The sequence below is a fragment of the Rhizobium grahamii CCGE 502 genome, assembly GCF_000298315.2.
Taxonomy (GTDB): domain Bacteria; phylum Pseudomonadota; class Alphaproteobacteria; order Rhizobiales; family Rhizobiaceae; genus Rhizobium; species Rhizobium grahamii.
In genome coordinates, this window is record NZ_AEYE02000038.1 from 230,687 (window position 1) to 287,822 (window position 57,136).

Consider the following 57,136-nt stretch of genomic DNA (forward strand, 5'->3'; position numbering starts at 1 on the left):
TCGAATGGCGATGGAAGGCATCCGATCCGGACGGCCCGCCGCTTGTGCGCCAGACCACGCCCGGCAGATTGCCGCCCTTCATTGAATCGCTGTTGCCGGAAGGCTGGTTGAACCGGGTGCTGAACAGCCCGGACGAGCGGGCGGAACTGCGCACCGGTAAGCGCTATATGTCGAACATCACGATTGTAGAGCGAGCGAGCGAGCTGACGACGCTTCCAGCCGACATTCTACTGACGCGGCTGAACGGCTTCACGACAAATCACCTGTTTACAGGGACCTATGCCGGTCCCGGCCGGGGTGATATTCATGATACGTTCGAACAGAACCTGGCAAAAATCTTCGCGACGGGCGCAACGCCGCGCCTGTCAGGCGTTCAAATCAAGGCGCCGATGTTTCTCGACGCCGACGGTACGCTTATGCCCAGTTCGAACAAGCCGTTCACGCATATTCTCAAGCCCGCCGGAACGTCGGGATTTGAGGCGCTGCCCGCAATAGAGTGGCAGTCCATGGAACTTGGCCGGGCGGCCGGGTTCATCGTGCCCGCCATTGCGCTTGTCGCTATGCCGGACGGCATGCCGCATGCGCTTGCAGTTGAGCGGTTTGATATCCGCACAAGTCTTGACGACATGCGCCGTCTGGCGCTCGAAGACATGGCATCCGTTCTCGGCGTGCGGGCGGAAGACAAATACACAGGCACCATGGAGCGGATTGCGGCAGCCCTGCGTCCTCTCTCCACCGACGCCGATACCGATTTGCTGCTGGTCTTGCGTCGGGCCCTGTTCGCGTGGCTGATCGCGGACGGCGACATGCACCTGAAGAACATGGCCGTCCTGAAAATCGCGGAACCAGGCAGAGGAGATTTTAGCTCGGTCCGTATGGCGCCGCTCTACGACGCTGTAACAACGCGGGTGTTTCCGAACCTGCAGAATGACCATATGGCGCTGAAAATCAGCGGCAAGGACGAACGGCTGAAAAGAGCGGATTTCCGGCGGTTTGCAGCGACGGCGGGTATTCCGGCGGCGGCGGCGGACACGGCCATGGATGAACTGGCGGCGGCCCTTGCGCGCGGCGTGGATGAGCTTGCTCTGCCGGACCCGCTGACAGACGGTTCAGTCGGCGCTGAACGGGCGGCGCAGATGCGGGAAATTGTCCGCGAGCGTTTGGCCACTTTTGATTAGCATCGAGCTAAATTCGACCTTGAGCAATGGGTCGCCCGGCTCATTCCGCAGCAGTACAAGCGTATACCCAATAATGTTTACCAGAGGGTTCGTGCATTGCTTATTTGCGAAATTCTGTGAAGATTGCATTCCGCTAATATAAGACAGCCACTACGTGCAGAAATAAAAAGGACAGTAAATGCAGTATTGAAATGGAGGGGGAACAGATGTGGAAACGACTAGCAGTCACTCAATGCACCGCGGTGCTTCTTCTCCACGTGATGCCGGCCTCCGCCGGCCTCTTCGACGGCAAGGGAGTCGATATTGGACCCATTCACATCGATCCCACCAACCCAGTCGCTCCAGTTTCTCCTAAGAGCGCGCCGGCGCCTAACCCAGCCGCTCCGCTTGCTCCGGCTAAGGTGACGGATACCGTCCAAAAGGCGCTTCAGGACACTGCAAAGACCGCACAGGATGCAGCCAAGCAGGCTTCCGACCTTGCGCAACGCGCGGCCGGAGAGGCTGGGAAAGGAGCAATGGCTCCTCTTGTTGCTTCCACCAAGGCTGCCAACGACGCAGCCGACGTCGCAGCAAAAGCTGCGCATGATGCCGAGGAAACAGCCAAAAAAGCCGGAAAAGACATCAACGATACTGCGGTAAAGGCGGCGCGGGACGCCGCTGCGACGGCAGACAAAGCAGCAAAGGATGCGAACGCCACTCTCGCTAAAGCGATCGACGATTCCGGACGCGCAATAGACAAAGGCGCGAAGGATGTGATCGATGCAGGAGTGGTGGTCGGAAAGTTTCTTGAAAACCAAGCGAAAGGACACGTGAAAGCACTGTCCGATGCGGAGCGGCGCTTACGCGAGGGAAAAGTCGTTGATGCCGTCTGGCACAGCGCAATGGACCCGCTGAAAGATACCGACAAGAACGCCGCCCAAGCCGCGCAGGAGAGTGTAATCCTGCGCACGGTTGCCCAGGTCGCTGCCACCGCTTACGGAGGGCCTGCTGGCGCGGCGGCATTTGCGGCCTGGTATACCTTCCATCAAACAGGGGATGCGGGGCTTGCATTGAAAATGGGGCTTATCGCGGGTGCTACCGCATACGGTTTTGATGCGGCCGGCACTCTTCCCACCGATACCGCGGCGCAGGTTGCTCAGAAGGCTATAGTTACGGGAGCCATTGGTGGTGCCGCCGTTGCGGCTGCCGGTGGTGGCCAGGAAGCCGTTCGGGACGGCTTCCTGCTTTCCGGAGGGATGGTTCTGGTTCAATACGGATATCAGGAAACCACCGATCATCCACTCGATAGCGAGGCCCTGAAATCTTCGAAGGGCGATGCATACTGCATGGCGACCCTCGATGCGCCGTGCTCGCCTCCAGATGTTGCCGTCGAGCACGGCCCCGATGGGCAACCGGTTTATGAAACAGAGGACGGAATAAAGGTCCCTAAAGTTGACGTTACCAAAACCGATCCGGCCCGGCCGCACGTTGGCAAGTGGTCGACGGCGGACGGCGACCCGCCGTTCGTAGGAGAGCGGAGCGCAGGTATGACCGCTGTTTCACGAGTCCCCGGTATGAACGCCATGTCCGTCTTCCATGATCAGTGGGCCGTTTCTTGGCACTTCGATCAGCTGCCAGCGGGTAGCGCCGTCACTGTGGCGACAATACCGCCTGCTGTTGTGCTGACGTATGTCGGAGCTGGATCGCCATACTACGAAAAGCTGCAGGAAGCCGGGACCGAGAAGGCACAGAAGCAGAACTGACATGGCCTGATCCGGAGCCGACGGCGGTGCCGGTTCCGTTTTGCCGTATTGAACTAATGCTTCTATGCGAAATTCCGGCGCCGTCCATCCGCTCCGAATTTACGCTCGGCCGTTTATTCCTTCCTGCCGCCACCGCAGCTGTCAGTTGAGGGAATTGTTTCCTCTCCCCTTCGCCAAAGCCCCGACAAATGCTAGGTTTCGCGGACTCCGGAGGGCTTTGATGAAGATTGTAAGGTTGGACATAACCGGGTTTCGCGGGATCGAAAACGGCACGATTTTCTTTGATGATTTCACCGTCCTGATCGGCGCAAATAATTGCGGAAAAACGACAATTATCGAAGCTCTCGCCCTTCTGCTCGGACGCGACCGGCTGGTGCGGAACCTGACGGAGCATGACTTTTTCGGCTCGGATCCTCAAGCGGCCGACCGAATCAGCATCATTGCAACGGTAGCGGGCTTTTCACCCAACGACCCGGAGCACCATCACGACTGGTTCCGCGCGGGCCGCGGCACCGAGAAGTGGTTCGATCCCGCGTCCGGCGAGCTTTCCCCCGCTCAGACCGCCCAGGCCAGTCAACTGGCCTGCCAGATCGCTTTTTCCGCGCGGTTTGACCGGCTGACGCTCGATGCCGAGGCGGTGCGGTATTTCTACGATGACGCCGACGCCGGGGATCCTTTCGCCGAAGACACGACCATCGTTCCCGTGCCGACGAACCTGATTAAAGAGATCGGCCTGTTTCTGGTCCCCGCTAGCCGGACATGGGACAAGATGATGTCCTTCGGCTCCGAGCTGTTCCGGCGAACGGTCGCCTATGTGGGCGGCAATCCGTCCGAAGCGGTCCTTGCCGAGCGCGACAGGCTGCGGCAGCCCGCGCAGCCTCTGGAGCAGGACGGCCAGCTCTCCGAGCTGGTCGGCAATATCAATGACGACCTCCGAAAGCTGTTCGGCCGCGATATCGCGCTGACGCTCCGGCTGACCACGACCGACAGCGAAGGCGTGCTCGACGCCGTCATGCCGCATTTCAACGAGCAGGATAAACCGGCGCTTCCGGGGAGGCGTCACGGCAACGGGCTGATCTCCCTGCAGACGCTCATTCTGTTGATGCGCTTCGGCAACCTGCGCAAGGCGCGCGGGGACAATTTCATCATGCTCATCGAGGAGCCGGAGCTTCATGTGCCCCCGCCGCAACAGCGCAAGCTTCTCCATTATCTCAAAAAGATGGCAACCCAGACCATGGTCACGAGCCACTCTCCGACTGTGGCCGCCGTCGCCGATCCCCATCAACTCGTCCTCGTCACCAACCAGACCGGGCAAATCTCCGCAAAGCCGCTTCTGGCGTCGCCGATCGACGCCACCGCAAACGCGGTGCGCCGCGCCCTTTTCCTTTCGGACCGCAACGCGACCGTTTCGGCGGTCATGCACCCCGCCGTCCTGATACCGGAAGGAAAGACGGATGCGGGCTGGCTGCGCTTGTTCTGCCGCGTCGCAGACCTGACGGAGCCCGCAGACGCGCCGGACGGAGCCACGTTCACGCACGAAGTCGGCGTCATTCCAACCAAGGACGCCCGCATCCTCGATACCTATCTGGATCTCGTGGGCGTGCACCCATCCCTAACATGCTTGGTGGACGGAGATCAGGCGGGATCGGATTACAGCGCGGCGCTTAGCGCGGCGAATCCGCGATGCCGGCGGATCGTGCGGTGGCCGGATGGCTGGACCATCGAGGATGTCGTGGCCTGGGTCTGCAGCGCCGATGCAAGCGTTCTCGCGCTGCCGGACGTGGCCGGGCTGGGTCTGCCCGCGAACATCGCCGATCTCGCAGATCACCTCAAAGTCCAGGCACGCAAGAGCGACGAAATCCTGCACGCGGCACTGGCGGATGCGATTACCGCGAAACCGCTCTGCAGCCGCCGCGTCCGTCATGCGCTGTCCACGCTTGCGGCCATTGCCACCGGCCGCCCGCCGCTGGCAAATTACGCGACGGACCAGCCTCATCAGAACGGCGTCACTCATATCTGGACTTTCAACAATGCCTTTCCGGGGATTTGAAGGACCGGCAGGATCTGGGAAAACCTTCCGCCTGATGCAGGCGGTGGCGCAGCGTCTTCAGGATCAGCCGATTCTCCCTCACCAGAAGATCCTCTCGCTCACCTTCATGCACGGGTCACGCCGCCGCCTGGATGCAGAGTTTCGCGGCAATCCGGCCCTAAGCGGAAAAGCCGTCGCCATGACGATCGACAGTTTCGCGCAAAACGTCTGGCACAGGTGGCGCACGCTCGCAGGATCCCTGAACGCCGAAGTCGGCGACTTCAACCAGACCTGCGATGCGTGCGGCCAGCTCCTCGAAAAGGAGGCCGTGGCGCGTTGGGTTGCACGGTCTTATCCGGTCATCGTCGTTGACGAAGCCCAGGAGCTGGCAGCGCCGCGGTTGAGAATGATAAGCGCCCTCGCCGGTCACAGTGCGGTCTTCGTCGCCGCCGACGAATTCCAGTGCCTAGACGACAACGTGGACACCGCTCCGTTCATGACCTGGTTCGCCACCGGCGACATTACGCCGCTCGATCAAATTCACCGGACCAACCAGGCGGGCCTGCTCGCCGCGAGCGCGAATTTGCGCCAGCTTATCGCACCCGCTCCGGGGCAGGGCCTGCAGATCCACTACGAATACCCGAACATGGCTCCCTTCAGGATCGGTTCGGCCATCGCGGCGGCCCACGGCACCGTCGCCGTTCTTTACCCGCCCGGAGGTGGATCCTGGGCGCAATCGCTGGCGCAGCGTCTTTCCCAGGGCCTTTACTCCGCGAAGTTCAATATTCCTCCCATCATCCTGGCGCACGAAGCCCGTGCGGCAGACAAGGTGAATGCGATGATGGCCGCGATCGGCGATATCGACGACATGGGGTATAAGGATCTCATGCGCCGGATCGCCCCGCTCGAAGACCAGCCTTTGTGGATGCCGAGGGTCCAGGCGTCGCTTCGCGCCAGCGCCCATCGCCTTGGCAAGACAAACTGGACTTCCGGGGAGGTCAGGACGCTGATGGAGCGCACGGCGGCCAACCATCGAGCTTATTCGGGCGACCGGCCAAGGGGCGTTCCCCTCCTATCGATCCATCAGGCCAAAAACCGGCAGTTCGATCACGTCATCATCCTCTGGCCACCCGGTGTTCCGGGGGATGATGAGCTGAAAGCGCGGCTGCTGTACAACGGGATCACTCGCGCGCGCCGCAGTTGCAAGGTTTTTGTCCGAACCCAGGCGCTGCTGAACGAAGCGCCCTTTGTGTTCGCGCAGCCCGCTTTCGCCGCGACTGCCTGAGCGATTGGGGAGTGCTCGATATCGCCGCCCTGCGCCTTCATCAAGCCGCAGCACGTCCTTGTCGATCCCCAGCGACCCCCCGCACGTGACCGGCACCGGCGCCTCACTTGGCTGCCGTCTGTTTCTATCGTTGGTGAGCTAATCTTGCTACAAGGATTGTATGAATCTGACCTTTGGCTATGATTGTATTACGGTGGAAATTATTACCACCATCGATCAACGTGGTTTTGAGGTCGCACTGTGGAACCTCACACTAGAAGGCCAGACTATACATGGGTCTCATCTTTAGTTGAGGCACTCAGCAGCCTGTTGAAGATTGTCATTATTTCGATAGTGATGATTTTTCTGCTCCTGCACTGGCAATATTTTTCTCGGTGGCTTGAGGGCGTGACCCATGGCGAGTTCCTGGGCCTTAAGTTCGATCGCGCTGCTGCTGAACAGAAGATAGACCAGTTGGTGATCGAAAAAGCCCAAAGCGGCGCAACCCGTCCGTTTGCCATTGGGGCTCTCGCGCGGGCAGAAAGAGTATTGCCCGCCATTAGCGGTGCCAGGGTGCTTTGGGTCGATCAGGATCCTGGAAACAACGTCATCGAGCGAGGCGTACTCGAGAATATGGGCATCACAGTACAACTTGCCTTGTCCACAAGCGAAGCACAAACATTTCTACGCGCCGATAACTACGACTTGGTCATTAGCAACGGCTACCGCGATGAAAAACCGACGCTTCTGAAGCAATGCCCCGCATACTACGTAGATTTTCCATCTAAAGCTCTTCGTGACCAGTTCGGCGATGATCTCCAAAAATTCAACATACATCAACAGAGCGACCCTATTGGTGGGTTCGCGATGGCTGAGGTGCTCGTGGCGGAATATACCACGGTTTTCGGGGACCGGCAGGTTCCCCGCATCATCTACTATACAGCTTCCAATGGTGGCCTGGTGGCAGATGCCTGCTCGCGCATTGTTACGAACCGTCCTGATGTCCTGCTTCAGTCCGTAGTGAGCGCACTAGGGTCCGGACCCAATAACTGGCTTCCCAAATCGGTCTAATGGTGATTCAGTGTCTCTGTTTTGGAGGCAACGATATGACTGATTTCTTTTGGTTTTCGGATGCGCAATGGGATCGGATAGCGCCGCTTCTGCCCACGGACGTGCGGGGAATGAAGCGCGTTGATGACCGTCGCGTGCTGAGCGGGATCGTTCATGCCCTGCGATCCGGTGGCCGTTGGGCCGACTGCGCCGATGTCTACGGACCGAAGAAGACGCTCTACAACCGGTTCGTCCGCTGGTCAGAGCGCGGCATATGGGAAGGCATTTTCAGCGCACTTGCCGGGTCCGAAGACGCACCCGATCAACTGTTTATCGACAGTTCCTGCATCAAGGTGCATCGTTGTGCGGGCGGTGGAAAAGGGGGGCCTTGGCCCGTGGTATCGGCCGCACGAAAGGTGGACGCAACACCAAGCTCCATGCTGTCTGCGACGAGAAAGGCCGCCCGTGCGTCCTGCTCCTGACGCCCGGAAACGTCAACGATTGCAAGGTCGCCGAGCTGTGTATCGCGGCCATGCCGCCCTCTGCCGAACTCGTCGCCGACAAGGGGTACGACAGTCAGGCTCTGCGTGAATGGCTGGAAGCGCGTGGCACCCAACCCGTGATCCCGCCACGCAAGAACCGCAAAATCCAGTATGAATACGACAAGACCGTCTACAAAAAGCGTAACGTCATCGAACGCATGTTCTGCAGCCTCAAGGATTGGCGGCGCATTGCAACGCGCTTCGACCGAAACATCCAAAACTTCATGAGCGCCATCGCACTCGCAGCTGCCGTCATCTGGTGGCTGTAACGAGTCCGGACCCTAGAGGAACTCAGGTGGCACCATCTCGAAAAGAACCCCAGCGAAGATGCGTCGAAATAAGTTCGCCTTTCCCTTCAGGGTTTTCCATCACGCGGTCGCGGAAGTCCGACGTCACCTCTCGGGTGCGGATATGAAACAGCAAATCTCGACGCCGCACTAGAACGGGAGTTCCGGCTCCGGCGGGGCCACGCCGCGCCGCTCCCAGCTTTCCCGGAATTCTTCTTCCCGGCTGATACTGGGAAATGACCCGCAAATATCAGCGCCGGCGCGACCGTTTCCGCGTCAATCTCACCAAGGCGTCTGGTCTTTGAAAGGCCCCTCCCCTCCTCGGCGTGAAATCGTTAAGTCAAAAATCGGTGCTTGATTTTCAGCTTAGCGCTTCAATTGAAATCGGTAAGTAAAAGCCACATCAGGCTTGATACTCACGCCTGATCGTCGCGGTCCTGGTTCAAAGCCTCCAGCTGAGCAGTCCGGCCTCCGCGCCGCTCTTGCGTCTTGGGCCTAAATCGAAGAACGTTATGTCCAGAAGCGGTGAGGCACGCCTCACCGTCGATGAGGCGCAAATATCAGCGACGGCGCGATCGTTTACGCACCAGTATGACAAGGGCATCAGGGCTTTAGCCATATTGCTCCTTTGTCAAATTTGAAATCATTAGCGACAAACCGTGTACCGGATTTCTCGCTCAGCGCTTCAATTGAAATTCTTAACGAGAAACCACAAAATCTGCCCCACGTACCCCCATTTTTGTTAGCGGGGCAAAATCGGTGGCAGAATTTTAGTGGCCGCTTATAAAAAGTGTGCATAAGCCGGCGCGTTGAATCCGGCTGGTCGGCGCAGGGATTCCTAAGACGGGGCAAATCATGATTCGCTCCGGGCATGGCAAAGAAGCGGCTCCCCTCCCCCGAGCATGCCGACACGCTTTCACTGAATGCGTTGCGCAGTCTGGTGACGGGTTTGCTGGAACGGTCGCAGCAGGCGGAAGCGCGACTCGAGAAGCGCGAGGTCCACAACATCCAGCTGCGGGAGGAAAACGCCGCCCTTCGGCTGGACAACACCCGCCTGAAACTCGAGAACCAGCGTTTGCGCGACGAGATCGCCCGACTGAAGAACCTGCCACCGCGACCGCCGTTTCGGGCCTCCGGCATGGACAAGGCAACCGACAGCAAGCCCGGCGACCAGCAGCCATCGAAGAAAAAGCCACGCGGCCCGAAGCTGGACGTAAAGCGGGTGAGCCGCCAGGAGATCCTGCGCATCAATGCCCCGGCCGGCTCACGCTTCAAGGGGTACAAAAGCGTCTATGTTCGCGACCTGGTGCTCAAGGCGGAGCTCGTGCATTACCGTCGCGAATGCTGGGTGACGCCGGATGGCAAGACGGTACTGGCAGCCTTGCCGGCCGGGATCATCGGTGGCTATGGCGCCAATCTCAGGCGGCTGTGCCTGATGTTGCATGCACAAGGACAGGTAACGACCGCGCGTCTGACGACATTGCTCAATGACATTGGTCTCGACATCTCAAAACGCCAGATCGTACGGCTTTTGACCCGACAGCTGGATGGCTTTGTTGCCGAGGACGCGGCGGTGCTGCATGCCGGTCTGGTGTCGTCGTCTTATGTCACCGTCGACGACACCGGCGCCCGACATTCCCATAATCCATGTTACGCCACACACATCGGCGGCCCTAATTTTACTGTCTTTCGCACCACAAAATCGAAGTCCCGCCTGAATTTCCTGTCGCTACTGCGCGGCGGTTACCAAGATTATGTGCTGAACGATGCCGCGTTCGAATACCTGAAAGAACGCCGTGCAGATGCGGCCGTTACTGCCGGACTTCGCGCTCTTGAACCGCAGCGCTTCTGCAATCAGGTGCCATTCCTGGCGCATCTGGCCGACAAGGGTATCAACATCTTTGACCGGCAGGAGATTGGCACGCTCGCCGAGGCCGGCCTCTGGGGCGCCATCCGCCATCATGGCCTGGTGGGCAACATGGTGATCGTGTCCGACGACGCCGGCCAGTTCCGAGTGGGCAATCACGCCCTGTGCTGGGTGCATGGCGAGCGCCTTCTGCAGAAGCTGATGCCGGCGACCGCGAAGGAAGAGCGGATGCTTACGATGGTTCGCGATCTCGTGTGGCGCTTCTACAAGGCGTTGAAAGCCTACAAGCAGAATCCTTACCCTCAGTCCGCTCCCGCGTTCCGACGACGTTTCGACAGGATCTTTACCCTGCGCACCGGGTATGAGGCTCTCGACAAGTTGCTCGAACGGCTGCATCGACGAAAGAATGAGCTGCTGAAGGTCCTCGAACATCCCGATATTCCGTTGCACACCAACGCATCGGAGAATGACCTGCGAACGTTTGTCACGAAGCGGAAGATCTCCGGCGGTACGATGAGCGAGGATGGACGTGTTGCGCGCGATGTCATGCTCGGCTTGATGAAGACGTGCCAGAAGTTGGGGCTTTCCTTCTACCACTTCCTCGGTGACCGGCTCGGCATTGGCAAAGGTCACGCCGTCCCGCCGTTGCCGGCGATCATTCTCGCTCGGGCCTGACCTCCGCAGCCGCTCGGACTGGCCGCACTCAGCGACGTTGCCCAACGAACCGCCAGTGCCACCAAATCTGCTCCACGTACCCCGGAGGCTCCAGCATGAGCCAATTGTCGAGATTATAACCCTCTGGAAACATGGAAACCACGTCATTAACTAGAAGCTAAATCGAGATTCACTTCCGTCATCGCTGCGGATTTTGGACGACGTTTTAACCATCGATAATGATCGCTTATCGATGACGGTTTCATCTCACGTTGCCTGGATAGCCGCCGGTCTTCGCCGGAAACGGCGTGAAGGGGCTAGCAGAGGGCGTTCCTGTTCCCACCCCTCCCCTAGATCCGATCGTTTTCAGGCATTTCAGCCATAGGAGCTCACTGACGCGCGCTACGCCACCCGTCCGACCCGATACTCGTCTGCGGGCCAGAATCGAGTCTGACGAGGCTCCGTTTTGTTCATAAAACACGCTTGCAAAGGGCCACTTTCTCACGCATTCCTTATCTGTACAAACCGTCCTTAAACGAAACTCGAAAAGGCGCCATGGCGAAGCCACAAACCGTCAATTCCCACCTGCGTCCTAAGCGGCTGATCGGCTACGCCCGTGTGTCGACGGACGATCAGGTCCACGACGCCCAGATCGATGAATTGCGGGCCGCCGGCTGCGATCGGATCTATCAGGAGCACGGCTCCGGTACATCGCGTGCCCGACCAGTATTGACCCGGCTGCTCGGTGAGCTCACCACCGGCGACGTTCTGGTCGTCGTCCGGCTTGATCGGCTGGCCAGATCGGTGAGCCATCTCTTATCAGTGATCGAGGACCTCGATGAGCGGGGCGTGCATTTCCGGTCGATACGTGACCCGATCGATACTTCGACGCCACAGGGCATGTTTTCCCTTCAGGTGCTCGGCGCCGTCGCGCAGCTCGAGCGTGCTCTAATCGCCGAACGTACCAAAGCTGGGATCAAGGCCGCGAAGGCGCGCGGCAAACTTCCTGGAAACCCGGGTCTGCGAGAAAGGCGACCGGAGGCAATCAAAGCAGTCTCGCAAGCGCGGGAGAAACGCTATCTCGATGAGCTCATTGTCTCGGCGCAGACATGGCTACCGGTGGTGCGACAACTTCGGCCGCAACATAGCTGGGATAATGTCGTGCGGGTTCTAAATCGCCGCGGTCACGACTGGACCGTCGAACGCCTCCGTCGCGCCGTTCATCGCCTAGTCCGCGAAAAGCTCGCGGAAAACGAACTGTTGGACCGGTCACCTCGCCGCGCCCCGGAGGACCATCTGATGAAGCTAGTAGCAGCGATCGCCATTGCCGATCCTGATCTGTCGCTTCGCCACATTGCTGCTCAGCTGGACCAGATGGGAGAGCGGCCTGCGCGCGGCGGCAAAAAATGGCAGCCCTCCTCTGTCCGGCACCTACTGAACGAAGCCCACCGGTTCGGCCTTATCCGGCGCTGAGGTCATCGTTCATGGGCGACTATTGTGCGATTCTCTTTCCTGCCGAGGAGGGTCGACCGGTTTTTCAGGCTCGGCCTCTTGACGATTTCCAATACCTGCTCTCAGACTGTCGGTGATCATCTCGTACAATCAAACACATTTTTGACCTTGCGGTAGTTGCAGACCCTGTCCACCAAGCCCATCCATGGCGTTGGCGAATTGCAACGCTGCGATCTTGTTCGTCATCGGTCCTAAGCGCAGCATAGGACCGTCTGGCTAGAGCCTTTCAGGGTTATATTGAAGCGTGCTGTTGGCTCAAACGGAGTCGAATGGTCGACTGGCCGGCGCGCGTCGTAGCCAAAGCATACGGCCAAGCCGGCCGGTCGATCAGGCCGCCCGTTTCAGCCAACCCCGGTGGTTTGCTTGCGAGCCAGCTAGGGCCGGGCATCTTTCCGCCAGGATCAGAGGCGATCGGCTCGGCCGTACGCTGGGGTATGCCCTTCGCCAATCGCCTCTGCCCTGTCGAAAACCTGCTCCGGCAGAACGCTTCAATTTAACCCTGAAAGGCTCTATATGCCGGTGAATTTTCCCAGAGGAGCAAGATTTTTATCTGAGAAAGGCGGCGCGATCTAAATCCTTCTGGATAGGTGTGCTTTCCATTGCGCTTGCCGACCGTCGCATAGTTCCCCGGTCGGCCACCTTCTGCAACGGCCCGGTAGCTTAGAAGGCCCTTACATAATCCAAACTTGCTTTGTTTCCTTACGCCGGACGAGAACATGAATATCACCTGCATTCATTGCCCGCGCCAAAAGAGTCATTAGTTGGTCCTGCTGCCCCTCAAAGCCGTTGCGACGTAGGCAGTCGGCCACCGCATGATTTAAAGCGTGCCCGCGTTTCACGATCTCTCCGAAATCCAGCGATCGACATCCCGCTTATCAAACATTTCCGAGCCAACGTGCGTCAACCATACCGGCAGGAATGCGTGAACGAACTCGCCCCCATCCGTTCACAACCACCCTCAAGCAGATCTGTAAGGCCGGCGAGCTCGCTTGAACCCATTGCCATTGCGGCAACCAGATGGGGTTCGGCGATATTGCTGGCATTGACATAGCCCCGAAGAACGGGGTCGGAAGGAGTGAAAGTAACAACAGGTCCTACCAGCCCGACACTCGGCCGCGGTGGCTCTCATCGGCTTTGGGCAGGCTGTCGTCAAGATCGGTAGTGTCCGGAAAGTCCAAGCGAAGGAACCGGCCAAGATCCGCTTCAAGAAGCGACGCGAGCCGCACCAGCCATTGCTGGGCGGCGTCCCAGATCCGCAAAGTCAATTCGAGCCCATCTTTCTCGCGCCTGCTTTACTCCAGCCACAAATGCCGGTGCCACGTTTCCGTGATCGCCATAAACCATCGTTTACGGCTTCCTGCGGCGCGATGAACAGAGGGAGCGTCTCCACCTCCTAGAAGGAGGATGCAGTTGACTGGCGTTCGACTTCGATCAAAGTTCGGCCCATCGGACGAAACGTCAGTTGGTAGTCGATGGCCCTTCGAAGGCGCGCCCTCTCCTGCCCCAGGGATTCCTCCGAGATAACTAGCATGTCCGCGGCGGTCTTCTCCGCCGGCAGAAGATCGAAGCGTTGGCTGCGCCAATATCCATAGAATTTGAAGGAGCCGCCGAAGTTGACGAGCGGGTTCCCCTCAGCGGCAGCCTCGTCCTTACGCGACAAGAGCTTCAAGATGGGGTTCCCGGTGAAGTCGATGCGCGAGCCATTCTGGCCGCGTCGCCAAGCTCCAGCCTGGCGCGATGCAAGCTAACTGGCGCGCTACCAAGGTCGATGTTATCCCGCCCCGCGGACGAATGCCGTCAGTCCGCCGCGACAATTTCGCTCGCTCGGCAACCTGCCGCTTAAGACAAGGAAAGGCCTCGCAGATGCTACGTAACACTGGCTCATGCCAGTGAGGCCCCATACGGTTGACCGCCTTCAGATCGTTGGACAGCTGGACGATTAGCGCGTAGGCGGCTCAACTGGGATTTGACCACATTGATATTCTGGCTGAGCTCGACCGCGTTCGCGGCGTTTGTCATTTCCCAGCCAGTAGGATTGCGTAATAGATCTACAGCAGCTCGACGGCGTTGAGTACCTTTCCAGAACGGGGAGGGCGGAGGCATAGTACGCTCTCTCCAGGACAAACCTACGCGCGGCGACATGGCAGTTGGCAAAGCAACTGCGGATGAGCGGGTAGCTTTCGAGGCTGCTATGGGAACCGTCCTCGGACACAAAAAACGCCATAGTACCGGGCATCAAGGTCAAAGGGTTTGCTGCGGCACAGCGGTGTCATTTTGCGTTGGCGACCCTTTCAGCCATCTGCCGTGCGAGCTGAAGCAACCCTGATCACGTGAGCTCGGTGAGGGGCCAAGAGCGAAGAAGACATGTCGAATGGCTTCATGGCATGACCAATCTATTGGTAGACAATCAAACGCGGCCCCCCGGCATCCCGCTTCGAGTCCTTAGCACTGGGGCAAAACTGGAAGGCGTGCGATTATCCAGAACGGTGCCATATTATGAGTACGCGGCGAGCGCGCGACGTCAGATCACCCCTTGCTTCCCTCTTGCAGTTTGTTGGGAGCTCCCAACAGGATCGCTTCCCATCGCAGTTGCCATGCCGATTTGCCCTGAGCTGACGCGGCGCCTCGCAGAGTGCCATCAACATAGGGCCGAGGCTAAACTCACCTCGTTCCGCGCGAGCGGTGAGATCCCGCAGATTTCCGCCCGCTGAATTTATGTGGCCACCTTGCTTCCGCCTCTTGCAGTTTGTTGGGAGCTCCCAACAGAATCGCTTCCCATCGCGATTGCTATGCGGATTTTCCCTGAGCTGACGCGGCGCCTCGCATGAGTGCCATCAACATAGGGCCGAGGCTAAACTCACCCCGTTCCGCGCGAGCGGTGAGATCCCGCAGATATCCGCCCGCTGAGTTTATGTGGCCTCCCCGCTCCAGAATGCAGGCAATCACCACAGCAGCATTCTCTGGGCCCATGATTTCGCAGGCCTGCTGATAGGCAGAGGGCGAAACGCCCAGCATCGAACGAACCACCACAGCAGCGGCCATCATATCGCGCCATTGGTCAATTCTCCCGCCCGGCGCGTAATCTGATATCTGCGGGCACGCTCGAACGACCATGCCAAGTGGAAATGATTTTATCGGCTCCCCTTGACGCTTCGGCGCCTGGCTCGGCTTTCGCCCCGGCTCTGTTCTAGAGCTAGGTTCAAGTTCATTAAGGGATTCGGTATTTGAATTCTGTATGTGCTGGCGGATTTCGATACCATTGGCGTCGGATTTCGCTGAAAGAACCTGTGCTTCCAATATGTTGACCACGCCTTCCCGCAGCAACGACAATTCCTCCAGGAGAGCTGTCAAGTCCCCAACCGCTCTGGCGTTTCGAAGCCGTGATACAACGGCAATAAACTGCTCCTCAACCCTTTGCCAATCGCCGGAAGCGCCTTCCTCTATTGCAGCGGAAATGAGCTTCCGAATATCCCGGCGCTCGATCGTGATTTTTTCCTTTACCACCTTCAGCCGCTGGTTTTCATCAGCCACCCGCTGGGCCATGATCGCGAGCTCTTCCGATCGCGCAAGCAGTGGAGCCAAATTGAAGCCGAAAGCGGTTTCGATGGCACCGTCCCGCCCCTTTCGTGCGTAGCGCTTGCCGTTCGGGCTATCGTTTCGGTGGATCAGACCGGCCTCGACGAGAAGTGCTAGGTTCTCCCGAAGGGTCGTGCCAGCGATTCCGTTGGCGCGAGCGGATAACTGCGCGTTTGACGGAAACACGATGAGATTGGCCCCTTCAGTCAGATCAGTCTCGGGATAAAATGACAGCAGCGCGTTGAGTACAGCCAGCGCCCGGTCGCGCAGTCCAAGTAGGGTCCGCGCATCACAGGCGTCTCGGTAGATCTTCCACTTGTCGGCTGACTTGTGCTTTCTTATACTGGCGGACTCGAATTGAGCTTTCACCAAGGCAAGAGTCATTGGCCGCCGCCCGAAGGGCGTCGCTATGCGATCAGTCTGCATTTTCCTTTACCTTTCGAAAGGCAACAGAAAACGATCACCAAAACGATGCCAAAGACTCTTGACGTGGATTCCGGGAAATGCGATTCTCTAGGTGCGAACTAATTGAGAAGGGCTTCCGGGATCTGTTTCGGGGGCCTTTTTCTTTGCCGTGTGAGATTGGCCTGTTCACCCAACACACGCTTAGCTCATCGCTCTTCTCCATTACCGTTGAGTTCTTGGAATTCCCTGTACAATTGATCCAGCTTCGTCGAGACGAACTGCCCAAAAGCGGGAACGACCTTTTCCTCGAAGATGATAGTCGTCTTGCGTTCACGCGCCTCGACGCGTGCCGCGCGCTTTCCATGGGGCGTCTTCCAGAGGTCCGAGCTCTTAGCACGCTCTTTCCTGCGGGGCTCGCTAAGTGCGCGTAACAACCCGTCAAAACGCGCGTCGCTTTCCAGCCTCTCCTCTGCGAAGACCGCGAGCAACTCGTGTGCGGTGTCAAGCTTGGCGGGGGAGGCGAGATGCTCGACGAGGGTCATCCAGCGCGCGCGGCCGGCTTTCGGTGCGGGACCGATCAATCTGACTAGGTCTTGCGGGATCTGGCGGGCGATGGCTACGTAGCGGCTGACGTCCGCTTTGTCCGAGACGAGCGCCGCAATGATCGTCGGCCGGTCGCATCCGTCATCCTCAAGGTTTTTTGCAAAGAAAGCCTTCTCGATGAAGGACAGATCTTTCCGGTCGAGGTTCTCTCGGCCCTGGGCGACATATAGCTGACTGTCCGACAAGTTGCGAACGATCGCACGCACGGGACGGCGCAGCTTTTCTGCCGCTTTCAGGCGGCGCCGGCCGTAAGCGATTTGGAATCGTCCTGGCGCCTGAGGGTTTGGCCGCACAAGGATCGGAACCTGCTGGCCATGTTCTGCGATGCTTTCGACAAGAGCGTCGAACGCAGGATCGACTTCGATAGGGATTCGATCAACGATCTTGGACGTATCGATTGACGCCGGTTCGATCGAGATGACCGCTTCACCTTCGGCAAGCTGCTGCTGGAGTTTGGAGGCCTGTTTGGCGTTTTCCGCCATCTCATGGAGCGACGAACCCATAGCCGAGATTGCGCCGGTGCGCACGCGGTCGCCTGATTTGGAGGCTGATGAAGCGGTAGCAACCGGCTTCTTCAGGAAGAGAGAGTCGATCGAATCCTTCCTGCTCACATTTCCTCTCCTATTCTATTCCGACTGCGAGTTTTGCTCGTTGTTGGGAGCTCCCAATAACCCGGCCGGCAGGAAAACATGGCGGTGAGAATGTCCATCACGCGCGGCTCCAGGCCTGTTTGATAAGGGTCTCGATCTCGACATTGACGGCGTCCAGGGCTTCCATCGCCCTGTCATAGGTGGATCTGGTGAGATTTTCGCGCCCAATCTCGTAAAGCGTTTGCTTCGTAAGACCGGCATCCGACACGGCCGCGGACTTAACCATCGGGTTCGTGAGGACGTGGTCGTCGAACAGATTGCGGAGGAGGGCGGCGACCTTGGTTTGTGGTGCATCTTGTGGCTCGAACCGCGTCAGCAAATAGCGGACGAAATCATACTTGAGGTCACCACCTGCCTCCCGAACGACACCGAGGAGGTCTCGGGTCATCATCAGAAACTGGCTCATCGACGAGACGTCGAGCATTTGTGGGTGTACGGTCACGATCATCGCAGTGGCCGCGCACAGCCCACTCAGGGTAAGGAAGCCGAGCTGCGGCGGACAATCGATCACGATCACATCGTAGTTGTCGGCAACACCGTCGAGCGCTTCTGCCACACGCGCGAAAAAAAGCGTTTCACCGCTACCACCAGCGCTCAGAGCCTTTGGAGTTGTGTGCTCGAACTCCATGAGCTCAAGATTACCGGGCACCAGATCGAGCCCGTCGAAGTAGGTAGGGCGAATAACCTCAGACAAATCGCGGCGCTCCTGGTCATATCGGATGGCAGCATAAAGGGTCTGATTGGAAGCAACATCCAGTTCCGGAAGAACGCCGAGCAGGGCCGATAGGCTCGCCTGTGGATCTAGATCCACAGCGAGAACGCGATAGCCCTGTAACGCGAGATATTGCGCAAGGTGAGCCGACGTCGTCGTCTTGCCTGATCCCCCCTTGAAGTTCGTTACCGCAAGAACCTGAAGATGCTCGCCGGGACGGCGATGGGGGATAAAGTCAACGCTGCCGCGGCCGCGCGTTGAGTGGGCCAGCAGGTGTCGTATTTGGTTTATCTCGGACAAGGTGTAGAGCCGCCGACCGTTGCTGGTCGTTTCCGGCTGCGGACCTTCGCCAGCCAGGGTCATCTTTCTCAACGTGGAATCGGATACACCCATCAGCCGGGCGGCTTCGCCGGACGTGAATTTTCGCAGGATCTTGTGAGAAGTAGGTGGAAACAGTGCTTCGCTCATCGACTGAAGGTGTGAACTCAGCAGATCGGCCTGCGCGCCGATCGTCTCGTCGACGCTGGGCAAGGCCTCGCGGTTATTATTCGTCGCCACGCTCACGTTGAAATCTCTCATCACGGTTTTATCGCCAGAACAGAATATTTACCGTGACGATACCCGAAACGCTTTTGCTGGCAAGGTCTTAATGGTTAACGGCTGTTTAACGCAGACGAGGCGACGAGATAGTCACGCCCGGACTTCTGACGTGTTTTCAAGCGTTTAGCCAAGCCATGCCCTTATTACGTTCCCGATCTGTTTATCTGTGAATCCTACAAACCCTGCAATGGGCGTTTTGCTTCAAAGTGCCGAACCGAAACCGACTCAGAGATCAACGGATCGCGACTCACTCGCCAAACTTTGTAGGATTCGACAACTGACGCCCGATTCCGATTCGTGCTGAGTTTCTGTCGTTCAACAACGACGGAGAGACTTATGCAGATTCTAGCGATCTCGAAACCTACAAATCATTCTGAAACCCAGCTGCTTCAAAACCATCATCAGCTCCGTGCGGCGGTCTTTTCCAACCGGCTGAATTGGGATGTGAAGGTCGTTAACGGCTGCGAGGCAGATGCATTCGACGCTCTGGGCCCGAATTACATTCTGGCCATCTCAACAGGCGGACGACTAGCGGGCGCCGCACGCCTGCTTCCTGCTACCGGCCCGACCATGGTGGCGGATGTGTTTCCCTCCCTGCTTCCTGAAGGTCGGCTGAACGCCCACCCCGGTATGATCGAAAGCTCCCGGTTTTGCGTCGACACCACGCTCGAAGAGGGGAGGGGAGACGGTACCGTACACGAGGCGACAGTCACCATGTTCGCCGGGATCATTGAATGGTGCGTCGCGAACGGCTTCTCCGAGATCGTCACGGTGACCGATCTCAGGTTCGAGCGAATTCTCGCTCGTGTGGAATGGCCGCTGCAGAGATTGGGCCAGCCTCAGAAGGTCGGCGTAACAACCGCCGTCGCAGGTACGTTGCCCGTGAACGCTGGGATCTTCGAGAGGCTACGGCCACCGAACTACCGATCCAACCTCACAACCTTCAGCCAAGCAGCCTAAAGGAGACCGCCTTGAACCAGCTTCGCTCCCATCCCCGGCTCGTGCGCAAACTTCAGGAGGCGCTTGGTGGTCAGCTCTGCGTGGCCCTCGACGATGCGACCGTCGTGGAAATCATGCTCAATCCGGACGGAAAGCTCTTCATCGAACGGCTGGGCCAAGGCGTTACGCCGGCCGGAGAAATGTCCTCCGCGGCCGCAGAAATGGTGATCGGAACCGTCGCCCATGCGCTTCAGTCAGAAGTGGATGACGAACAGCCCATCATATCTGGGGAGTTGCCGATCGGCGGCCACCGGTTCGAAGGGCTGCTGCCCCCTTTGGTGGCTAAACCCGCCTTCACCATTCGGCGCCGAGCGTCGCGGCTCATCCCGCTCAACGACTACATTCGGTCTGGGGTGATGAACGAGCAGCAGGCATCGACGATCCGCAGGGCCATCGCCGCACGGCTTAACATCATCATCTCGGGAGGAACAGGTTCCGGCAAGACGACGCTCGCGAATTCAGTGATCGACGAAATCGTAAATTCCGCGCCGGAAGAGCGGCTGGTCATTCTCGAGGATACCGCCGAGATCCAGTGCGCGGCTGAAAACGCCGTTCTCCTGCACACGAGTGATACCGTCGACATGGGGCGTCTATTAAAGAGTACGATGCGGCTTCGGCCTGACCGCATCGTCGTCGGTGAGGTCCGCGATGGCGCTGCGCTCACATTGCTCAAGGCGTGGAACACCGGCCATCCCGGCGGGGTGGCGACAATCCACTCGAACAGTGCCATGTCGGCGCTTCGACGACTGGAACAATTAACTGCCGAAGCAAGCCAGCAGCCGATGCAAGAGGTGATCGGCGAGGCGGTCGACCTGATCATCTCGATCGAGCGGACGCCGCGCGGACGGCGCGTCCGCGACGTAATTCGGGTCGAACGTTTCGCACGCGGCCAATACGAAACCGAATCCGATCAGCTCACCGAAGAAGAGGAGGCGCGTCATGTCGCGTAAGGTTTCGCTCTTCACCACCGGGCTCCTTCCGGCCCCTATCGTGCTCACCTCATTTGCTCCGGCTCTCGCCAGTTCCTCGGGCGGTGGTCTGCCTTGGGAAGGACCGCTGCAGCAAATTCAGGAGTCGATCACCGGTCCGGTTGCGGGTGCCGTTGCGCTCGCGGCGATGGCGATAGCCGGCGGCATGCTGATCTTCGGCGGCGAGCTCAACGATTTTGCGCGCCGTCTCGTCTACGTCGTGCTCGTGACAGGAATCCTTCTCGGCGCGACGCAGATTGTCGGTCTATTCGGTTCGACCGGTGCGTCGATTGGATTGACGAACGATCAGCTCAATCCGACCCCTATTGGGGAGGCGGCAAATGGCTGAGTCGCTAGCGGGACTGCACCGCAATCTCATTCATCGGGCTCTCTCCCGTCCGAATCTTTTGATGGGAGCAGATCGCGAACTGGTGCTGCTCACCGGACTTGCCGCCGTCATTCTGATTTTCGTCGTCCTGACGATCTATTCTGCGATCTTCGGTGTCGCAGTCTGGATCCTGGTCGTCGGGGTTCTCAGGATGATGGCAAAGTCCGACCCGCTGATGCGCCGGGTCTATATCCGGCACATTTCATACAGGCCCTACTACAAGGCGACGAGTTCGCCTTGGCGCCGGTACTGAGGAGGCGCCCATGGTCGCTCTGAAACGCTTCCGGGCCACAGGCCCATCCTTTGCCGATCTCGTTCCTTACGCCGGTCTCGTCGATAACGGCGTTCTTCTTCTGAAGGACGGCAGTCTCATGGCGGGTTGGTACTTTGCCGGCCCGGACTCCGAAAGCGCGACCGCTCTCGAACGCAACGAGCTGTCGAGGCAAATCAATTCAATCCTCTCTCGGCTCGGAAGCGGCTGGATGATCCAGGTCGAGGCGATCCGCATACCGACCATAGACTACCCGTCCAACGATCGGTGCCATTTCCCCGATCCCGTGACACGCGCGATCGACGCCGAGCGCCGGGCGCATTTTGCGCGCGAACAGGGACATTTCGAGAGTAAGCATGCAATCTTTCTCACCTACCGACCGCTGGAGTCGAAGAAGACGGCGCTGAGCAAATACATCTATTCGGACGCGGGAAGTCGCAAGAGGTCTTATGCAGACACGGTGCTCTTCGTGTTCAAGAACGCCATTCGGGAAATCGAGCAGTATCTAGCGAACAACCTTTCGATCCGTAGGATGGAAACGCGTGAGGTCAGTGAACGAGAGGGGACGCGAAGTGCCAGATACGACGAACTGCTGCAGTTCGTTCGCTTCTGCATCACCGGTGAGAGCCATCCGATCCGGCTTCCCGACGTTCCCATGTACCTCGACTGGATTGCGACAGCTGAGCTCGAGCATGGGCTGACGCCGAAGATCGAGAACCAGTTTCTCGGGGTTGTCGCAATCGACGGATTGCCGGCGGAAAGCTGGCCCGGGATCCTAAACAGTCTTGATTTGATGCCGCTCACCTATCGGTGGTCGTCGCGCTTCCTCTTTCTCGATGCCGACGAGGCGCGACAGAAGCTCGAACGCACCCGCAAGAAATGGCAGCAGAAGGTCCGGCCCTTCTTCGATCAATTGTTCCAGACGCAGAGCCGATCCGTTGACCAGGACGCCATGACCATGGTTGCCGAGACCGCGGACGCAATTGCACAGGCTTCGTCGCAACTGGTCGCCTACGGCTACTACACGCCAGTGATCGTGCTGTTCGATCACGACCGCGAAGCTCTCCAGGAGAAGGCGGAGGCGATCCGACGGCTGATCCAGGCCGAGGGTTTCGGAGCACGGATCGAAACGCTCAACGCCACCGATGCGTATCTTGGCAGCCTGCCGGGCAATTGGTACTGCAATATTCGCGAGCCATTGATCAACACCAACAACCTGGCCGATCTTATCCCGCTCAATGCGGTCTGGGCAGGTAGTCCCGTTGCGCCATGCCCGTTCTACCCGCCGAATTCGCCGCCGCTGATGCAGGTGGCCAGCGGCTCCACACCGTTTCGCCTCAACCTGCATGTCGACGACGTTGGACATACCCTGGTGTTCGGTCCGACGGGCTCCGGCAAGTCGACGCTTCTGGCGCTGATCGTCGCGCAGTTTCGGCGCTACGAGAACGCCCAGGTCTTTGCCTTTGACAAAGGCAACTCACTGCTGCCGTTGACGTTGGCGGGTGGCGGCGACCACTACGAAATTGGCGGAGACACCGAAGGGGAGGGAAGGGCGCTTGCCTTTTGCCCTCTCTCCGAACTCGGAAGTGATGCCGATCGGGCCTGGGCGAGCGAATGGATCGAGATGCTGGTCGCGCTGCAAGGTGTGACCACAACGCCCGATTACCGCAACGCCATCTCCCGACAGGTTGGCCTGATGACAACCGCTCCGGGCCGATCTCTCTCGGACTTCGTGTCTGGCGTTCAAATGCGCGAGATCAAGGACGCGCTCCACCATTACACTGTCGACGGTCCGATGGGCCAGTTGCTCGATGCCGAGCAGGACGGTCTTTCGCTCGGAGCCCTGCAGACCTTCGAGATCGAGCACCTCATGAATATGGGTGAGCGCAATCTGGTGCCGGTGCTCACCTATCTGTTCCGGCGCATCGAAAAGCGCCTCGACGGCTCGCCAAGCCTGATCGTGCTGGACGAAGCCTGGCTGATGCTCGGTCACCCCGTTTTTCGCGCAAAGATCCGCGAGTGGTTGAAAGTGCTGCGCAAGGCGAACTGTGCCGTGGTTCTCGCCACACAATCGATCTCGGACGCGGAGCGCTCCGGGATCATCGACGTCCTGAAGGAATCCTGCCCGACGAAAATCTGCCTTCCGAACGGTGCGGCGCGCGAGCCGGGAACGCGGGAATTCTACGAGCGCATCGGCTTTAACGAGCGCCAGATCGATATCGTCGCTGCCGCGACCCCAAAGCGCGAATATTACGTCGCCACGCCAGATGGCCGGCGCTTGTTCGACATGACGCTCGGCCCTGTCGCGCTGAGCTTTGTCGGGGCCTCAGGCAAGAACGATCTGAAGAGTATCCGGGCGCTGATTGCCGAGTACGGCCGCGACTGGCCAATCCACTGGCTGAACACGAGAGGAGTTCACGATGCCGCATCGCTGCTCAATTTCGAATAGATGGATGACGGGCTTGAGCGCCCTCGCAATCGGATTCGCTAACCTGGCGCCAGCCGAGGCTGGCACCGCCACCGGCGCAGCAACTGAGTGGACGCAGGTGCTCAACAACAGCGAGCTGGTTTCGCTTGTCGGTCAATCCGGGGAGCAGATCCAGAACCAAGTGACGCAGATCAGCCAGCTTGGCCATCAGATCGAAACGCAGCTGAACATCTATCAGAACCTGCTTCAAAACACAGCGACACTGCCATCTCACATGTGGGGACAGGTCGAGAGCGACCTCAACCGGCTTCGCAGCATCGTTGACCAAGGCCAAAGCATTTCGTTCTCGATGGGTAATGCCGATGATGTCTTGCAGCAGCGCTTCCAGAGCTATGCGAATCTCAAGACCAACCTTCCGAATGCCGCCAGCTTCTCGTCCACATACCAAACCTGGTCAGATACCAACCGTGACACGATCGCCAGTACATTGAAGGCGGCAAGTCTCACGGCCGACCAATTCGACAGCGAGGGAGCCACGATGTCTTCGCTGCGCTCGATGTCCGAGACCGCCGACGGGCAAATGAAGGCACTCCAGGTCGGTCACGAAATCGCTTCGCAGCAAGTAGCGCAGATGCAGAAATTGCGAGGGCTCGTCTCACAACAGATGACTATGATGGGCACCTGGCTCCAGACCGAGCAGACTGACAAGGATCTCGCACAGGCTCGCCGGGAAAAGTTCTTTAGCGCAACTGCACCTTCAACGTCCGGCGGCGAAAGGATGAAAGTCGAATGGTGAGCATGCGTGCCACAACAAGCTTTCACGTGCTGCGAGCCGCAGTGTTGATCGCCGCACTTTCGGCGGTGGCAGCCCAGCCTGCATTCGCCCAAGAAGGATCGGTGCTAACATCACTTCAAAACCAGATCTCGACGGCTGCCAAGGGGTGGGAGACCACCGTCATGGATGCTGCGAAATCGTTGTTCCAGATTCTCGCGACGATCGAGATTGGCATTGCAGCCGTCTGGCTGGCCATCCAGGCCGCATCACTTGATAGCTGGTTCGCAGAGCTGGTGCGACGGATCATGTTCGTCGGCTTCTTCGCCTTCGTGCTCGGACAGGGGCCGACCTTCGCCAAGGCTGTGGTCGACAGCCTTTTCCAGATTGGGGCTGGCGGTGGAACTGCTTCACCTGCCGACGTCTTCAACGCTGGCCTCGCCGTCGCAACGAAGATGTCGGAGAAGATCCAGTTCGGCCTCTTCGAGGACAACGCGCTCGCGATCTCGGCAGCATTCGCCATGGTCGTCGTCGTCATCTCATTTTCGCTTGTTGCCGCGATTTTCGTGAGTGTGATGGTGGAGATGTATATCGGTCTGCTCGCCGGCATGATTATGCTCGGGCTTGGCGGATCATCCTACACCAAAGATTTCGCAGTCCGTTATTTGGTTTACGCTTTCTCGGTGGGAATGAAGCTCATGGCGCTTGTCATGATCTCACGTATCGGATCGGAGGTACTGATCGGACTCGCGAACCAACCCGATATCGGAGACCAGTTTCAGACTGCCTTGGCGATAGCCGGTATAGCCGTCGTCATCTTCATCATCGCGAGCTACGTTCCGAACATCATGCAAGGCGTAGTGCAGGGGGCATCGGTTTCGGGAGGGATGGAGGCTATTCGCCACGGCGGCCAAGCCACGTCCTTCGCCGCAGGCGCCGGTTTTCTCGGAGCAGGGGCGGCTGGAGCCGGATTTTCGGCAGGCCAAGCGGCTCGAGCCGCGGGCTCGTCGGTCATCGGAGCTGCCTTCAAGGGCCTCGGCGCTGGCATCGGCTCGGCCAGCAGCGCTGCAGGGTCCGCAGCCAAGGAGAAGGCGATCGGCTCGCCTGGCGCATACGCGGGATCGATCCTAGGGCTCGCCAACGCCAAGCTCGATGAAAGCCGCAGTGGCCACAGCGCCGCCAAGCGACCACCCGAACGCAACGACTAACAACAACAGAAGGGGATGATCGATGGCCGCTAAGAACGCTCCCGAAAACCCGTATCTCGCCGCACGCCAGGAATGGTCGGAGCGATATGGCTCATACGTCAAAGCCGCGGTCGCCTGGCGGGTGGTCGGGATTCTCGGCATGACAATGGCGGTGATCGGTTTCACTTACGCCTTGTATTTAAGCACACAGGTTAAGCTCATGCCCTACATCGTCGAGGTCGACAAACTCGGAACCTCTGTGACCGCCGGTTTTCCAGCACAAATCGAATATGCTGATGTGCGCGTTGTTCGCGCGACCCTTGGCAACTTCGTGAGCAGCTTCCGCTCCATCACGCCCGATGCAGTTGTGCAGAAGCAATATATCGACCGCACGTACGCACTCCTCAGGACTTCAGACCCGTCCACCGAGAAGATCAATGCCTGGTTCCGCGGCAATTCGCCGTTCGAAAAGGCGAAGACCTCGACAGTTGCGATCGAGGTCAACAACATCGTCGCGCTCTCAAACCAGACATATCAGATCGACTGGACGGAATATGAGCGCGACCGCAAAGGCAAGGAGATGGGCACGCGCCGGTTTCGGGGTATCGCGACGGTCACACTGACCGCGCCGCAGGATGAGGCGACAGTCCGGCTCAACCCGATCGGTCTCTACGTCCGCGATTTCGACTGGACTGCACAGCTTTAAGGGCAGGAAAACTCAAATGCACAGAACAGGATTAATAGCGGCCGTCGGCTTGGCAGGGTTCGCGCTAGCGAGTGGCACATTTGCGCAAAGCATGACATCGAACGAGGTAAAGGGCACCAGCATTTCAAGGAAGTGGCGCGGCACGGCAGGTCTCGTCACCACCGGTCCGGATGGTAAGGTCATCTTCCTCTTCGGCGAAACCCAACCCTCGGTCGTCTGCTCGCCGCTGCAGGTCTGCGATATCGAGTTGCAGGGTGGCGAGGTTGTCCGCGACGTCCTTGTCGGAGATACCGTGCGCTGGAAGGTCGAGCCGGCAACCTCGGGGGCGATCGGCGGACAGGCGATCCACTTGATCGTCAAACCGTCCGAAGCCGCCCTCGTGACCTCGATGGTTGTTACGACGTCGCGACGCACATACCATATCCAGCTCAAGTCGCACCCCAGCCAGTACATGGCCCGCATTGGTTTTGAGTACCCGGAGGATGAGTCGACCAAGCTCGCCGACATCAATGCGCAGCTTGAGACCGGCGGCATTCCAGGTACCGCACCTGATAAGCTGAACTTCTCCTATTCGGTAAGCGGCAGCGCCCCTTGGAAACCAAAACGGGTCTATTCCGATGGAGCAAAGACCTACATTCAGTTTTCAAAGTCAATCGCTGGCCAGGACGCTCCAGTCCTCTTCGTTGTCTCCGGCGGCCAGAACCGCATCGTCAATTACCGTATGAAGAACGACATGATGATCGTCGATTACGCGGTGGACAAGGCGATCCTCGTTTCCGGCGTGGGATGGCGGCAACAAAAAATCACGATCAAGCGGGGAGGGCGACCATGGGCAAGCTAATGTTGGCCCTGATCGCGGCCGCCTTTCTTGCCGGTTGCCAAACGGCCGATGACGCACTGAACACCGGCACGACGCAGACGACTGTCACAGGACCGGCCGTAAGCGCCGTTGCAGGCGACATGGCCGGACGGCTGGCCGAGCAAATCGGCTCTGCCGAGACGACAACGATCAAGATGAAGAACGACCAGTCAGAGTTTGTGACCACCCTCGAGGCATCCCTCAAACGCTGGGGATACACTTTCGTGGCTGACAACAAGATCGGCAAGGACATGAAGCCCGTCGAGCTTGCCTATGCGATCGACACCATTGACGGCCAGGTCCTCGCGTGGGTGGCCACTCCTTCCATAGCGATCAGCCGCGCTTATAGGCTGAGGGCGGATGGCGCCACGCCAGAAAGCCCTCTGTCGGTCATGCAGCGCAACTAAGGAGGGGACCATGGTGCAATCGCTCCAACTCGGCGCATCCAGCCAGGCCCACGATCAGAACGCCATGCGTCGCCTCAACCGTCTGCCAATCATCCTCACTATCGTCCTTGTCGTGCTGTTTTGCGGCATCGTCGTGATCGGCCTGTCATGGCGAGGACTTTACTTCAGCCGCGGTAACGACATTGACCGCGCCTCCAACACGCCAGCGACCAATTTCGGCGACCAGCTCAAGCGTGGCGTTACCGACGGCATCATCGCCGAACCGGTTGAGCGCGACACGTTTCAGCCGACACCTATCATCGAGCAGAAAGTCGAGAAGGAAGAGCCTGTTGCCGAGCGGCGGCCGGTCGAGCCGGAGGACCGGCGTTCCCGTATGGAGTCAGACGAGGAATGGAAGGCGCGTCTGAAACGTGAGCAGGACGAACAATATGTTCGCGAAGCGCAGCGCCAACGAATGGCGCGGCTTCAGGCACGCGCGACGGCGCTGGATTCGCCGCTCAAGGTGGACATCTCAGACGCGGATAGAGCGTCGGTAAACAGCAAGGATATCGGTCGCCAGAACCCCGACAGAAGGACCAACAACGCCAGCGATCTTTATGCGACCGCGTTGAAAGCGGGCCTTATGGGGCAGAACGTCGATTCGAACGCCCAGAGCTCGAAGGAGGATTTTTTCAACCAGGACATCCAAGACCTCGGCTATCTGCCGACCCAGGTCGTGCCGCAGATGTCTTCGTATGAGCTCAAGCGCGGCTCGGTGATCCCGGCCACGCTGATCACCGGCCTGAATTCCGACCTGCCGGGACGTATTACCGCGCAGATCAGTCAGAACGTCTATGACAGTGCCACCGGATACCGCCTTCTCGTGCCGCAGGGCACCAAGCTCTTTGGACGCTACGACTCGAAAATCTCGTTCGGTCAGGAGCGGGTTCTCGTCGTCTGGACTGATCTCATTTTCCCGAATGGCTCGACGCTGCAGATCGGCGGCATGGCCGGCACCGATGCCGAGGGCTACGGCGGGTTCGAAGACGAGGTCGATCGCCATCTCTGGAAAACATTCGGTTCAGCCGCCCTGATCGCGTTGATCGGGGCCGGGATCGACATGTCCGTGCCGCAAAGCTCAACGCCTGCAGCGCAGGAAAACGCTTCCGACGCGGCAAGACGGAATTTCGGAGAAAGCTTCGGCCGGACAGCCCAGGAGACGATCTCTAAAAACCTGAACGTCCAACCGACGATCCGCATACGCCCTGGTTACAAATTCAATGTCCTTGTGGGTCAGGATATCATTTTCCCGTCAACCAACAGCGAGCGTTCAAAGCCTCGCAGATGGTTTTAAGATGCGTAGATGATCCGCCAAGCGGTAAAATCTTCCATTCTTTGGTCACAGTTTAGATAGACCAGGCCTTGAATACGCGGAGAACGTAATTAGTCATATTTGTGCGCCACTGAGGCATCGCCAGCAGCCTTCGCGACTCCGAATCCGGTTGCGCATGGACCGGCGCTCAGCCGGCCCTGGTGTAAGTACCAGACACTTGCGCAAGGCAGGAAAAAAGTCAGTGGACGAAGACTTTCGCTCTCTTATCGATATGGCCGAAGCCTCGCACGATGAACGTATGATCAAGAACGCAGTCAAGAGTTTTGCGAAGGCATGCGGATTCGAGCGATTTGCCTATCTGCAAACCGAAGGCACTGAAGTAAAAACGTTCAACTCTTATCCCAGGCCGTGGGAGGGAGTGTACCTTGCCAGTCGCTACGCGCGGATCGACCCCGTCGTGACGGAGGCCAAGCGCCGGATGGATATGTTCGCATGGACGGCCGACGACTGGCCGGATCGCGGCTCCTCCGAACTCCGGCAGTTTCGTGACAAGGCGGTCGAGCACGGTATTTGCAGTGGGGTGACCATTCCCGTTGAAGGAAGTTATGGCTCTACGGTGATGCTGACATTAGCGTCATCGGAACGAAAGTCGGAAGTACCGAGACTGCGCGACGCTCGAAAGGCAACGCAGGCTGTCATGGCGATACACTACTGCCTGAAGATAGTGGGTGCGGCATCGGTCGTGGCGCCGAGACAGGCGCTTTCTCCGCGGGAGGGGAGGTGCCTCATGTGGGCGATGAAGGGGAAGAGCGTACCGGAAATCGCTATGATTACCGGCATCAATGCCAGAACGGTCCAACACTATCTGGACAGTGCGCGTCGGAAGTTCGAGGCCAAGACCATTCCTCAACTCGTCGCCATCGCGAAGGACCGGGGACTATTCTGATCGTCAGTCCTTTTCCCCTGACGGAACAACAGGGACATAGCCAAGGGCATCAAGGATCTCGGAAAGTTCTTCCTGCTGGCCTTGAGCCTGTTTCTGCCTCGCCAGATATTCATCCTGCAGGGTCTGAGCAACATCACTTGAGACTAGTGGATCGCCGCTAGCCCGAAGCCATTCCTCGTAGACAGCTTCGTCGGCGTCGAGCAGGCGCCGATGTTCCAGGATTGCTGAGACTGCCAAGGCCTCCAGCTCGTCCTTCTTGAGCGAACTGTAGCGCGAGCCTGCCTTGTTGCGCGCAGGTTCTCCGGATGCAGTACACTCCGTCATCCGCATGTCCTCAACACATCGTCACCACTCAAAATACCACGCTATAACGTTTGCGCCGCCGCTGCACGGCCTGAATCGTCGACAAGCATTTTCGACGACTCGGAAAGACAACAGGCTAGGACCAATAACACGCACCGCGCGGATTAGGAACTATACTTCCTGGAAGAACAGTTTCAATTCAGGTTCCGCTCACGCCATGGATCTCAACGAGGTCATGGCGACAAACTTGCGTCGAATACGTCATGGCAAAAAGCTGACGCAGGAAGAACTCGCCCACCGCACTGGTCTGAGCATGCGCCATATTGGCTCCATCGAGCGCGGCAAAACGTCGGCCACTCTCACCGTCCTCGGCCAGATCTCAGAGGCTTTGGACGTCGACCCAAGGGAATTCTTGTCAGTAGCCGGTCCCACCTCACAGGTGCGTCGGACCTAGGCGTTGCGGATCCGTTCGGCGATCTTTTGTACTTTCTCAAACGCTGACGCATATTCAGGCTTTTCGCCATACACCATTTCACCGAGCGACCTGGCATAGCCTTCCGCGAACTTCCCGTCGCTGGCCATAACATCATACGCGCGGAGCGTTTCAGCCCTGGGATTGGCCTTTTACACTGCATATTCGCCGCCTCGGCTTTCGGCGTCAGCCTTCATCGTACTCAAGGCGATCGCGGCCGCTTCATCCACATCATAGTGGCCACCCATTCGCGATAAATCGTAGACGTGCCGGACAAGCGTGTGGTCGAGGGGCTCAACCCCAGCGAAAGCTGAGCCGGCCCGACGCCCGAGGGCAACGAACTTGTCTGCTGCGGTTTCCACCAGTCTCATACATGCGACGTCTTCGGCTTCCGCAGTCGCGCCCGTGGCTTCGGCAACAAGGAAGAGACCGAACGGTTTTCGGAGGCGGTGCAAATCGGAAATGCGGCCAACTCGATCTTGATCTCCGGGCGCAAGACGCCCTCTCCTTTTGCGATAGCTTCATAAGGCAGATCGTAGCGGACGTACCGGTCATTTTGCTTGACGACATAATTGCCGTCTGCCACAAAACCCGCCGCTTGAAGCCGGTCGTTCACCTCGCCTCGCAGGCGCTTGAGCGCACTGCGAGAGTTTGCCTTTTCACCTATGATGCGCAGGTTGATGTCCTCCGACATCCGTTCTAGCAGGCGATATGCGCGGCCCAGCGCTGTTCCCCCACCAAATGCCAAAATAAGCCCATCGACCTGCACATCGTGTATGGCAGCCAAGGCCCGAACAACGAACCAGTCCTTTTCGACCAGGGCAGCCGAAGGAAGGCCAAAGTATTCCTGCACTTCAAGAAGAGTTTTCAGGTCCGGCTTATCGTTCAACCCGGAGTGCGGCCATCGGATAGCCGCCGGTTGAAGCGTGCCTTGACCTTGACAGTCGAGTTCGCCAGGACTTGCGTCGACCGCCTTCATTATAGGCTCTTGTGCTGTCGCTTTGCTCCCAGGGTATACCCAGCTTGTCAAGCGCTTGAAGTGCCGCGCTATGAAAGCCGTTGGAGCTGGCAACCATGAGCCGGCCCGATAAGCGCGATCTCGTGGCACGCGCATAGACACCATAACCCAGCCGCAATAGTGCGCCATCGTGAACCAAAGACCTGAGCGCGCGCAGGACCTGGTCCTCACCGCTGAGGTCAGCAAAATCCCGTGGAAGAAAAACATCGGTCTTCTTCGTTCTCGTGACGCGATTCTGGACTTTCTGCTTCAATGTCTTCGGCTGGTACATGATCAACGTCTTCTGCAAACACCCGACACGTAGCAAGGCTAAGTAGGCTACCTGCCCCGCTTGGCGCTTCAAGTAGCCTTTCGATGTTCGAGTTTTGCGCCCATCACTTTCCGCCGATCCTTGACAGGTCAATCCGCATTCCAGCTTTCCCGACTTCTTGCGGCTCCCGCGGCTCCGCATCGGTCTGCGCAGGAGTTTCCTCATCCGCAGGCTCAGCTTCCCCGCCGTCCCTCGGCTCAGCCTGATTTGTGATCGGGCCGCCCGGATCTTCCGCCTGAAACACACCGACGCCTTCGAACTCGCCGGTTTTCCAAGCATAGACCGCGTCCTCGAATATCTGCGGGAAGGCGTCGGCGCTCTTAGGGTTGCCATACCATTTCGCGACGATCCTCATGATCTTGGCGAACATCACCGTTCCCATGCGCAGGTTCTGGCAAGCATCGACCAAATCCGGTTTGAGATCGGCCGGGTCCTTGACGCCCACACCGGCCGGAAACTGCGTGAGACCGACACGAACGACAGCCTTGCCGGCATATTGGCGCACGATGTCCATCGCCTCGTCAGGGGATCTGGCCTTCGGCACGAGGATCAACCGCCCGCCCGAGCGGACGGTTACGGCGAGTGGATCGGCAGACCCCGCCGCCGAGACGAAGGGCTCGACGATTGCGGGTTTGAGCGAAGGGTCGGCGCAGTCTTTGATCAGGGCGGCGTCGAGCATGGGCCCTCCTCGGCATCACGTGTTGAAAGAAAAAACCAGCGGCTTGGAAAACAGCTTTGCCCAGGCGGCGGTGCTGGCGCGCTGAATCGCGACGATAGACGTTCCCTTAGTCCACCAGCCGTTGCCGACCGCAACGATTACATCCGGATCACCGAGCATCGATTGCAAGGCAGGCCAGACGAGCAGTTGCTCGTAGCAGATCAGCACCATCACCCGGCCGGATCCAACCGCCACGACCGGGTTCGCAAAGACGTGCGCTTTCGCGCCGGCTTTACCGCCGAAGAGCGGTTCCCAAGGCTGCCACATCGAGCCGGGAACGGGCATCCGTTCCCGATAGAGGATCCGACCGCCACCCGCAGATATCGCGACAACCACGTTATCGTATCCGGCCGCGCCGACGACTGCCGCACCCGCCAGGACGGTCACGTCATGACCGGATAGCGCGCGTATCCAAAGCCGCTCGACCGTCGGCGTAAAGAAGCCCAAGGCACTCTCGGGAAGGACGACAGTTCGAGAACCGCCCGACGCTCGTTCGGTGACCGTTGCAATCAGATCACGGTGGCGGGCCATGCTGGTGTCCCGCCCGAGCGAGGCACTCAATTCGAGATCGACGCCCCGCCAGGCTTCCGGTAGCTTCGGATCGGTCCAGAATGCGGCGGACCAGAGCCAGAAGCCAGTTAGGCCTATGGCGACAGCTGGCCAGAGGCGGGAAACGAGGCCCGCCAGGCCGGCTGTCGTGACGGCCAGTCCCCACCATCCCCATCCCGGAAACAAGACGCCTGCGGCCGTGAGGGGATGCGCCCAGCCGGTGATGCCGAAAGGGGGAACTGCCATCAGGACGGCCACCAGAACATAGCGGCCCGGACGAGGGCCAGCCTCATTGGTCCACAGGAGCGCATGCACGGCTACAAAGCTTGCGGAGGCAGCCAGCCACAGCAGCAGGCCCGGCCAGATATCTGCGGCATAGAAGGTGGCCGCGCCTTGCGGCAGACCGCGCGACACCGACAGGAAATATGCGGCGGAAACGAGCGTTGCTGCGAACCTAGATGTCGACAGCGCCCAGAGGACGGGAAAGCCGAGCGCCAGCGGCAACAACAGAACTTTGCCGCTCCATGCCACCGTTCCGACGCCGACCGAGGCGATGATAAGCTGCGTTGGCCAAACCCAATCATGGCGCATAGGTTAGCACCTCACGCGCCAGACCGAGAATGCCTGATGCCGGCACAGGCCCGAAGTAGCGGGAGTCGAACGAGCCGGCGAAGGACGAATGCAGGAAGACCTCATCGTGCGGCACCATGCCGTCCGAAAAACGCGTCAGCGGCCGACCTTCCCCGTCCTTTTCGGCGACAGCGGAAGCATGAACCAGGCGCCCATCGACCCTCACCTCGGCAGCGATCTCGACCCGTTGGCCGGCGACCGCGACCACCGACTTGATGAGCGGCGCGAGAAGACCGGGGCAAAGGCCGGAGTGGAGATAACCGCGCGCCCTTGCGTCCTGCACGGCGGCTGTGTCCGGCGGGCAGATGAATACCAGGTCGCCCACAACAGGCGAACGGTCGAGCGGGACAATCTGCCAGAGCCCGAGCGGCTCGCTCGGAGTCAGGTTGATGCGATAGCCGCCGAAAAAGGCGGTCAGCCCTACCACTGAGATGGCGGCAGCAGAAACCGATAGAGTGATGGCAGCTTGTCTTCGCTGCGCGGACATTCGCATGCTTGTTCGAACAGGAAGCGTCATTTGAGCCAGAGCCCCTGGCTTTTCGTTTGCCGCAACGTCTCGGCCTGCTTCAACGCCTCGGTCGTGCGTTCATGCGCGGAAAGTTGCTGAACCGTGCGCATCGTGCTCCAGGCCGATTGCACCTCCGCCTTCTGCCCGGCAGACATGCTTGAGGTCACCGACTGGAAGATCCGACCGGTCGTGTCCTTGGCGGCGAGCGGCAGGAAGGTGCGTTCCCCGAAACGGGCCGATACGGCTCTCGCGAAGCCTTCGAGTTCGGATTTCACCATTTTGTCGGCGAGCGCGTATTCGACGCCTGCGGGAAGGTCGTTTCGATTGATGGCGTCACGGACACGTTCGAGCGTCTGCTTTGCCGTCGGCGACAGCGCCGGAATATCGAGAGAGACCTTCAGGCGGACGGCGCGCTCCTCGGCTTCATATTTGTGTTCCGCCTCCGTGCGCTGACGCAGATAACGTTCCAGGTTTCGCGCAAGCGCCGGCGCATTGGTGACGGCTTTCTTGCGGGCCTGCTTGTCGGCGTGGACGGCTAGGAGCCCGGTCTTGCCCTTCAGCGCACCAAAGGTCTCCGGCTTAGAACCGATCCTTGCAATCGTGACTTTTGCCGCCGCTTCGTTCTTTAGCATCGCATCGACATTAACAGCTTTGAACGCGCCTTCCGGCTGAGCGTAGACAAGATGGAAGCGCGCTGAGACTTCCTCCCATTGCTTCTTCAAGCTGGGGTCGGCGGCAAGCCGGTCTTCGACGGCCTGTTCCAGCGATTTTGGGAACGTGGTGATGCCCGATACCATGGGTTTTGCCTCCTTGATGCTGTGCGATTGAGTGGTGTTGGCCGCGCGAGCGGACGGACCAAGCCTGCCGGCGATCGTCGCCAGACGTGCGCCGAGTTCGCCGAGCTTCGAGTTTTGCCGGACGGTCCATTCAAGCCGGTCGCGAACGACCGTGCGCGCGACGTTAACGAGGTGAAGGCCACGGGCCTCGGCAAAGCGAAGGGCTTGGGCGTAGAAGCGGCCGCTGGCATACTCGAGCGTCGTTTCCTTGGCTTGTCTGCGCGACAGGATAGGAACCAGTCCGCCTGCCTTGGCGAAGGATCGACGGCCGTAATAGAGGGCGAGGTCCTCGCGATGACGGGTCATGGCAACGTAGGCGAGGTGGCGGTCCAGCGATAGCGACGCCAGCACCTTCACACTCTCGACAGTGGCCCCTTGGCTCTTATGGATCGTAGTGGCATAGCCGTGATCGACATTGGCGTAGAAGCGTTGCTCGACCGTGACCGGGCGGCGGTGTTGGCCTTCTCCGACTTCCGCGACGATACGCCCGGGCGCGGCTTCAAGGACCCTGGCTAGCATGCCGTTCTTGACGCCCAGCGAACCCTCGTTCTTCAGGAACACGATCTGGTCGCCGGCTGCGAATTTTCGGTGACCGTCTTCGGTTAGGAAAGCAAAACCGTCGGCGACGAGGCCGCGTTCGACGAGCTTTGCGCGAGCCATGTCGTTGAGCATTCGGACGTCACGGCGCAAGTGCGCAAGAATGAGACTCGACTTTTGCGGATCGTAGTCGCGGTTCCAATCGGCAATCAGCGCCTGCACGACATCGGCCTTGAGATCGGCTCCGCTGACGTAGCCCTGGGCGCGATAGGCTTCGACAGCTCTTCCGATATTGCCGCGGGCCAGATCAAGCGACGCGTCGCGCATCCACTGCTCACGCTGGCGATAGATGGTTTCGAGTTCGACATAGCCGATGCGGTCGGCAATGGCGCGGAAGGCCGCACCCGCTTCGATCGGCTGAAGCTGTTCCGGATCTCCGACAAGGACGAGTTTGGCGCCGGACTTGGTCGCTGCTTCGACGAACAGCGCCATCTGTCGGGACGACACCATGCCCGCTTCGTCGAGGACAAATACGGTCTTGTCGTCCAAACGATTGCGGCCTTGCTTCCAGCGCAGTTCCCATGTCGAAAGCGTACGGGAAACAATACCGGCTTCCTTCTCGAGGCCCTCGGCGGCCTTGCCGGCAAGCGCGCCGCCGACGACGCGATAACCGGCCGCTTCCCAGGCTTCACGCGCCGCCTTCATCATAGTCGTCTTGCCGGCGCCTGCACGTCCGATCACCGCAGCGATGCGCTCGCCGCCGGTAGCATGTGCGATCGCCGTTTTCTGCTCGTCCGAAAGGCGCAGGTGATGGGCGAAGACCGCGTCCCGCACCGCGTCCGCCACGCTGTGAGAGGAGCGTTGATCCAACCAAATCGACCGGCTGGCCATTTGGGCTTCCAGCCGGACGAGGTCGCGCGTCGTGTATTTCGCCGGCACACGTAGGCCGCTTGAAAATTCGATCCGCTCGCGTTCAAGCCGGAGCGTCTCGGGGCTCTGCAGGATCCTTGCCATCAGATTTTGGAAGAGGTCGGCGTCGTCAATGTAGCGGTGGAGGATCTTGGCAACGTCACGTTCGTCGAAGACGCTTTTCTCCCGGGTGATCAGGTCGAGCACCAGTTCGGGACGGCGCTGAATGCGGCGGGCGTTTTCCGCCCGGCGCCCCTCCTGCAGCTCCAGCCGCTCCAGCGAAGGGTCCCGCTCGGCCTCCGCCGACTTCCTTTCGATCGCCTTGGCGCCGACGCCGAGGTGAATGGTCGGGGTGAGTTCGATCCCCTGCTTCTCGAAGGAACGGCCGTCGACCCGGATCTCGAGCCCGGCACGCGCCAGGTGTCGGTTCTGACAGGCAAACCAGCCGTCCCGAAACACGTTGAAATCATCGAGGTTACCGGCCCAGAGCTCGTAGACGATCTTGCCGGCATCGTTGCGCACCGGCCTGCCGTCAGGGCTGGTCACTGCGACCTTCTTGGCGCCGAACCCGTCTTCGGTCAGCGGCCGAAGCGTCGTCATCAGGTGCACATGCGGATTGCCTGGCGCATCGTGATAGACCCAGTCCGCCACCATCCCCTTCGATGTGATGTGCAGCTCGACGAAATCCCTCACGAGTTCGATATTCTGCGCGGTCGAGAGTTCCACCGGCAGCCCAACGGTCACGTCCTTGGCAAGCTGGGCATCGACACGCTTCTCGAAAGTTTCGACGCTATTCCAGAAGGCCTCGCACGCCCCGGAGACGGAGCGATCGGCAATCGTCGCCCGGAGCCATTTCGGTGCATCGGCCGGGATCACGAACTCTTCGTGCAGCAAGCCTTGCTTGCGCGTGTAGTCGATCGTGCGGGCCTCCCGCTCGTACTCCATCTTGGCGCAATGCCGGTAGGCCGCCGACAGCACGGCGCTGCGGCCGGAGCCGCGGGCGACGATGCTGACGGAGAAATGAGGGACGGCCACGGCGGAGTTCTTTCCGATTGCGAGCAAAATCAACATGTTCGGCAGCGAGTTCGGCCCCGCCGGGGCGCTCTCAAAAGAACGTCGCGCCAGCGACGTATAATTGCGCCCTTCGGATGCCGCTCTTGCCGAGCGGCCGGGATCATCCACGAAAGCATCGCCCTTGGCGATTGTAGGATTAACAGTAGTGCGTTCCACACCGACGTCCGGAAGATGGGGTCCGAGAGACAAGTTTTCGCACCCAAGGAGCTATCCGGACATGAAGAAACCATCCTCGAAAATCCGCGACGAAATCGCCAGGCTCCAGGAGCAGTTGAAGCTCGCCGAAACCCGGGAGGCCGAACGCATCGGCCGGATCGCGCTTAAAGCGGGGCTCGGTGAGATCGAGATGGACGAGGGTGAACTGCAGGTAGCATTCGAGGATCTGGTAAAACGCTTTCGCGGGGGCAAGGCCCGTACGACCGGAGGGAAGGGGGCAGGCGGCGCAGGCGAGGGCAGCACGCCCACCGCGCAGAACCCGCCTGGCGCGGCTGAGGGCAGGACTGACGAGGCTTGAGCGGATGCGAAGATCGACGACTTCGGATGTCCGCAAGAAGGACACACGCGAAAAGATCGAACTCGGCGGACTGATCGTTAAGGCGGGGCTGCGCTACGAGAAGCGGGCGCTGCTGCTCGGGCTCCTCATCGATGCAGCCGCGCGGCTGAAGGGAGATGCACAGGAGCGCTCACGGCTTGCCGCACTCGGTGCTGAAGCGTTCGGAGAGAGAGATGACTAGGATCCTGCTGCTCGTTGCACCCTGCGCGTTGATGATGCTGACGGCCATCGGCATGACCGGGATCGAACACTGGCTATCCCACTTCGGCAAGAGCGATGCCGCCCGGCAGATGCTCGGCCGTGCGGGCATCGCTCTGCCCTATGTCGCCGCGTCAATCGTCGGCATCTTCTTTCCGTTTGCGAGCGCCGGCTCGGTGCGGATCAGGACGGCAGGATGGGGCGTTGTCACGGGCGCGACAGCGACGCTCGTCCTCGCGGTCCTGCGCGAGGCATCGAGGCTCTCCGCGTTTCTCGGACAAATCCCAGCCGGCAAATCCATCTTCAACTATCTCGATCCAGCAACGACGATCGGCGCCGCCACGGTGCTGCTGTCGGCGCTGTTGGGCACGCGGGTGGCGATTGCGGGCAACGCCGCGTTCGCCAGGCCCGAGCCCAAGCGCATCGTTGGAAAACGGGCGGTGCATGGCGAGGCCGACTGGATGAAATTATCGCAAGCAGAAAAGCTTTTTGCCGAGAGCGGCGGCATCGTCATCGGCGAGCGCTACCGGGTCGACAGGGATAGCAGCGCGGCACACTCGTTTCGCGCTGACAGCGCCGAGACCTGGGGAGCAGGTGGTAAGTCGCCGCTGCTTTGCTTCGATGGCTCGTTCGGCTCATCACACGGCATCGTGTTCGCCGGATCCGGTGGTTTCAAGACGACATCAGTCACGATCCCTACGGCGCTAAAATGGGGCGGGGCGCTCGTCGTCCTCGACCCCTCGAACGAGGTTGCGCCAATGGTGTCGAAGCACCGTTGCGACGCCAATCGCGACGTCTTCGTGCTCGATCCGAAACAGTCAGAAATCGGCTTCAACGCGCTCGACTGGATCGGCCGGTTCGGGGGAACCAAAGAGGAGGATATCGCCTCCGTCGCATCGTGGATCATGAGCGATAGCGGTGGCGCGCGTGGCGTCCGTGAGGACTTCTTTCGCGCCTCGGCCTTGCAATTGCTCACTGCGCTGATTGCTGACACTTGCCTCTCCGGCCACACGCCGGAAAACGACCAGACACTCCGGCAAGTGCGCAAGAACTTGTCCGAGCCGGAACCTCAGCTGCGCCAGCGGCTGCAGGAAATCTATGACGATTCAAGTTCGGATTTCGTAAAGGAGAATGTCGCGGCCTTCGTCAACATGACGCCGGAAACATTCTCGGGCGTTTATGCCAACGCGGTCAAGGAAACACACTGGCTGTCTTACCCGAACTACGCCGCCCTGGTCTCCGGCAAGGCCTTTACGACGGGTGATCTTGCAGATGGAAAAACGGACGTGTTCATCAACGTAGATCTCAAGGCATTGGAGACGCATGCGGGCTTGGCGCGCGTCATCATTGGTTCGTTTCTGAACGCCATCTACAACCGCAACGGCGAGATGCCGGGCAGGGCGCTCTTCCTTCTCGATGAGGTGGCGCGCCTTGGATACATGCGCATCCTGGAAACCGCGCGTGACGCAGGCCGCAAATATGGAATCACGCTCACCACAATCTACCAGTCGATCGGCCAGATGCGTGAAACCTATGGCGGCCGAGACGCGGCAAGCAAGTGGTTCGAGAGCGCAAGCTGGATTTCATTCGCCGCCATCAACGATTCCGAGACGGCCGACTACATCTCGCGCCGCTGCGGCATGACGACCGTAGAGATCGATCAGGTCAGCCGCAGTGTCCAGTCGCAAAGATCGTCGCGCACGCGATCGAAGCAACTTGCCGCCAGACCTCTGATCCAGCCGCATGAGGTGCTGCGCATGCGTGCCGACGAGCAGATCGTCTTTACAGCCGGAAACGCGCCGCTCCGGTGTGGGCGCGCAATCTGGTTTAGGCGTGAGGACATGAAGGCATGTGTGAAGCCGAACTCGTTCTTCCGCGATACCGCGGACAAGCCGTAAGATCGGTCAAGGCGCATCGGCGGGCGGCTCGTCCAGCAGCCCATCGAAGACTTCAAGCAGCGCGTTGGTAATCGCCTGCCCCAGAGCATTGCCTGCAGTACGGAGATCATCCTCCGTGCCGTCACGCGCGGCCTGGGCAAGCTCGAAGCCCTGCTCGCCGACAATCTGTTTGGCGACTTCGATTGCCCAGAGACCGAAGTCGCCGCGGCTTCCAATTTGAACCGTACCGTCCATGATCAACCTTTTGATAATTTTCCGCGCCCATACACTCGGCCGCACAAATGACAGTACATGAGCCATAGCGCAACGCCGAATACCGCCTTCCGCCGCTCTTCCAGAACCCTCGGACGAGAAAACGGCAAGATGCGTTTCGTTTGCCAGCTTGAAATCTATCCGATCGGCCGGCGCGCAACGCAGCCAGCAAGGCCGATCGAAAACAATGAAGAGTATCGGAGAAATCAGCGTGAGCGTCCGCCAGAGGGCGGGATTTCGGGAATTCTCGTCGTGCAAGTAGCGGGAAAAAGCGCAGCCGCAGGAGCCTCAACATAGTGGCCCGAAGGGGAGGCGGGACCGACTGCGCCCCGCTCCTAAACACCACCTGAGGCCGGCCTGTTCATAAAGACGGACGAAACTCGACGTAGATTGATCCAAACAGCAGAGGACGGGCACGTGGCGAAATCGGATGTGGTGCCGATGAAAGCACGGCGCAAAAACAGCAGCGGGAACGATCGATATCGGCCGCAGCCAAATTCCGAACGGGACAGAACGGCCCGCGCAAGTCGCTGATGTAGGTCATCTCAGCCATCATCATTGGAGCGAGTGGTTGGCTTGCCCTCGGCGGCGCTGGCGATCTCTCCAGCGTGCTGGCTCTTGTCAATACCGACAACGGATACGTCTCAGGCCGTGCTTTCGTTGCGCGGCGAGAGCGTGCGAATGAATTGCGTCGTCGATGGCAACACTTTTTGGTTTGGGGGAGAAAAAATCCGCATTGCGGATATCGACACGCCGGAACTCAGCCCTCCTCGCTGCGAGGCGGAGCGGATCAAGGGCGAGGCGGCGAAGGCACGCCTGCTCACGCTTTTGAACGCGGGGAGGTTCTCGATGTCATCAGGTTTGCGGGACGAGAACAAGTATGGTCGAAAACTCCGGAACGTTACGCGGGAGGGGCGATCTCTCCGCGACCGCCTCATCGATGAGGGTCTTGCCCGGCGCAAGACTTTTATAGTGCGAGTAAGGAGTTGCGAGAGGATCGTCACCCGGATGGGACGGAGACCGTTTTTGGGCACCGTGAGCATCGCGAATAGAACCGTACGCCGCAGGCGTCTCGCCCAAAGACTTTCGGCTTTGCACGTTCGATCGACAGAGGCCCGACGATGGATTGTCACATCAGCGCGTTCGTGACCCGCGATAATAGAAGTGCTCGACCAGCGCAGCACCGGACCGGCAGCAGCGCCAAAACCGCAAGCTAGAATATCCCATCGAGGGCGAAAAGAATAGACACGGCGATCGCAAAGATGGCGCCCAACGATGCGCCGATGACATAGGGAAGATAGCCTTTCATGTGACATCCTCAGCTGTTTTCGAGATCCATAATCTTCTCAGAGATGAAATCCGGGCGAAGAGAGAAACCTGCGCCAGCGCACGCCTGAAACAGGCGAAGCTCCCGGAAATAGGCCACTCTTATTGGATGTTCGAGATTCGGCGGCAGTCGAAGACGCTATTTGTGCCAAGCCCAGTCTTGAAGGGAAACCCCGCGCAATTCCTTTAAGTTCCTTATCGATGGTCGCCCGCCGCACGGACCGGCATCCAGGCAAATTCGCGCAAGCGATGGCATGCCATCAGCGATATGAATCAATCCCTGCCGACCGATTCATAAGTCTCGTTGGACGCGATTCCGCTGATCGGCGATTCTGATCTCATGATCGCGCAACCCTACCATCTCTATATCGAACGCTCTGACTCCGCCAGAAACATGGCGCGCTACTACGCCATGTCGATCGAGCCCAACCTGTTCGGGGATGTCTGCCTGCTCAGGAAGTGGGGCCGCATCGGCACAAAGGGTCAGATGATGGTCCACCATTTCGGGCGGGAAGAGGAAGCCGTTGAACTGTTTCTCGATCTGCTGCGACGGAAACGAAAACGCGGCTATCGTCCGCGCACCTCCGTTCCAACATGAGAATGCCGCGCCGAAGCGGACCATGATGCCTTATCGGCGCCTGTTCCAGTCGGTCTCGAAGGAAACCTTGATCTCGACGAAGAACGGGATCTTGACGGCGAGTTTTCCCTCGCGAAAAAAGTGGCTGATCATCTTGTCGAGGGCACGGAGCCGGCGGCCGGTTGCGGCGAGGAACTGAGCGAGCTGTTGCATGATGGATCTCCTTGTCGATTGCGTCATTGCGGGGATCGACGGCGGACCGGAAAGGAGGGTTGCACCTGGCAAGGCCGAAACGGATGTGGAGGACCTGGCGGCGGCTGCATTTTGATCCGCGAGGAGCCGCGGAATGCGGCGGGGAAAATTCTGGCGGCGCCAGGTTGCGGCCCGACGCACGGGCTGCAATATTCCCGATGAGAGATGACAGCTCGTCGACAAGGAGAGTTGCGATTGGTTGCGCTCGCTGAGATCGATAGCGGACCGTGTCTGGCGTGAGGCGGCGGGGTATCGAGAGGTGAAATGCTTGACAGCCGGGAAGCCCGATCCGGCGCACCGGCTCCCCGTCCAGCTACAAAAGAGCCGGTCAAAAGGGCGGCTCGGCATCGATCGCACCGTCTTGTTCGGCAAGCGTCACGGCCAGATCAGCCTGGGCCGATCTGGCGGCGCGCTCGGCGGCATCGCAGGCGTTCTTCAATTCAAGGCGAAGTTCTTCGATGTGCAGTTAGATCGTCATCATCTCATCTCCTTAAGTTCGTGAAAGACGAGACCGCTGGGCGGGAGGAGATGACGGGGTCAAGGAGCGCGGCAGCGACCGGCGGAGCCGGCGCGTGCGGATCGAGCCGTTGAAGCCGGTTTCGGAAGTGTTGAAGGTGCCGATGGTTGCCATTGTCGTATTCCTTTGCTGTTGCGGGCCGCGCCCATCGCGGCCTCATATGAAGGACCACTCGTCAAGTTGTTGTTCGAGCGACGGGTTGCGGTTTTTCGTGACGCCCCAGATACGGGGCGTCACTCTGGGAGATGTCAGTCACCGGAGCGGCGGCTTGGCCGCGACCAGATGAGGCTGAAGGCCTTGCCATCTTCGTCTTCGACAAGATTGGCGTAGAGCGGAGCGGTGAAGCTCGGGTCGTCGAGCTTGAGACCGAGGTAGTTGCGGCCCTCAGTGGACTGCTTGGACCAGGCTGCTCCGATTTCGATGCGGCCGACGAAGACGCGGTGGCTGGGAGCGTTGTCGCCGCTGGAGCGGGTATCAAAAACGATGCGTACGTTCTTGGTCTGGAGGGAAAGGGTGACGATCTCGCCGTTGAAGTCGTTACCGGATTGCTGGAAGGTTCCGATGGTAGCCATTGTCGTTCTCCTTACTGAGTTGCCGAAGCCGCCCCTTGCGACCTCGATAGCGGTCGTGAGGCGCCGATCTGGCCGACTGCATCCCAAAGGGACCGCAGCGCTAGCGCAGGACGGCGAAAGCAGGACTTGTTTTCCCGCGAGGAATGCAGCAAAGCTGCAGGGGAAGAAGTTCGGCGAAGCCGTTGCAGGATTAGGACATATTGGCGCCAGACCCGCCTGAAGAGAGGTCGCAAGGGGCGGCTTCCGGACACCGGTCTCGCGAGAACGATGCTGGCAACGGACTTCCAATCGTGAGCCGGCACTGCTGGCAGATCTGAGTTCGTCCAGTGAACCTTAGTCTGAGCCCGTTTCTGATCCGCGCCACGTACGTATCAACCTCATATCCGATCGGCGTTCCAACGGCCACACCATAATCCCGCCTGCGGCGGCGAAGGCTCAGGAGGATGAGACCATTCGATGACGGCGTTTGAAGCTAAGCCGCAATTCGGTCGTCCACCCGGTTCCGGCGAGGCTCATCAGGCCTGTGCCGAACTGGTATGCGCTTAAGTGGTCACGGCCTGATTACCGCGCCCTCGATAATGACGCCCGCACTGGCGTACTTCCAAAGTGCCACCACCAGCTTACGCGCCAGCGCCGTGATCATCACCTTCTTGAAGCGGCCGCCGTTTTGCGCGACCCGCTCATTGAACCAACGACTGAGCGTTGATGATGGCTGGTGCCTGAGCCAAATCAAGGCCATCTCCAGCAGAGTTGATCGGAGCCGAGGATTCCCAGACTTGCCGATCCCCTGTTCCCGATCAATCGAACCAATGCCAAGGCGTTGGTGCTAAACCGCATACCCAGCAACTTGCCGCCGGTTGTTGAAGTGCCGGAACAGACCCTCGCCCCACAGCACAGCAGCGAGCTCGGGCCGGATGCCGACGACCTTAGACAGTAAAGCCACCTCTCGAGCAGACTGTCGTTCTTCAATAAGCATATCGTTACACTCTGCCTCGACCTCCTTGATCTGGTCAATCAGCAGCTCCATGCGCGCAACCTCTCGCAGGACCTGCCGTTTCATGTTTGACGGCAAAGGTCGCCCGTCGCCCGTGCGAAGCATCTCCAGCTGCTGTCGTCGGTCGCGACGAAAGGGATCGTAACCGGTGATGCCCTGCGAGAAGAGCAGACCTTTGATACGGTTGCTGTGTCGGATGCGCTTTTCCATCAGAACTTTTCGCTCCCGAACGATGCGCCCGACGAGCTTCTTCGTCCGGATTCGGAACACGCGACATGAGCAGACCCGCGGCGTTCCGCGTTTGAACGCAAGTAAAGCTCGGCTCAAAGTCTCCGTCCAACCTATCGGTCTTTAGCCGCCGCTTGCGCCGTGATGTAGCAATGGAGGCTGCGTTGACAACATGGCTTTCATAGCCTTCTGCTGTCAGCGCGCGGTGACCCCAGAAGCCATCGAGGCCGGCCTCCTGGATGATACCGAATGGATACTGACGGCCTTGGATACTGACGGCCGGTTCGGTCGTCGGCCTTCCGCCTCAAGGCCGGAAGCTGGGCGAAGAGAGTGCTAATGTCGCCTCCGGGGATAATGTGGCGGGACCTCTTTCACCGACGCCCGGTGACATTGTGTTTAGCAGCCACGTCTTTTTGCTCAATTCGATGGGGGCGAATATTGCCCCTAGTTCCCTTTGAGGAGTACCTGCTGCATGACCATTTCTTGCGACATCGTCCTGCTCCCTTCCGCAACGGCATTTTCGACCTGGTCAGAACAGATCACCGCCACTACTCATAGGATCTCGATGGCTGACGCAAGGATCGGGGACGATCGGACCGCACCTGAAAGGCCGAAATGAAATGAAGGGCCGGTGCTGGAGGACGATCGAGGCGAAGCCGGTCTTCGATCAGACATGCCTCATCGAGCCCGTGGCCCGGCGCAGTGGTCGAAGGAATATGGCAATGGCGGTTTGTCCCTCGACTGCTTCCGAATGCTGCAACGACCGGTCCGCTGTCCTGTCCACGTGCGAAACCCAAACCTCGCAGAACCACCGAGCATGAGGCGGTGCATTGCCCGCTCCGCGCCATCGTCGCGCCTCGCGAGCCGTCGCCCGGAGGATCCAAGCATCAGCAGGCAAAGCCGTTTATCGTCGAAATCAAGCCGTCCCGGAAGCGCAAGCCGATAGACCGGGAAAACTCGATCTGGGGACAAACTACAACTTGCGACGGATCGTTACACGCCCATCGCGACCGACGGTCGAGAGTTGTCGGCCGCAGCAGCGAGCCGCTCGTCGGCCGCGTCGGGCTGCAGCGAATGCAGGAAAGTCACGGCCCGTTGCGCATGCGCAGCCGCCTGGAAGATCGCCCGTCTGTCGTCGGCCAGGACCTTGAGCCAGGAATCGAGGTAGGATGCGTGGTCGGGGCGGGGCTCGAACTCGGGAACAATCCCCAGATCGGCGCACAGGAAGCAACTGCCGAGCTCGGCGATCAGTTCTTCGGGGCTCGCTCAGATTTATCCTTGGCATAGCGGCTGAGGTCGCGACCGAGGCGATGGGCCGGCGCCGTCCAATGCGTGACCTCATGACTCAAGGTCGCGTAGTAGCTTGCCGCATCCTTGAAGCTCTCAAATGGTGGCATCTGGAAGATATCGGCGGCTGGCGCAAAGAAGGCCTGGTTGCCGCCATGACGAATTGAAGCACCGGTGTTCCGGAAGAACCGATCTGCGTGCCCGATGCGCTCGACGGGATCCGGAACCGACACCGGCGGTGATGATACTGGTCCGCGAGTCCCTCGATCTGTTCGACGTTGAAGACGCTGTATGCCTTCAAGAAGGGGATTTCCCGCTCGATCTCGCCGCCGTTCCCGTCGGTTTCGGATTTGGTGAAACGGCTGGCGAAGACGACGGTCGTGCCCGTCTCGCCTTTGCGGACCGCGGCCCCCAATCCAAGGGACTGCTTGAACGTCATCCACGTGGATGACGTATAACCTCGCGTGACACCCTCCGACCACAAAAGCAGCACGTTGATGCCAGAGTACGGTTGCCCATTGTAACGCAGCAGCCGGGTAATGTGACCAGTCGCGTTCGCTAGATTCCATGGTTTCATCCAAGGCCGCACGCCCTTTGCCAGGTCTTCGATGATCTTGTCGGTGATCCGGCTGTAGAGATCGACCCGCTGATTTTCTGTGTTACTCATATCCAAACCTCCGTTTCAAGGCCGCGCCCGTCGCGGCCCGTTACGGAGGGGCGAAAGCAGGAGCAGTTAGCCGGCGGATGCACCGGAACGGCCGCAACGCAGTGGAGGACGGCAAAGACGTTGCGTCCGTCTGCGGCTCCTGCAGACCCTACCAAGAAACGGGCCACGACGGGCGTGCCATCGACTTCATTTCCTTTTTCTTGCTGGCGAGGGTTCGCGACACGAAAGGGGCCGGTCCGCCAAGAAGCGGTCGGCTCGAGTTGATGGAAAAAGGCGGCGCCGAAGCCCCGCCGAAAGTGGTCAGTCGAAGGCGGAGATCTGCGTTTCGGTAGCCTTGCGGTAGAGCGCGTGGCCGGGCTGTTCGACGGGACGGACGAACGGTTTCCAGGTCTCGCCGATCACCTGGACTTAGGCGGCGATGGCGCCTTCGGCCGCCATTCTGAGCGCATGGGCCTGTATGCCCATGTCGGCGGCGAATTCGCGCTTGCGCTGAGCGGCGCTATCATAGCCGACGGGACCGTCCAGGTCCTCGTCGCGGGCATCGTTGGCGGCTTTGGCCGTGGCATCGCGCGCCTAGGTGACGGCGCGGCTGTAGAACTTGCCGGCGCCGTGGGCCCAGCCGACGTAGGCACCGACGATCCGCTGCAGGTGGATCTGCATGGCCTTGTCGCCAAGGCCGTCGCCGAGCGCATCGGCCTTCTCCGTGCCATCCGCTCCTGCAAGTCGCGGATGCCGTCGCTGTCGATGACGGCGGTTCCGAAACTCTCGGCGATCTTAAGTGCCTGGCTGGTGTCGGGGCAGTTGAGCCGAACCATTTCGATGGTTGCGCCCTTGCGCAGTTGCGCGACGCGCGTGGATTGGCGGGAGGAGGGTGTAGGCTTGGCCATGTCGTTTCCTTTCGAAGTCGTCCGGAGCGGCTCCGGCCTATGCCGGCTTGCCCTTCGGTGCGGTCACCTGGAACCGGCGGAAAGAAGGGCGCTTCAGGGTCCGGCCCCACCTGGACGAGCGGAGCCGGTTTGCTTGCGACGAGGGCAAGCTGCCCTCGACGGAGCACGCGAGCCTGCTCCGAGAACGACGGCGGGGTCCGGCCGCGCCGCGGCGCGACAGCGGCCTTGAAGCGTACGGACGCCGGCTCAGACGGCAGCAAAACCGAAGGGCGATCCGGCGTGGGGAGGAAGATGACGTCCTCGAATGAACGAACACGCGCTTCCGGGGAATTCTGTCTTCCCCACGCGCTCGACACGAACGCTCGGCCAGTCGCTTGATCAGCTTGGGCAACCGGTAGGATTGCAGCCAGCTCGGACCGCGCGAGTTGCGAAGGCCGCGCAGCAGACCGCTATCTTCATGAGGCGGCCCGCCCATCCATCATTGTTGAGGATTGATTTCCAGCGTCGCCGATGCCTGGCGGCGTAGGCCAGAAGCGCCGCTTGCTGCTCCGCCGTCAGGGGCGGCAATGCTTCACGGCGACAACCGGCAACACGCGTCGTCGCCGCGCTTGCCGCCGACCGTCGCGATCACCTCGGTCATGCCGCCGACATCGCGGCCGGGCGGAGCCTTCCTTGACGCCGCCGGAGCGCATGCGCCACGCCTCCTCTTCCTTCCTCCCACCGTCGCTTTTCCTGTTCTCATTTCCTTTGCTTCGCCCGAGCCTTCATGGCCTCGTTCCAGTCCTCTTTCGGTGGGCGGAGCCGCATCCAATCGCAGGCGGCCACATGGGCAATCGCGCGCAATCGCTCGGCAAACAGATCGCCTTGGGGATTGGCGTCGGTGGCGGCGACAAGCTGAACGGTGGGGCGTGAAGCCAGCGCGCCAAGGGCTGCGGCCGTGATCGGAGACCAGCCGCCGCCGGTGCTGAGATAGAGCGTGTCATCACGTAACCGCTCGATTGCCGCTAGGCTCATGGCGTCGATCGCAGCTTCCGTCACGGCCAAGCGCATTGCAGCGTAAGGGCCGAGGCGGAACAGAACCTTCGCTCCCCCGCTGGCAAAGCCACGATATTGCCGACCGCGCGCCTCCCAGCCTGTGATGTCGCCCGCATTGTTCGTATGAGCGGCCCATAGGCTGCCTTGTGGGCCTTCGCGAAGGAGGTCGCGTTTGATCGCCGTGCGGAGCAGGGATGTCGGAAGGCAGCGCTCGTCGTGCAGGTAGCGCCATGTCAATGAGCCAGGCCATGGGCGGCGGCGTGTTCGCCAACGATCGGAAAGGGAAAGTTCGGATTCCGCGGCAGGGCTTTGAGGTTGCCATTCGGGCGCGGAAATTTCGAACCCCACCAGAGCCGCGACCTTTTCAATTGCCTCGTGAAAGCTGGCGCGATCCAGGTGCTCGACGAGCCCGAAGACATCACCCTTCGCCTCGCTGAGCGGGTCGAACCACCCGCGCCCTTGATGCGTGACGATGACGATCTCACTGCTGCGTCGAAACTTTACCGCCCGACGGGTGCTTTCCCTGACATCAATCGCAAATCCGGCCTGTTCCAGCACAGCCGCGCAGCTTACGGCGTCGCGTAGCGCCTCTATCTCTCTTCTCTCCATCCTTCTTCCGATCGCGTCCTGCTCGTCGGTTCTATTCATCGGCCACTTCAGCGGGCGCGAAGAGCAAAGGCCGCAAGGGCGCGGCTGGCAATTTGGTGAATCATGCAAGGTCGGCCGCGGCGGAGCCTCCTTTGCGGCCTGCCGCTCGCAAGCGGCACGCCGATAGCTCCAGCCGGCAAGCTCCCGAAAACAGATCCCGGGCGGCCGGCGTGACATCAGGCGCTTTCAACTGGCGAAGAACCCCGCATCTTGGTATCTCATCGGTTAAGTGGCAGGGCGGCATAGGGAAGTGACAATGGATTCACGCAGGGACATAGCCGAACGGGTCATCCGCGTTGGAAGGCGCAAGGGATCCGGATCGATGAAGACCCGGGTTTCATGGAACTGGTTGCGCTTTGGACGGCAGGGACGATCGAGTCCGATGAAATGCGCCGCCTGTATGCGGCGCTCCTGCGCGAGCGGTCCCTGTCCAGATCAAGCCCACTTCACCTGCACCCCTCCGGCGAAGAGGCGGATGTCGATCATCAATCCATTGCCATTCCAGACGACGAATCGGATGAGCGGTTCCTTCAGCCGGCGCAAATGGTGACTTTAACAGGGCACAGAGCGGATCCTTCGCCCGCCTGTCCAGCCGGCGCTGCCTCGAGCGGGAATGCCGAGAATAAAATCGAATACCAGTTCCGGATCCCCTGGGGTCGTCGACCGTAAAACCGGCGGCGTTCCCACCGCTGCTTCCACCTCGTCAGCAAGTGCGGCCAGAGAGATGCCAAGTGCAGGCCTGAAGTCGCAACCCCGCACGGTGATCAACCGGCGAAAGATCGCGGCAGCGCGCCTCGCGCGGCGAAGGGCTGCCTGGTGTTTACCCTCGCGTATTTTCACACCGGCTGCCGATCATCGTCTCATATGACGCGACTGCCAACAGATTTGGCTCCATCGCGAGGTTCTCGCCGAATCCTGGGGACGACCCAATTTTGCCGCGACAGTGACAAATAAGATGAGGGCAACCGATTGCGAAGAAAACTCTGTCGCATTAAATCTTCCGGAAGCGGCAATCGGCCGTGAAAGCGTCGAGGATTTGTTCATGGCCACTGGTACGGTTAAGTTTTTCAATGGAGACAAAGGATTTGGCTTCATCACCCCGGATAATGACGGGGCTGACGTGTTTGTGCACGTGTCTGCCTTGCAGTATGGAAGCTCTCTCACTGAGGGACAGAAGGTGAGCTACGAGGTCGGCCAGGATCGCAAGACCGGCAAGTCGAAAGCTGAAAACGTACGGCTTATTTAATTTCCGCAATCATGGGATCGGCCGTCTCGGGCGCAGCAAAGCCTCCGTTACTGCTGCCGCTCGCAAGCGGCAGGCCGTAGCCGCGGCCGCCGGCTCACTGCCGAGGCGTGTATTCATGGTCGATCTCAAGATCGTCGACGTCGACCTCGTCGGAAGGTAACGCCGAGAGCGTCCCGAAAGCAGCTTGACGGTCACCGCTAAGTCGACAGCGCCACGTCGCGGCATCGACGAAGCAACCTATGTCGTTCGTGACCGATGAGAGAGCTCATCGCCTTTTTCTGTACGTCCAGAGCTGCGCCGGCGGAATGTTGCGCATCATGAAAGCCAGGTGCCGGACTTCGTAACCGGCGGGAAGCGCGACGACCGGAGACAGCAACCCATAGGTGATCTGAACAACGGGCCTTCCGTTCGGCACACGTTCCAGGAGGTCGAGGATCAGCGACAGGCGCTTGTCCGGTGGCAAGTGCAGGAGAGGTACAGCGGAAATGACGCAGTCGAACTTTGCGTCCCGCTCAGGACCCAGAACAAGATCGAGCGCGAAGGCGTCTCCGCATCGAACGTCGACTTCGGAAAACTCCTGCCTGAGATGCCGGCAAAACTCCGGCGAGTATTCAACGGAGACCAGATCCTTCGGCCGAACGCCCAGCGCCAGGATCTGTTTTGTGATGACGCCGGTTCCCGGGCCAAGTTCAAGCACCGGAAGCCCAGAGGATGAGTCAATGACGCTCGCCATCTTCCGGGCGGTCACGACTGAGGTCGGCGTTATGGCGCCGACGGCTGTTCGGTCGCGCTTCCAGCCTTTCAGGAATTCTATCTCATCCTTGAACTTCAATCCCACCCGCTGCCGCACGCCCATTCTTCGCCTCCGCTTCGACGCCCACGATGATTGCCGCGAGCAACATCGCTTAAACGCGACAAACGCAAGCCCGCCAGCGCCATTTTCCGTCTGCCTATTGTGTTTTGCTCATAAAAAGATGCCTCGGAGAACCCGAGGCGCCGGGAGGCGCTGCCATGCGATTGGTTTTCGGCGTGAGGAATCAGAGCGACGTTTTTTTGCTCTATTCGCGCGAAGCTGAGGATGGCCAATCTAGCTGGCGCCTCGAAGCCGGACCTGATCCGTGCACAGCAAAGCTTTGAGCTGCGCGGCAGAACGCGTAATCACCGAGGCCCCGACGGAAAGGAGCCGCTCATCGTGATCGTCGAGGCAATGGCCGCCGGCTGTGAAGCCGATAACCGTCATCCCGGCCGCGACACCGGCCTGGACGCCGGCGATGCTGTCTTCCACGACAACCGTACGGGCAGGATCGGCCCCCATCCGGTCGGCCGCGAACAGAAAAAGATCAGGTGCGGGTTTGCCCTTCGATACCATGACGGTGCTGAAGACATGGGGTTCGAGCAACGGCCAAAGGCCGGTCCTCTCAAGACCGAGACGCAGTTTTTCAGGTGCGCTGCTGGAGGCGACACAACGCGGCACGGCAATTTGGCCAAGAAGCTCGGCGATGCCGTCGATCGCCTCCAACTCGGTCAGATACTTCTCCTTGATTCTCGCGGCGACCACCTCTTCGAAATCGGAAGGCAGAGGCCTTCCCCACTCCCCCTCGACCATGCGGCGCATCGTGGCGGCAGACAGGCCGGTATATCGGCGGACAACGTCTTCGAAAGTGGTCGGAAAACCATTGCGCGCCAGCTCATCGGCGTCGATCTGGGTAGCAAGCTTTTCGCTGTCGATGAGGACACCGTCACAGTCGAAGATGACAAGGTCGAATGGTTTGGTCAGGCTCATTGGAAACCCTCCGGCATGAATTCCTCGGGGCTGATCGCGACCACGACCCTGCTGCTGACCTCGAACTGATTGATCAGGACGCTGTCGTCGCGAATTAAGGCGACATTGAAGGCCGGCGCATCGTTGACGAAGCGCGCATCGCGCCGCTCGAGATGCGGAATGATCTGGTGCGCAACGCCCCGGCTCGCGCTAAACGGTACGCCTTGCCAGGTGCCGCCAACGTCGACATGGACATGGCCGCAGAAGATGTGGCGGACCGAACCTGTCTTGACGAGCGGCCCCACGGCGTTTCTTGGAACCAGGGTGATGTGCGGCGCAAAATGCGGCAGCCCGACCGATTGCAGCGGATGATGGCAAAACACATAGCTTGGGCGATTTGGCTCTTCAGCAAGGCGCTCTAGAAGCCATTCGAACCGGCCGCAGCCGAGCGAGCCATGACCGTGGTCGGTCACCAGCGTGTCGAGGAAAATCAAGCGGCCAGCCGGCACATCCAGGACCGATTGGACGAAGCCTCTTGCGTCGATTGTGGCGTCGGGGAAAACCCGAAGGAAATTAGCCCGATGATCGTGGTTCCCGAGCAAGAGGCGATGCGGCACCCGGAGGTCCTGCAGGATGTCGCGCAGAAGCTGGTAGGCGGCGGCGTCGCCTTCATCGGTCAGATCGCCGGTGATGACACAGAGATCAGCGTCCGCATGCTCGTTGTTGATGGTCGCGATCACAGTGCGGAGACGGGCGGCGGGATCGAAACCGTAAAGGGTCTTGCCCGGAGCCATGAGATGCAGGTCGGTGAGGTGGATGAGTTTCATTGATTGATCCATGAAAGCGAGCGCCGAAGCGGGTCCGGCGCTCTTGATAGGAGTGGGTTAGTTGGTCTTCGGGAGAAGCGCGCGAACCCTCGCTGCCATATCGGCGAGAGCTGCATCCGGCTCCATGCTGCCAAGCGCGATTGCGGACATGTCGTCGCGAATGACCTGCGAGATCTCGACACCGTTTTCGCCGGGCCAGGAGAACCATGGACGGGCGCGCGGCGTCTGCAGGACGCTTGTGTACCAGTTCGGGTGCTGCTTGTAGAAGTCGGCAAGGTGATCCTTGTCGAGCGCACCGGTATTCGTCGGCATATAACCTGTGTTCGGAACGACGATGCTCTGGCCGTCCGCGCTGGTGGCAAACTTCACATAGTCCCAGGCTGCGGCGCGCTTGGCTTCGTCCTTGGACAGGATGACCGCGACCATGCCGCCCGTCGGCATGGTTGCGGCCTCCGAGCCCAGCGGCTGCTTTGCCGTCGTCAGCTTGAAGCGCGTGCCGATTTCTTTTTCGAGGCCGCTGACGCTGCCAGCCGATGCGAAGAAGAAGCCGAGCTTGCCTGAGGTGAAGAGCTGACGGGCTGCACGGCTGTCGATCGCCGGCTGCGTGCCTTCCGTATGGAAGCGCTTGAAGAGCTTGGCGGCAGACTGACCGGCCGGACCGTCGAAAGCGATGTCGGTTTCCTTGTCGTTCATCATCTGGCCACCGAAATTGCGCACCAGGTTCTGTGTCGTCCAGTCGTCCGAACCGAGATCGTAGAACATGCCCGATGTCCCGTCGCCAAGCGCTCCGATCTTGCCGGCTAGCGCCACGAAACCGTCCCAGTCAGTCGGAATCTTTTCAGGATCGCCGCCGGCCCGCCTGATAAGGTCGGCATTGAAATAGACGACCGGCGTCGACATAGCGAACGGCAGGCCGTAGAGCTTGCCATCTATCTTGGCGAGCGACAGAACCTGATCGGTATAGCCCTTGTCGGTCAGGTGATCCTTGGAAACCAGATCGTCGATCGGCTCGATCAGGCCGCGGGCGACGAGCGGGCGCAGCACGTTGAAGCCGACATAGTGGACATCAGGCAACTGGCCGGCCATGCTTTGGCGGATGAGCGCCTGGACGGCTTCGTCGTAACTGGGGGCCGCTGCCCTGAACCCAATCTTGATATCGGGATACTTCGCTTCGAAGCTCTTGGCGACGGCTGCGTGAATTGGCTCGTGCTCGGCCCAGGCGTAATAGACGTCGACCTTGGTTTCCGCCTGGGCGGAAGCGGTCAGGCCTGCCGTGGCAAGGCCAGCCGCGATTATCATGGCAATCGTTTTCACGATGCTCTCCAGTTGTTCGTGGTTGGGTTGGGTTGTTGAGGATGCCTAGTGTCAGTGTCGGCCGACCACCAGACCCCTGATGAAATGCCGCTGCATTGAGAGGAAGAGGGCGGCCAGGGGCGCTGTGACAATCACGCCCCCGGCCATCAGCGCACCGACCTGACCGCCGCCGTCGCCTGCTTGCCGGAAATAGGCAATGCCAAGCGAGGGCATCATCATGTCGGGATTGGTTGTCACCACCAGCGGCCAGTAGAGGTCGTTCCAATGGGCCACAATGGAGAAGATAGAGAAAGAGGCGACTGCTGGCCATGCGGCGGGCAGCATGATGCGCCAGGCGATCGAGAACTCGCTGAAACCGTCAAGGCGGGCCGCATCAAGCACTTCGTCAGGGAAGGTGACGAAAAACTGTCGAAACAGGAAGATCGCGAAGACCGAGATGATCCAGGGCAGAATGAGCGCTGGGTAGGTGTCGAGCAGCCCCGATTTCGCGAGCGCAACGTAGATCGGAATTGTCGGGATCTGCACTGGCACGAGAAGCCCGAGCAGCACTGCGCCGAGCAGGAGCGGCCTGCCTGGAAAGGCCAGCTTCGCGAGCGCATAGCCGCACGGGATCGCCACGGCAATTTGCAGGATCAGGATCGCGAGACAGACCACAAATCCATTGGCCATGAAGCGCAAGAGCGGGATTGCGGTGAGTGCTGCGCCGTAATTCTGCGCGGTGCCGGCCAGTGTCGGTACAGGCAGAAGACCGCCATTGAAGATTTCGCTCTCCGGTGTACCTGAAGCCAGCACCATCCAGATGAATGGGAAAACCATGATGATTGCGCCTGAGAGCAGAACGGCGTGTGAGGCAATGCGCGATACGGGAGGTTTCGCAAGGATCATGGCGTTCCCCTCAAGTCTTCTTACCGGACGCCCTACGGTCCGACAGGCGCATCTGGATCAGAGACAGCATCGTCACGAACACGAAGAAAGACACGGCGATCGCGGATGCATAGCCGACGCGGAAGAACCGGAAGCCCTCTTCGTAGAATGTATAAAGGACCACCATTGTCGACTTCATCGGTCCGCCCTGGGTAAGCACAGCAACTATCTCAAACACCGAGAACGCGCGGATGACTGTCATGACGGTGACGAACAGCGTCACCGGAGCGAGCATTGGCCAGGTTACGAGCCGGAAGCGCTTGAAACCACTGTCTGCACCGTCAATCGCAGCCGCCTCGTAGAGCTCTTCTGGAATTGTTGAAAGTCCGGCCAGGAAGAGGATCATGTTGAAGCCGACCAGCTGCCAGATGCCGATGCAGGCAAGGGCATAGAGCGCCACGGACGGGTCGGAGAGAAACCGTACAGGCGAGGCGCCGAGCAGGTGAAGAAATGCGTTGGCGGCGCCAAGACTAGGATGGAGGATCGCTTCCCAGGCGGTCGCGAGCGCCACGAGGGTTGCGGCGACCGGGATGAAATGGGCCGTTCTGTAAAAAGCGGAAAAGGTGGACCGTGAAATCAGCAACGCGACAAGCAGACCCCACCCGATCGATATCGGGACCACCACAATGACATAAAGCGCGGTATTGCGGAGGCTGGTTGAGAAACCTGGGTCGGTGAGCATTCGACCGTAGTTGCCAAGGCCGACAAAGCGGATACCGACCAGGCCCAAAGATGCGTCGGTAAACGACAGGAACAGAACCAGGATCGCAGGGCCGATCAAAAGGGCAAGCAGGAGCAGCAAGGCTGGCAACGCAAGAACCAGCCCGGCACGGGCTTGCGCGCGGTCCGACTGGTAGATTGATCGCACGGGGGCTGCTACTGCGAGAGAAACATTGTCGAGCACAGCCATCTAAGCAGCCTCGCGTTCGACACGTTCTCGCCGGGACCGACTTTCGGGAAAGAACCAGGCATTCTCCGCGTCTATCGTCAGAGCGAGGTGCTCACCAGGATGGACCGAGCGCGCTTGATCCGCCGACACTCGAACGACGAATTCGGCGTCCGCCTCAGCCTCGACAAAAAGGTTTGCGTCCGTTCCGGAATGTTCGATACGCGAAAGGCAGACGCGGAGGGTTCCGGGCACATCATGCGCAGCAATGCTTGCGTGCTCCGGGCGAAAGGCCAAGGTGCCGGGGCCGGTGGAGCCGATCGCGTCACGAAGTGCTATCTTGCCACTCCCGATGGCGACCATCCCGCCGACTGTGGCTGAAACAGGGACCTCATTCAGGAAAGGCTGCGCGAGAAAGCGGGCGACCTCAAGATCGACTGGATCACGATAGAGATCGGCTGGCTTGGCGATCTGACGAACCTGCCCCCCGAACATCACTGCGACCCGG

The 57,136-nt window shown here is 59.8% G+C and carries 52 protein-coding genes and 4 pseudogenes (2 of these 56 cut by a window edge); 30 read left to right on the plus strand and 26 right to left on the minus strand.

Annotation, left to right across the window (positions count from 1 at the left end; genetic code table 11):
- The 9 genes from RGCCGE502_RS33230 to RGCCGE502_RS39055 all read left to right on the plus strand — a co-directional run.
- Positions 1 to 1,178, plus strand: the 3' portion of a protein-coding gene (locus RGCCGE502_RS33230; RefSeq protein ID WP_040676192.1) for a type II toxin-antitoxin system HipA family toxin. It extends 664 nt beyond the left edge of the window; only the last 1,178 of its 1,842 coding nucleotides appear in the window; the start codon falls outside the window, past its left edge; the stop codon is at positions 1,176 to 1,178.
- 206 nt (positions 1,179 to 1,384) lie between these two features.
- A complete protein-coding gene (locus tag RGCCGE502_RS34870; protein WP_016558618.1) occupies positions 1,385 to 2,920 on the plus strand; it encodes a hypothetical protein in 1,536 nt (511 codons plus the stop codon).
- 220 nt (positions 2,921 to 3,140) lie between these two features.
- The gene (locus RGCCGE502_RS33240) at positions 3,141 to 4,970 is read left to right on the plus strand and encodes an ATP-dependent nuclease (RefSeq protein WP_016558619.1); all 1,830 of its coding nucleotides are present in this window, start codon (positions 3,141 to 3,143) and stop codon (positions 4,968 to 4,970) included.
- A gap of 34 nt (positions 4,971 to 5,004) precedes the next feature.
- The gene (locus RGCCGE502_RS33245; protein ID WP_016558620.1) at positions 5,005 to 6,234 is read left to right on the plus strand and encodes an ATP-dependent helicase; all 1,230 of its coding nucleotides are present in this window, start codon (positions 5,005 to 5,007) and stop codon (positions 6,232 to 6,234) included.
- A 309-nt stretch (positions 6,235 to 6,543) separates the two neighbouring features.
- On the plus strand, positions 6,544 to 7,284 hold the full coding sequence (locus RGCCGE502_RS33250; protein WP_016558621.1) for a hybrid sensor histidine kinase/response regulator: 741 nt from the start codon (positions 6,544 to 6,546) through the stop codon (positions 7,282 to 7,284).
- 35 nt (positions 7,285 to 7,319) lie between these two features.
- Positions 7,320 to 8,074, plus strand: a protein-coding gene (locus tag RGCCGE502_RS36245) for an IS5 family transposase (protein ID WP_439332358.1) whose coding sequence is annotated in 2 segments (ribosomal slippage) — positions 7,320 to 7,649 and positions 7,652 to 8,074 — 753 coding nt in all. Because the reading frame shifts where the segments join, the coding sequence is not laid out codon by codon here.
- A gap of 889 nt (positions 8,075 to 8,963) precedes the next feature.
- The gene (locus RGCCGE502_RS33260) at positions 8,964 to 10,634 is read left to right on the plus strand and encodes an IS66 family transposase (protein WP_016558624.1); all 1,671 of its coding nucleotides are present in this window, start codon (positions 8,964 to 8,966) and stop codon (positions 10,632 to 10,634) included.
- A 534-nt stretch (positions 10,635 to 11,168) separates the two neighbouring features.
- Positions 11,169 to 12,086, plus strand: a complete 918-nt coding sequence (locus tag RGCCGE502_RS33265) for a recombinase family protein (protein ID WP_016558625.1) — start codon at positions 11,169 to 11,171, stop codon at positions 12,084 to 12,086.
- Positions 12,087 to 12,394: 308 nt separating this feature from the next.
- Entirely contained in the window at positions 12,395 to 12,622 is a 228-nt protein-coding gene (locus RGCCGE502_RS39055) for a hypothetical protein (protein ID WP_016558626.1), read from the plus strand.
- Between the two features lie 896 nt (positions 12,623 to 13,518).
- On the opposite strand, the gene RGCCGE502_RS33275 is transcribed toward RGCCGE502_RS39055, so the two are convergent.
- The 5 genes and pseudogenes from RGCCGE502_RS33275 to repA form a co-directional block, all read right to left on the minus strand.
- The gene (locus RGCCGE502_RS33275) at positions 13,519 to 13,794 is read right to left on the minus strand and encodes a hypothetical protein (protein WP_016558627.1); all 276 of its coding nucleotides are present in this window, start codon (positions 13,792 to 13,794) and stop codon (positions 13,519 to 13,521) included.
- Between the two features lie 952 nt (positions 13,795 to 14,746).
- Positions 14,747 to 14,857, minus strand: a pseudogene (gene repC / locus RGCCGE502_RS38590) (replication initiation protein RepC); the annotation flags it as partial.
- A 55-nt stretch (positions 14,858 to 14,912) separates the two neighbouring features.
- A complete protein-coding gene (gene repC / locus RGCCGE502_RS33280; protein ID WP_016558628.1) occupies positions 14,913 to 16,127 on the minus strand; it encodes a plasmid replication protein RepC in 1,215 nt (404 codons plus the stop codon).
- A gap of 185 nt (positions 16,128 to 16,312) precedes the next feature.
- On the minus strand, positions 16,313 to 17,320 hold the full coding sequence (repB, locus tag RGCCGE502_RS33285) for a plasmid partitioning protein RepB (protein ID WP_016558629.1): 1,008 nt from the start codon (positions 17,318 to 17,320) through the stop codon (positions 16,313 to 16,315).
- Positions 17,321 to 17,417: 97 nt separating this feature from the next.
- The gene (gene repA, locus RGCCGE502_RS33290; RefSeq protein ID WP_019280633.1) at positions 17,418 to 18,650 is read right to left on the minus strand and encodes a plasmid partitioning protein RepA; all 1,233 of its coding nucleotides are present in this window, start codon (positions 18,648 to 18,650) and stop codon (positions 17,418 to 17,420) included.
- 357 nt (positions 18,651 to 19,007) lie between these two features.
- Here repA and traI point away from each other — a divergent pair, with 357 nt between their 5' ends.
- The 12 genes from traI to RGCCGE502_RS33350 all read left to right on the plus strand — a co-directional run bounded on the left by traI (position 19,008) and on the right by RGCCGE502_RS33350 (position 29,914).
- Entirely contained in the window at positions 19,008 to 19,631 is a 624-nt protein-coding gene (traI, locus tag RGCCGE502_RS33295) for an acyl-homoserine-lactone synthase (protein WP_016558631.1), read from the plus strand.
- Positions 19,632 to 19,642: 11 nt separating this feature from the next.
- A complete protein-coding gene (trbB, locus tag RGCCGE502_RS33300; protein WP_016558632.1) occupies positions 19,643 to 20,620 on the plus strand; it encodes a P-type conjugative transfer ATPase TrbB in 978 nt (325 codons plus the stop codon).
- A complete protein-coding gene (locus RGCCGE502_RS33305; RefSeq protein WP_016558633.1) occupies positions 20,610 to 20,987 on the plus strand; it encodes a TrbC/VirB2 family protein in 378 nt (125 codons plus the stop codon). Before trbB ends, RGCCGE502_RS33305 begins: the two co-directional genes overlap by 11 nt.
- On the plus strand, positions 20,980 to 21,279 hold the full coding sequence (locus tag RGCCGE502_RS33310) for a conjugal transfer protein TrbD (protein WP_016558634.1): 300 nt from the start codon (positions 20,980 to 20,982) through the stop codon (positions 21,277 to 21,279). Before RGCCGE502_RS33305 ends, RGCCGE502_RS33310 begins: the two co-directional genes overlap by 8 nt.
- Before the next feature lie 10 nt (positions 21,280 to 21,289).
- Complete coding sequence (locus tag RGCCGE502_RS33315; RefSeq protein ID WP_016558635.1) at positions 21,290 to 23,746, plus strand: conjugal transfer protein TrbE; 2,457 nt, start codon at positions 21,290 to 21,292, stop codon at positions 23,744 to 23,746.
- Entirely contained in the window at positions 23,718 to 24,521 is an 804-nt protein-coding gene (gene trbJ / locus RGCCGE502_RS33320) for a P-type conjugative transfer protein TrbJ (protein WP_016558636.1), read from the plus strand. Before RGCCGE502_RS33315 ends, trbJ begins: the two co-directional genes overlap by 29 nt.
- Positions 24,515 to 25,705, plus strand: a complete 1,191-nt coding sequence (gene trbL / locus RGCCGE502_RS33325) for a P-type conjugative transfer protein TrbL (RefSeq protein WP_016558637.1) — start codon at positions 24,515 to 24,517, stop codon at positions 25,703 to 25,705. The genes trbJ and trbL overlap by 7 nt, the downstream gene beginning before the upstream one ends.
- 22 nt (positions 25,706 to 25,727) lie before the next feature.
- Positions 25,728 to 26,390: a conjugal transfer protein TrbF gene (locus RGCCGE502_RS33330; protein WP_016558638.1), complete on the plus strand. Its 663-nt coding sequence runs from the start codon at positions 25,728 to 25,730 to the stop codon at positions 26,388 to 26,390.
- Positions 26,391 to 26,406: 16 nt separating this feature from the next.
- Positions 26,407 to 27,231, plus strand: a complete 825-nt coding sequence (trbG, locus tag RGCCGE502_RS33335; RefSeq protein WP_016558639.1) for a P-type conjugative transfer protein TrbG — start codon at positions 26,407 to 26,409, stop codon at positions 27,229 to 27,231.
- Complete coding sequence (trbH, locus tag RGCCGE502_RS33340; RefSeq protein ID WP_016558640.1) at positions 27,219 to 27,656, plus strand: conjugal transfer protein TrbH; 438 nt, start codon at positions 27,219 to 27,221, stop codon at positions 27,654 to 27,656. Before trbG ends, trbH begins: the two co-directional genes overlap by 13 nt.
- A 10-nt stretch (positions 27,657 to 27,666) precedes the next feature.
- Positions 27,667 to 28,989, plus strand: a complete 1,323-nt coding sequence (gene trbI / locus RGCCGE502_RS33345; RefSeq protein WP_016558641.1) for an IncP-type conjugal transfer protein TrbI — start codon at positions 27,667 to 27,669, stop codon at positions 28,987 to 28,989.
- Positions 28,990 to 29,209: 220 nt separating this feature from the next.
- The gene (locus tag RGCCGE502_RS33350) at positions 29,210 to 29,914 is read left to right on the plus strand and encodes an autoinducer binding domain-containing protein (protein ID WP_016558642.1); all 705 of its coding nucleotides are present in this window, start codon (positions 29,210 to 29,212) and stop codon (positions 29,912 to 29,914) included.
- Between the two features lie 3 nt (positions 29,915 to 29,917).
- Here the strand turns inward: RGCCGE502_RS33350 and RGCCGE502_RS33355 are convergent, their stop codons facing one another.
- The gene (locus RGCCGE502_RS33355; RefSeq protein ID WP_016558643.1) at positions 29,918 to 30,238 is read right to left on the minus strand and encodes a transcriptional repressor TraM; all 321 of its coding nucleotides are present in this window, start codon (positions 30,236 to 30,238) and stop codon (positions 29,918 to 29,920) included.
- A gap of 196 nt (positions 30,239 to 30,434) precedes the next feature.
- Here RGCCGE502_RS33355 and RGCCGE502_RS33360 point away from each other — a divergent pair, with 196 nt between their 5' ends.
- Complete coding sequence (locus tag RGCCGE502_RS33360) at positions 30,435 to 30,671, plus strand: helix-turn-helix domain-containing protein (protein ID WP_016558644.1); 237 nt, start codon at positions 30,435 to 30,437, stop codon at positions 30,669 to 30,671.
- 170 nt (positions 30,672 to 30,841) lie between these two features.
- Here the strand turns inward: RGCCGE502_RS33360 and RGCCGE502_RS38595 are convergent, their stop codons facing one another.
- The 6 genes from RGCCGE502_RS38595 to traA form a co-directional block, all read right to left on the minus strand.
- Entirely contained in the window at positions 30,842 to 31,060 is a 219-nt protein-coding gene (locus tag RGCCGE502_RS38595) for a hypothetical protein (RefSeq protein WP_016558646.1), read from the minus strand.
- Positions 31,057 to 31,668, minus strand: a complete 612-nt coding sequence (locus RGCCGE502_RS38600) for a nucleotidyl transferase AbiEii/AbiGii toxin family protein (protein WP_019280635.1) — start codon at positions 31,666 to 31,668, stop codon at positions 31,057 to 31,059. Before RGCCGE502_RS38600 ends, RGCCGE502_RS38595 begins: the two co-directional genes overlap by 4 nt.
- Positions 31,669 to 32,081: 413 nt before the next feature.
- The gene (locus RGCCGE502_RS33370; RefSeq protein ID WP_016558649.1) at positions 32,082 to 32,696 is read right to left on the minus strand and encodes a TraH family protein; all 615 of its coding nucleotides are present in this window, start codon (positions 32,694 to 32,696) and stop codon (positions 32,082 to 32,084) included.
- A gap of 15 nt (positions 32,697 to 32,711) precedes the next feature.
- Complete coding sequence (locus RGCCGE502_RS33375) at positions 32,712 to 33,875, minus strand: conjugal transfer protein TraB (protein ID WP_016558650.1); 1,164 nt, start codon at positions 33,873 to 33,875, stop codon at positions 32,712 to 32,714.
- A complete protein-coding gene (gene traF, locus RGCCGE502_RS33380; RefSeq protein ID WP_016558651.1) occupies positions 33,865 to 34,431 on the minus strand; it encodes a conjugative transfer signal peptidase TraF in 567 nt (188 codons plus the stop codon). Before traF ends, RGCCGE502_RS33375 begins: the two co-directional genes overlap by 11 nt.
- A complete protein-coding gene (traA, locus tag RGCCGE502_RS33385) occupies positions 34,428 to 37,739 on the minus strand; it encodes a Ti-type conjugative transfer relaxase TraA (protein ID WP_016558652.1) in 3,312 nt (1,103 codons plus the stop codon). Before traA ends, traF begins: the two co-directional genes overlap by 4 nt.
- Before the next feature lie 256 nt (positions 37,740 to 37,995).
- Here traA and traC point away from each other — a divergent pair, with 256 nt between their 5' ends.
- The 3 genes from traC to traG are packed head-to-tail and all read left to right on the plus strand — an operon-like array spanning position 37,996 to position 40,427.
- Entirely contained in the window at positions 37,996 to 38,292 is a 297-nt protein-coding gene (gene traC, locus RGCCGE502_RS33390) for a conjugal transfer protein TraC (protein ID WP_016558653.1), read from the plus strand.
- A 4-nt stretch (positions 38,293 to 38,296) separates the two neighbouring features.
- Positions 38,297 to 38,512 (plus strand): type IV conjugative transfer system coupling protein TraD, encoded by a 216-nt coding sequence (traD, locus tag RGCCGE502_RS33395; protein WP_016558654.1) that lies wholly within the window; start codon positions 38,297 to 38,299, stop codon positions 38,510 to 38,512.
- Positions 38,505 to 40,427, plus strand: a complete 1,923-nt coding sequence (gene traG / locus RGCCGE502_RS33400) for a Ti-type conjugative transfer system protein TraG (RefSeq protein ID WP_016558655.1) — start codon at positions 38,505 to 38,507, stop codon at positions 40,425 to 40,427. Before traD ends, traG begins: the two co-directional genes overlap by 8 nt.
- Positions 40,428 to 40,433: 6 nt before the next feature.
- Here the strand turns inward: traG and RGCCGE502_RS33405 are convergent, their stop codons facing one another.
- On the minus strand, positions 40,434 to 40,661 hold the full coding sequence (locus RGCCGE502_RS33405) for a hypothetical protein (protein WP_016558656.1): 228 nt from the start codon (positions 40,659 to 40,661) through the stop codon (positions 40,434 to 40,436).
- A 699-nt stretch (positions 40,662 to 41,360) separates the two neighbouring features.
- Between RGCCGE502_RS33405 and RGCCGE502_RS38605 the strand changes: the two genes are divergently transcribed.
- Complete coding sequence (locus RGCCGE502_RS38605; RefSeq protein ID WP_016558658.1) at positions 41,361 to 41,828, plus strand: thermonuclease family protein; 468 nt, start codon at positions 41,361 to 41,363, stop codon at positions 41,826 to 41,828.
- Between the two features lie 517 nt (positions 41,829 to 42,345).
- Positions 42,346 to 42,603 carry a WGR domain-containing protein gene (locus RGCCGE502_RS33425; protein ID WP_040676250.1) on the plus strand — a complete coding sequence of 86 codons (258 nt, stop codon included), beginning with the start codon at positions 42,346 to 42,348 and terminating at the stop codon, positions 42,601 to 42,603.
- 30 nt (positions 42,604 to 42,633) lie between these two features.
- Here the strand turns inward: RGCCGE502_RS33425 and RGCCGE502_RS37685 are convergent, their stop codons facing one another.
- Positions 42,634 to 42,795 carry a hypothetical protein gene (locus RGCCGE502_RS37685; protein WP_016558661.1) on the minus strand — a complete coding sequence of 54 codons (162 nt, stop codon included), beginning with the start codon at positions 42,793 to 42,795 and terminating at the stop codon, positions 42,634 to 42,636.
- Between the two features lie 307 nt (positions 42,796 to 43,102).
- On the opposite strand from RGCCGE502_RS37685, the gene RGCCGE502_RS37690 reads away from it, so the two are divergent.
- Positions 43,103 to 43,336, plus strand: coding sequence for a hypothetical protein (locus RGCCGE502_RS37690; RefSeq protein ID WP_019280639.1), 234 nt, complete (start codon positions 43,103 to 43,105; stop codon positions 43,334 to 43,336).
- 263 nt (positions 43,337 to 43,599) lie between these two features.
- Here the strand turns inward: RGCCGE502_RS37690 and RGCCGE502_RS33435 are convergent, their stop codons facing one another.
- The 5 genes and pseudogenes from RGCCGE502_RS33435 to RGCCGE502_RS33465 all read right to left on the minus strand — a co-directional run bounded on the left by RGCCGE502_RS33435 (position 43,600) and on the right by RGCCGE502_RS33465 (position 49,669).
- Positions 43,600 to 43,923, minus strand: a complete 324-nt coding sequence (locus tag RGCCGE502_RS33435; RefSeq protein WP_016558663.1) for a DUF736 domain-containing protein — start codon at positions 43,921 to 43,923, stop codon at positions 43,600 to 43,602.
- 550 nt (positions 43,924 to 44,473) lie between these two features.
- Positions 44,474 to 45,584 (minus strand): annotated as a pseudogene (locus tag RGCCGE502_RS36280) (IS110 family RNA-guided transposase).
- Positions 45,585 to 46,138: 554 nt separating this feature from the next.
- A pseudogene (locus RGCCGE502_RS33450) lies at positions 46,139 to 47,099 on the minus strand (ArdC family protein).
- Between the two features lie 300 nt (positions 47,100 to 47,399).
- Positions 47,400 to 47,986: pseudogene (locus RGCCGE502_RS36290) on the minus strand (hypothetical protein).
- Positions 47,987 to 48,724: 738 nt separating this feature from the next.
- Positions 48,725 to 49,669 carry a DUF3991 and toprim domain-containing protein gene (locus RGCCGE502_RS33465; RefSeq protein WP_244441840.1) on the minus strand — a complete coding sequence of 315 codons (945 nt, stop codon included), beginning with the start codon at positions 49,667 to 49,669 and terminating at the stop codon, positions 48,725 to 48,727.
- A 339-nt stretch (positions 49,670 to 50,008) separates the two neighbouring features.
- Between RGCCGE502_RS33465 and RGCCGE502_RS38610 the strand changes: the two genes are divergently transcribed.
- Complete coding sequence (locus RGCCGE502_RS38610; protein WP_016558670.1) at positions 50,009 to 50,338, plus strand: hypothetical protein; 330 nt, start codon at positions 50,009 to 50,011, stop codon at positions 50,336 to 50,338.
- 373 nt (positions 50,339 to 50,711) lie between these two features.
- Positions 50,712 to 50,915 carry a cold-shock protein gene (locus tag RGCCGE502_RS33475; RefSeq protein WP_016558671.1) on the plus strand — a complete coding sequence of 68 codons (204 nt, stop codon included), beginning with the start codon at positions 50,712 to 50,714 and terminating at the stop codon, positions 50,913 to 50,915.
- Positions 50,916 to 51,180: 265 nt separating this feature from the next.
- On the opposite strand, the gene pmtA is transcribed toward RGCCGE502_RS33475, so the two are convergent.
- The 7 genes from pmtA to RGCCGE502_RS33510 all read right to left on the minus strand — a co-directional run.
- Complete coding sequence (gene pmtA / locus RGCCGE502_RS33480; RefSeq protein ID WP_016558672.1) at positions 51,181 to 51,771, minus strand: phospholipid N-methyltransferase PmtA; 591 nt, start codon at positions 51,769 to 51,771, stop codon at positions 51,181 to 51,183.
- Between the two features lie 231 nt (positions 51,772 to 52,002).
- Positions 52,003 to 52,698 (minus strand): HAD family hydrolase, encoded by a 696-nt coding sequence (locus RGCCGE502_RS33485; RefSeq protein ID WP_016558673.1) that lies wholly within the window; start codon positions 52,696 to 52,698, stop codon positions 52,003 to 52,005.
- On the minus strand, positions 52,695 to 53,504 hold the full coding sequence (locus RGCCGE502_RS33490) for a phosphodiesterase (protein ID WP_019280643.1): 810 nt from the start codon (positions 53,502 to 53,504) through the stop codon (positions 52,695 to 52,697). The genes RGCCGE502_RS33485 and RGCCGE502_RS33490 overlap by 4 nt, the downstream gene beginning before the upstream one ends.
- A gap of 57 nt (positions 53,505 to 53,561) precedes the next feature.
- Positions 53,562 to 54,818 (minus strand): ABC transporter substrate-binding protein, encoded by a 1,257-nt coding sequence (locus tag RGCCGE502_RS33495; protein ID WP_016558675.1) that lies wholly within the window; start codon positions 54,816 to 54,818, stop codon positions 53,562 to 53,564.
- Positions 54,819 to 54,869: 51 nt separating this feature from the next.
- On the minus strand, positions 54,870 to 55,703 hold the full coding sequence (locus tag RGCCGE502_RS33500) for a carbohydrate ABC transporter permease (RefSeq protein ID WP_016558676.1): 834 nt from the start codon (positions 55,701 to 55,703) through the stop codon (positions 54,870 to 54,872).
- A 10-nt stretch (positions 55,704 to 55,713) separates the two neighbouring features.
- Positions 55,714 to 56,652: a carbohydrate ABC transporter permease gene (locus RGCCGE502_RS33505; protein ID WP_016558677.1), complete on the minus strand. Its 939-nt coding sequence runs from the start codon at positions 56,650 to 56,652 to the stop codon at positions 55,714 to 55,716.
- On the minus strand, positions 56,653 to 57,136 hold the 3' end of the coding sequence (locus tag RGCCGE502_RS33510) for an ABC transporter ATP-binding protein (protein ID WP_016558678.1). It continues 665 nt past the right edge of the window; 484 of the gene's 1,149 nt are visible here — the last part of the coding sequence; its start codon lies off the right edge, out of view; the stop codon is at positions 56,653 to 56,655.

Bases quoted from the DNA above. Each gene is read 5' to 3' on its own strand.
- repA (WP_019280633.1), bottom strand. From the start codon at position 18,650: ATGAGAGATTTCAACGTGAGCGTGGCGACGAATAATAACCGCGAGGCC.
- RGCCGE502_RS38610 (WP_016558670.1), top strand. From the start codon at position 50,009: ATGGAACTGGTTGCGCTTTGGACGGCAGGGACGATCGAGTCCGATGAA.
- RGCCGE502_RS33310 (WP_016558634.1), top strand. From the start codon at position 20,980: ATGGCTGAGTCGCTAGCGGGACTGCACCGCAATCTCATTCATCGGGCT.
- RGCCGE502_RS33435 (WP_016558663.1), bottom strand. From the start codon at position 43,923: ATGGCTACCATCGGAACCTTCCAGCAATCCGGTAACGACTTCAACGGC.
- traF (WP_016558651.1), bottom strand. From the start codon at position 34,431: ATGACGCTTCCTGTTCGAACAAGCATGCGAATGTCCGCGCAGCGAAGA.
- trbG (WP_016558639.1), top strand. From the start codon at position 26,407: ATGCACAGAACAGGATTAATAGCGGCCGTCGGCTTGGCAGGGTTCGCG.
- trbH (WP_016558640.1), top strand. From the start codon at position 27,219: ATGGGCAAGCTAATGTTGGCCCTGATCGCGGCCGCCTTTCTTGCCGGT.
- RGCCGE502_RS33490 (WP_019280643.1), bottom strand. From the start codon at position 53,504: ATGAAACTCATCCACCTCACCGACCTGCATCTCATGGCTCCGGGCAAG.
- RGCCGE502_RS33465 (WP_244441840.1), bottom strand. From the start codon at position 49,669: ATGAATAGAACCGACGAGCAGGACGCGATCGGAAGAAGGATGGAGAGA.
- RGCCGE502_RS33505 (WP_016558677.1), bottom strand. From the start codon at position 56,652: ATGGCTGTGCTCGACAATGTTTCTCTCGCAGTAGCAGCCCCCGTGCGA.
- RGCCGE502_RS33475 (WP_016558671.1), top strand. From the start codon at position 50,712: ATGGCCACTGGTACGGTTAAGTTTTTCAATGGAGACAAAGGATTTGGC.
- RGCCGE502_RS33330 (WP_016558638.1), top strand. From the start codon at position 25,728: ATGGCCGCTAAGAACGCTCCCGAAAACCCGTATCTCGCCGCACGCCAG.
- trbL (WP_016558637.1), top strand. From the start codon at position 24,515: ATGGTGAGCATGCGTGCCACAACAAGCTTTCACGTGCTGCGAGCCGCA.
- RGCCGE502_RS33425 (WP_040676250.1), top strand. From the start codon at position 42,346: ATGATCGCGCAACCCTACCATCTCTATATCGAACGCTCTGACTCCGCC.
- traC (WP_016558653.1), top strand. From the start codon at position 37,996: ATGAAGAAACCATCCTCGAAAATCCGCGACGAAATCGCCAGGCTCCAG.
- RGCCGE502_RS33370 (WP_016558649.1), bottom strand. From the start codon at position 32,696: ATGCTCGACGCCGCCCTGATCAAAGACTGCGCCGACCCTTCGCTCAAA.
- RGCCGE502_RS38605 (WP_016558658.1), top strand. From the start codon at position 41,361: ATGAATTGCGTCGTCGATGGCAACACTTTTTGGTTTGGGGGAGAAAAA.
- RGCCGE502_RS33265 (WP_016558625.1), top strand. From the start codon at position 11,169: ATGGCGAAGCCACAAACCGTCAATTCCCACCTGCGTCCTAAGCGGCTG.
- RGCCGE502_RS33240 (WP_016558619.1), top strand. From the start codon at position 3,141: ATGAAGATTGTAAGGTTGGACATAACCGGGTTTCGCGGGATCGAAAAC.
- pmtA (WP_016558672.1), bottom strand. From the start codon at position 51,771: ATGGGCGTGCGGCAGCGGGTGGGATTGAAGTTCAAGGATGAGATAGAA.
- RGCCGE502_RS33405 (WP_016558656.1), bottom strand. From the start codon at position 40,661: ATGGACGGTACGGTTCAAATTGGAAGCCGCGGCGACTTCGGTCTCTGG.
- RGCCGE502_RS33355 (WP_016558643.1), bottom strand. From the start codon at position 30,238: ATGACGGAGTGTACTGCATCCGGAGAACCTGCGCGCAACAAGGCAGGC.
- trbI (WP_016558641.1), top strand. From the start codon at position 27,667: ATGGTGCAATCGCTCCAACTCGGCGCATCCAGCCAGGCCCACGATCAG.
- repC (WP_016558628.1), bottom strand. From the start codon at position 16,127: ATGCAGACTGATCGCATAGCGACGCCCTTCGGGCGGCGGCCAATGACT.
- RGCCGE502_RS34870 (WP_016558618.1), top strand. From the start codon at position 1,385: ATGTGGAAACGACTAGCAGTCACTCAATGCACCGCGGTGCTTCTTCTC.
- traG (WP_016558655.1), top strand. From the start codon at position 38,505: ATGACTAGGATCCTGCTGCTCGTTGCACCCTGCGCGTTGATGATGCTG.
- trbJ (WP_016558636.1), top strand. From the start codon at position 23,718: ATGCCGCATCGCTGCTCAATTTCGAATAGATGGATGACGGGCTTGAGC.
- RGCCGE502_RS33305 (WP_016558633.1), top strand. From the start codon at position 20,610: ATGTCGCGTAAGGTTTCGCTCTTCACCACCGGGCTCCTTCCGGCCCCT.
- RGCCGE502_RS33315 (WP_016558635.1), top strand. From the start codon at position 21,290: ATGGTCGCTCTGAAACGCTTCCGGGCCACAGGCCCATCCTTTGCCGAT.
- traD (WP_016558654.1), top strand. From the start codon at position 38,297: ATGCGAAGATCGACGACTTCGGATGTCCGCAAGAAGGACACACGCGAA.
- RGCCGE502_RS33260 (WP_016558624.1), top strand. From the start codon at position 8,964: ATGGCAAAGAAGCGGCTCCCCTCCCCCGAGCATGCCGACACGCTTTCA.
- RGCCGE502_RS33500 (WP_016558676.1), bottom strand. From the start codon at position 55,703: ATGATCCTTGCGAAACCTCCCGTATCGCGCATTGCCTCACACGCCGTT.
- RGCCGE502_RS37685 (WP_016558661.1), bottom strand. From the start codon at position 42,795: ATGCAACAGCTCGCTCAGTTCCTCGCCGCAACCGGCCGCCGGCTCCGT.
- RGCCGE502_RS33360 (WP_016558644.1), top strand. From the start codon at position 30,435: ATGGATCTCAACGAGGTCATGGCGACAAACTTGCGTCGAATACGTCAT.
- RGCCGE502_RS38595 (WP_016558646.1), bottom strand. From the start codon at position 31,060: ATGAGACTGGTGGAAACCGCAGCAGACAAGTTCGTTGCCCTCGGGCGT.
- RGCCGE502_RS38600 (WP_019280635.1), bottom strand. From the start codon at position 31,668: ATGAAGGCGGTCGACGCAAGTCCTGGCGAACTCGACTGTCAAGGTCAA.
- RGCCGE502_RS39055 (WP_016558626.1), top strand. From the start codon at position 12,395: ATGGTCGACTGGCCGGCGCGCGTCGTAGCCAAAGCATACGGCCAAGCC.
- RGCCGE502_RS33245 (WP_016558620.1), top strand. From the start codon at position 5,005: ATGCAGGCGGTGGCGCAGCGTCTTCAGGATCAGCCGATTCTCCCTCAC.
- RGCCGE502_RS33485 (WP_016558673.1), bottom strand. From the start codon at position 52,698: ATGAGCCTGACCAAACCATTCGACCTTGTCATCTTCGACTGTGACGGT.
- RGCCGE502_RS33375 (WP_016558650.1), bottom strand. From the start codon at position 33,875: ATGCGCCATGATTGGGTTTGGCCAACGCAGCTTATCATCGCCTCGGTC.
- traI (WP_016558631.1), top strand. From the start codon at position 19,008: ATGCAGATTCTAGCGATCTCGAAACCTACAAATCATTCTGAAACCCAG.